Source organism: Hoeflea sp. EC-HK425 (assembly GCF_902498795.1).
GTDB lineage: Bacteria > Pseudomonadota > Alphaproteobacteria > Rhizobiales > Rhizobiaceae > Hoeflea > Hoeflea alexandrii.
This window is the reverse complement of sequence record NZ_LR701572.1, coordinates 2,418,066-2,475,100: the sequence shown is the minus strand read 5'-3', so window position 1 is coordinate 2,475,100 and position 57,035 is coordinate 2,418,066. Positions and strand designations below refer to the sequence as shown.

Sequence of the window (57,035 nt, the reverse complement as noted above, 5' to 3'; positions counted from 1 at the left end):
GGATGAGCAGCGCCTTGCCGCGCGAATTGTCGCCGGACGCAAGGCTGTCGGTTCAGTCGCGCTGTCCGACCGGCTCATGACCATGATGGCGCATCTGTGCATGCAGTTGGGGGTCGATGGCCTGCGTGGCGAACTGACACTGATGCGCGCGGCCCGCGCCAAGGCGGCGCTTTCACGGCGGAAGGAAGCCACGCTCGAGGATGTGCTGGCGGTTGCGCCGATGGCCTTGAGGCACCGGCTGCGCCGCGATCCGCTCGACGAAGCCGGCTCGAAGACCCGGGTCGACCGGGCGATCAGCGAAGTTGCGGGAGAGCCGGTTGGGCATGCCTGAAAAGAACGACGGCACACAGATCAACCCGCGCTGGGCGGATGCGCTTCTCTCGGCCCAGATCCTGGTCGCTAGCGCCGGGCTGATCGGCGGCATCAGGCTGCGTGCGGGCACCGGTCCGGTGCGCGACCGCTGGCTTGAAGCTGTCCATGCGCTGTTTGATGCCCGGTACGGCCGCGGCCTGCCATGGATCCGGATCCCGGCCTCTTCGGCCACCGGACGGCTGACCGGTGGAATTGACATCGCCGCCACTCTGGCCGCCGGACGCCCGGTGCATGAAAACGGCATTCTGGCCCGCGCCGACGGTGGTTTCATCATTCTGGGCATGGCCGAACGTCTGGCCGATGCAAGTGCCGCGATCATCGGGCGCGCGCTTGATGATGGCGTGGCGACCGGATCCTCCGGTCGTGTGCAGCCGGCCCGTTTCTCGCTCATTGCGCTCGATGAATCCGTCGATGATGAAGAGGATCTGCCTTCGGCGCTCGCCGACCGGCTGACACTGGATCTGTGCCTTGACGGCCTGTCGATCCATGACGCGCTCACCGATCCCGACCTCGCCCGCAGGCTGGCGCAGCCGCTGCCATCAGCCGGCGATTGTGCTTCGGCCATGCGTGCGGTTACCGTTCCTGATGAGGTTCGCGAGGCCGCCGCCGCCGTCAGCATGGCGTTGCCCGGAAGTCCTGTCCGCCGGGCGCTTGATCTCATCCGCGTCGCCCGCATTCTGGCTGTGCTTGAACAGGACACGGATGTGAAGCCGGACCATCTGGCGATCGCGGTCAGGCTCTGCCTGGGCATGAACATGGCCCCGCAGTCCGAACAGCCGCAACCCGCCGAGACGCCCGAAAGTGCCGAGGGGGACGATCTGTCACCACCACCCTCGGAACCGCCGGCAGGCGAGGATCAGCCGGATACCGAGGTCTCGCAGCCCGACCCGTCGGAAGAAGACATGCTGGTCGCTGCCGCCCAGGCCTCGCGCGCTGTCCTTGCCGAACTTGACCGGCCCGACCGGTCGATGGCCGCCAAGCTGGCTCGTACAGGAAAGTCCGGCGGCATCAAGACCGGTAGCCGCAGGGGTCGGCCCGCCGGCATCGTCTCGCGTCCTCCCTACGCGGAGGCCCGGCCCGATGTCGTCTCCACCTTGCGCGCGGCCATCCCCTGGCAGCGGCTGCGCAATCCGGATTTCGCGCTTCGCGCAGATGGCTCGGCGCCGCCGCTGCGTATCCTCCCAAGCGACTTCCGCTATATCCGCTTCCGTCACCGCACCGAATCCACCGCCATCTTCGCCGTTGATGCGTCCGGCTCCACCGCCATGGAACGGCTGGCTGAAGCCAAGGGGGCGATCGAACTGCTGCTTGGCGATTGCTATGTCCGGCGCGATCAGGTCGCGCTGATCAGCTTTCGTGGCATGTCGGCGGAGACCCTGCTCGAGCCGACCCGGTCGCTGGTACGTGCCAAGCGCTCGCTGACCGGTCTTCCTGGCGGCGGCCCGACACCGCTGGCGGGCGCGATCCGGCGGTCGCTCGAAATCGCCGGAATGGTTCAGCGCCGCGGCCAGTCGCCACTGATCGTCTACCTGACGGATGGCAGCGGCAACATCGCGCTCGATGGCAAGGCCGATCGGGTCCGCGCCGGCGAGGACGCGCAGATGCTGGCGCGGCACGGGGCGGCAATGGGCTACCGCTCGATCCTGATCGACATTTCGCGCCGGCCGCGCGAATCAACACGCGAACTGGCCCGCTCCATGCAGGCTCAATACTGTCCGCTTCCCATCGTCTCGGCCAGCGCCGTCAATGCCATTGTCAGCGCCGAGCTGTCGAAAGGCGCCGGGCAATGACGCTCTCCGGCTCCTGTCCAACCCTGGCGGATGCGGGCCGGAACTGGCCGTTTCGTGATGCAAGCCGCATGCTGCGTGTTGGCCGGCTGGACTGGCACGTCCAGAGCCTCGGCGATCCCGAGGCGCCAGTGGCGCTGCTGGTGCATGGAACAGGTGCTGCCACCCATTCCTTTCGCGGCCTGATCCCGCTTCTTTCCAGGCGTTACCGGGTGATTGCCATGGATCTGCCGGGCCATGGCTTCACCTGCGGTGCCCGCGCCGACGATCTCACCCTGCCGGGCATGGCGCACGCTCTTGCCGGCCTGCTCCGGGCGCTTCAGGTCGAACCCGCACTCGCCATCGGCCACTCCGCGGGCGTTGCCGTTCTCATCCAGATGGCGCTCGATGGCGCTATCCGCCCCTGCCGCATCATCGGCTTCAACGCCGCGCTCGAGCCGATCCGCGGCAACGCGCTGCTTTCGCCCCTGGCCAAGCTGCTGTTCGCCAATCCGCTGACCTCGCGGCTTGTCTCGTTCCAGGCCCGGATCGGCAACATGGCCGACAATCTCATCAAGGCGACCGGCTCTCCGGTCGATAAGACCGGCCGCGATTGCTACCACATGCTGCTGCGCCAGCCCTCCCATGTCAGCGGCGCGCTCGGAATGATGGCGAACTGGCGGCTGGAGCCGATGCTGGCGCGGTTGGGAGGGTTGAAGACCCCGGTCACGCTCATTGCCGCGGCCGATGATCCGATGGTTCCCTCAAGTGTCTCCGACCGCGCCGCACGTCTGATACCGGAGGGGAATTTCATCGCGGTCCCCCGTGGCGGACATCTGTTGCACGAGGCTGATCCGCAACGCGTCTGCGAGCTGATCGAGGCATCATGCGCCCCGGCCTCCGCCCGGTCGGTGGCTTGAGATGCAGGATCGACCGACGCGACATCGAAGCAAGAGCCCCCGGGGAGCGACGCCATGATGACCGTCCACGATCCATCGCTTGCCGGTGGCCAAAGCCACGACGCCAGACCCCACGCCATTGTCATCGGGGCAGGGTTCGGCGGCTTGGCTGCAGCCGTCAGGCTGGGCGCGCGCGGGTATCGGGTCACCGTCGTCGAGAAGCTCGACGAGCCGGGAGGGCGGGCATCGCAGTTCCGCCAGGATGGCTTCACCTTCGATGCCGGTCCGACGATCATCACCGCTCCGTTCGTGTTCGAGGAACTCTGGGCCCTGTGCGGCCGCAGGCTCTCCGACGATGTCGACCTCAGGCCGCTCGATCCGTTCTACACGGTCCGCTTCCACGACGGTCAGGAGTTCCACGTCAATGGTGACGACAAGGCGATGGAAACCGAGATCGCGAAATTTTCACCCGGCGATGTCGCAGGCTACCGGCGCTATCTCGCCGAGAGCGAGCGCTGCTTCCAGGCTGGCTTCACCGGCATGATCGACAAGACCTATGCGACCCTCGGCGCCATGGCCGGCGCCTTGCCCGACCTGATTTTGCGCCGGGCCGAGCGCTCGGTCTACAAGCTCGTTTCCAAGTACATCAAGAACGAGAAACTGCGGCAGGGGCTCAGCTTCCATCCGCTGTTCATCGGCGGCAACCCGATGCGGTCTTCGGGCGTATTGAGCCTGATTTCCTATCTCGAACGGGAATACGGCGTGCACTACGCGATCGGCGGCACACATGCGTTGGTCAAGGGACTGGCAGGGTTGATCAAGGGGCAGGGCGGCGTGATCCGCACCGGGGTGGAAGTCGCCGAAATCACGGTCGAATACGGCCGCGCCACGGGCGTCCGGCTCGCTGACGGAGAGCATCTCCCTGCATCGATTGTTGTCTCGAACGCCGATGCGGGCTGGACCTACACCAAACTGTTGGCAAACCACCCGCGCAAGCGCTGGACCGACGCCAAGGTCGATCGTGCCAAATACTCCATGAGCCTGCTTGTCTGGTATTTCGGCACCGACCGCCGTTACGAAGATGTCGGCCATCACACGGTGATGATGGGGCCGCGCTACGGCGGGCTGCTGCATGATATCTTCGATGCCAAGGTGCTCGCCGATGATTTCAGCCTCTATCTGTACCGTCCGACCGCCACCGATCCATCCGTCGCGCCCGAGGGCTGTGATAGCTTCTACGTGCTGTCGCCGGTTCCGAACCTGGATGCGGGAATTGACTGGACCGCCGCCGCCGAACCCTATCGCCGCAAGATCGAGGCCCATCTCGAGGCGACGCTGCTGCCCGGCCTTGGCCGGCATGTCGTGACGCAGCGCCTGATGACGCCGGTGGATTTTCGCGACCGCCTGCTCTCGGTCAAGGGCGCGGCCTTCGGCATGGAACCGGTGATCACCCAGCTCGCCTGGTTCCGTCCCCACAACAAGAGCGAGGAAGTCGAAAACCTGTTTCTCGTCGGGGCCGGAACCCATCCCGGTGCCGGGCTTCCCGGCGTCGTCTCCTCGGCCAAGATACTCGACAAGGTAGTGCCCCATGCCAGCACCGTCGTCTGAGACTTTCATGCTCGATCCCGGTCTTCGCCGCGAGTGCGAGGAAGCAATCCGCGCCGGCTCGAAATCGTTTCTGGCGGCCTCCATGCTGCTGCCCGGCTCGACCCGGTCGGCTGCCCGCGCACTCTATGCCTTTTGCCGCGCCGCCGATGATCTGATCGATGAGAGCGCCGATCCGGCGGAAGGGCTTTTCGAAATCCGCGCCCGGCTCGACGCCATCTATCACGGCACGCCGGGCAGCCATCCCGCCGACCGCGCCTTCGTCGCCGTTGTCGAGCACTACGCCATGCCCCGCGCGCTGCCCGCGGCCCTGATCGAGGGCTTTGAATGGGATGTCGAAAACCGCACCTACCGCAGTTGCGACGAGCTTTGCAGCTATGCCGCCCGCGTCGCCTCAAGCGTCGGTGTGATGATGACGCTGATCATGGGCGTCTGCGATCGCGCGGTGCTGGCCCGCGCCGCCGATCTCGGACTTGCGATGCAACTGACCAACATCGCCCGCGATGTCGGCGAAGACGCCCGCCGGGGCCGCATCTACCTGCCGCTCAACTGGCTTGACGAGGCTGGTGTCGATCCCCAGGCCTTCGTGTCGGACCCGAAAGCCTGTCCGGCGATGCGCGCCACCGTTGAGCGCCTGCTCGATGCGGCCCACATCCTCTATGCCCGAGCCATGACCGGAATTGCCGGCCTGCCGCTGAGTTGCCGCACGGCAATCCGCAGCGCGGCGCTGATCTACCGCGAGATCGGCCGGGAGATCGAGATCGCCGGTCACGACAGCATCACCGCAAGGGCACACACCTCCACCCGGCGCAAGCTCGAGCTCATAGCCCGCGCCGCGGCGACGCCGTTTCTGTTCCAGCCGGTTTCCACCGAACCTGCCCATCAGGAGGTCCGTTTCCTGGTTGAGGCCGCCGCTGCCGGTCGCATCAACGCGCCATCCGGGCTCGATGCGAAGGCCGGACGCATGATCGAACTGATGACCCTGTCGGAAACCCGTCGGCGCGCCGTGGAAGCGGAGGCGTGATATGAGCCACTACGCCGGCCTGATCGAGATCGCGCTGACCTTCGGCGGCTTCATCCTGTTCATCATCTGGCAGATGCGCACGCTCAAGCGCGACATCCGGGCGCGCGAAGAACGTGAGGCCCGCGAGCGTGCGGCGGCTTCTGAGCAGGCGGTAGACGAGGCGCCGAAGACGAGCTGATCAGAATGATTTGATCAACCGGCCCGGCGCGGCATCCGGAACGGCAGCATCGCCTTGACGATGGGCGAAGCGAAGCGGTCGCCCGACAGGCTTTCATGCATCAGCTCTATGTCTGCGCCCAAGAGCCGGGTGGCCATCACCGAACGGGTGTAGAACGGCCCGTCCTCCAGCGTTCGCACAATCTGAGCCTTCGCCTGTGCGCCCGGATCGTGATGACCCGAACGCGGCACGCCCCAGAAGCCTTTTGAAAGCTGCGTTTTGTCCGGCATCTCGAACGGGCTTATGGTCCCGTCGCGGCCGATCCGGAGCGCGATCAGGCCACGGCCGCCATCCTTGCGGATCGAATCGTAGAGGATCACCGCATCGCCACCGGGCAGCAGCCCGCGCGCCCAGTCCCATATCCTGAAACCCTCTTCGAGCGGTTCGGTGCCCCAGTTGCTGTCCATGTAGCCATGGCCGGACCACCGCTCAGTGCCCCCGTCCATATCAAGTGTGATCCGCCCGGTGGGCGAAACCGGCCACCATTTGTGCGATCCGCCCTGGTCGATGTTGAAAACCTGCGACGTCACGGCATCGGGCGAGAACCGGATAGTGCCCTTGATGCGTCTGGGCAGGAACTGGGCCGGCGGACGCGGTCCGGAAACCTCGTCGAAATCGATGACGATGTCCGCTCCATCCCGGCGGATAGCGCTCGGCCCGACCTGAAAGGAACTGGCGTCGCGCTCTGTCTGGCGGCGGCCGCGCTCGGTCATGCTCCAGCGGTTGCCGTCTGGCCGGTAGAGCGCGACGTTGATGCAGACGTGATCATCCGGATCTCGCCGCCCGGCCCAGTGGTAATAGGGCGAGAACACCGAGCCGACAAAGGCGATCACCGACAGCCCGTACCGCCCGCAATCGCTCAGGCCGTCGACATACCACCAGAGATAACCGCCCGGCGGGACGGCAGCATCGAAGCGCGGTCCTCGGCCAGGCTCTCCGCCGCCAGCATGCCGGAAAGCGTCGCCATCGGCACGCCCGGACCCGGATGGGCGCTGCCTCCTGCCAGATACAGACCCTGAATCCGCGTCCGCGCTCCCGGCCTCTGGAACGAGGCCATCCAGCCGTGCGAGGCTCTCCCGTACAGGGCTCCCCCGGTCGCGGGAAACAGCCGGTGAAACTGGTCCGGTGTGGTTGGAACGACCTCCATTGAGGTCCGATCCACGCTCAGTCCGCAGGCCGACAGATGGTCCAGTGCTTGGTCGAGGCATTCGCCGGTCTCCTTGGTGGTGAAGGTTTTCGTGTCGCCATCCGCCGGCGCGTTGAGAATGAACAGCATCCGCTCGCCATCGTGACCGTCGGAGAGCCCGCCCTCATGGCTGCGATCCTGCGCGCAGATATAAGTGGTCGGGATCAAGGGCATGGTGCGCTTGCCGATCAGCGCCTCGAACTCCGCGGCGTAATCATCGGAAAAGAACACATTGTGGTGGGCGAGGGGGAAGCCGGATGTCCTGGCGGTTATTGCAAAGGTGACGGCGGAAAGCGACCGTGCCTCGGGCGGGGTTCGCGCGACACCGGTACCTCCGGCTTCTCCGGTCAAGGCGGAGAGTGCCGAAATGTCGCCATTGAAGATGATGCTGTCAGTCGGAAGCGTTTCACCATCCTTGAGCGTGACACCCTTCACGCAGCCGTCCCGGGTATCGATGGCTTGCACTTCGGTGTTGTAACGAAAGCGCACGCCCATATCACCGGCCAGGCGCTCCATCGCGCGTGCCACCGCGTGCATGCCGCCATCGGCCAGCCAGATGCCATCCTGTTCGACATGGGCGACCAGCATCAGCGTGGCCGGAGCCATGAAGGGCGACGATCCGCAATAGGTGGCATAGCGCCCGAAAAGCTGCTGCAATCGCGGATCCGGAAAATAGGAGCCGAGCGCCGACCACATCGAGGACAGCGGCTTGAGCGCAAGCTGGTCGCGCAGGTTGAAGAGGCCGATCCGCTGCATCAACGCCAAGGGTCCGGGTCTCTGCGCGTCGATATAGCTCGGCTTCAAGGTGGAAAACATCGCGGCGCTGTCGGCCGAAAACCGGCGATAACCTTCGGCATTTTCCCGATCCGAGAAATTCGCGATGGCGCGGGCGCTGTCCTCGATGCTGGCAAAGAGGTCGAGCCGGGCGCCGTCGCGCCAGCCATGCCGGGCGAGAAGCTCGGCCCGTTTGAGCCCGATCCGGGCACCCAGATCCGCACCGGCCAGTGCGAAGAGCTGTTCGAAGACCCAGCGCATGGTCAGCACGGTCGGCCCGGCATCAACCGGCCGTCCGCCGGCACTCAGTTGCCGCATCTTGCCGCCCGGCGCGCTGGTTCTCTCAATCATGGTGACGTCGAAGCCCGCCGCCGCCGCCGAGATTGCGCTTGCAAGCCCGCCGGCGCCTGCGCCCACCACAATCACAGTGTGCGTTTGCCGCATCGTTTGTTGTCCCTATCCAAATCGGCAACCGGTGCGTTGACAATTCAATCAACTATGTCAGGATAAATTGACACACATGAGCGTCATTTTAAAGTGACAATTGTGGTGGTGATGGAGGGAGACACCAGATGGATCTGCAAGGCCGCATAGAACGCAACCTCGAGCGGGCCGTCACCTACGCCACCGCGGGAGGCAATCCCTCGCTGATGTGCGATGCGCTGAGATATGCCGTCTTTCCCGGCGGCGCGCGGATCCGCCCGAGACTGTGTCTCGCCGTGGCGCTGGCCGCGGGCGACAGCGCCCCCCAGGCATCAAGCGCGGCGGCCACCGCGATCGAACTTCTGCACTGTGCATCTCTGGTGCATGACGACCTGCCGTGTTTCGACGATGCCGATATCCGTCGCGGCAAGCCAAGCCTGCATTCGGCTTTCGGTGAAACCACCGCGGTGCTCGCAGGCGATGCGCTGATCGTGCTTGCGTTCGAGACGTTGGCCCGCGAATGCCTGGCCACACCCGACCGGATCGCGCCACTGATCAGCGTCATCTCCCGTGCTGTCGGCATGCCGCACGGCATCATTGCCGGACAGGCCTGGGAGAGCGAGGACCGCATCGACCTCAAGGTCTACCACCGTGCCAAGACATCTTCCCTGTTCATCGGCTCGACGACAGCCGGCGCCATCGCCGCCGGTGTCGATCCGCAGAACTGGTACCGGCTGGGCGAAGCGCTCGGCGATGCCTTCCAGGTCGCCGACGACCTGCGCGATTGCGCCGCCAACGCCGATGAGATCGGAAAACCCTGTGGCCAGGATGCCGCCCACGATCGCCCCAATGCGGTCCGGGAGCTCGGGCTCGAAGGGGCGATACATCGTCTGCAGGATCTGGTCGGCGAGGCCGCGGCCTCCATTCCCGACTGCCCCGGATCGGGCATGCTCAAGCAATTGATCCTTGATGAATCAAAACGCCTGGTGCCCAAGAGCCTGGCAACCGCGGCGGCCTGAGGCCGTGCCGGTCGAGGTGTCAGTCTCCGGTTCGTGCGACGATTTCGGCACGCGGCCGGACTGGCGTTCGCGGCTGCAGGCGTGGCGCGCGCGCCAGGTGGCACGGCCCGCGTTCCGCAGGTTTGTTCAGCGCATGCCGCTGTCGAGCGGCTTTTCCCGGGGCCGTGAAGAAGAGCTGTTCTCGATCGTCACCGGCTTCGTGCGAAGCCAGATCCTGTTTGCCGCGTTGCAGAGCGGCCTCATCGACGCCGTCGCCGGCGGGCCGGCCACCCTCAAGCATCTCGCCAAGACAACCGGCCTTTGCGAGGACCGGCTCCAGCGCCTGTTGCAGGCCGCGCAGTCGATCCGGCTGGTCCGGCTTGGCGCCGATGGTTACGTTACGCTCGCCGATCACGGTGCCGTCGTCCAGAGCGATGCGGGCATTCGCGCCATGATCCGTCACCATGCGCTTCTCTACCGCGACCTGGCCGATCCGGTCGGCCTGTTTGACGGCACACGCACCGATACGGAGCTGCGACGTTTGTGGTCTTACGCCGGTGCGGGCCGCGAATCATCGGTCAAGCCTGGTGATGCAGCTGCCTATTCGGAGCTGATGGCGGCCAGCCAGTCGATGCTCGCGGGCGAGATTCTCCAGGCCTATGATTTCGGCCGCCACAAGCGCCTGATTGACGTGGGCGGAGGCGAGGGCGTCTTCGTCGCAGCGCTGGCCGAGCGGCATCCCGGGCTCAAGCTTTCACTGTTCGAATTGCCCCCGGTGGCCGACCGGGCACGCATCAGGTTTGCTTCCCAGCCGCTGAGCCAGTGTCCGCACTGCCATGGCGGCAGTTTTCTCGATGATCCGCTGCCGCGTGGTCATGACTGCGTCACCCTGGTGCGGGTGCTGTTTGATCACGAGGATACGATTGTTCTCAGGCTGTTGCGCAACATCCGCGCATCCATGGAGCCCGGACAAACCCTGGTTATTGCCGAGCCGATGGCGGGCGAGGGATCGCAAGCGCAACGGCTCTCGACCTCCTATTTTGGCGTCTACGTCCTGGCCATGGGGTCGGGCAGGTGCCGCACGCCCGAAGAGATCATCGGGCTCGCCCGCGCGGCAGGCTTCTCCGGTTTCGATATCCGGCCGTGCCGGTCCGCCCTGATGGCGACCCTTGTGATCGCGCGTCCATGAGAATTGTCACATTGAGTGTAAATAAAAGTTGACATACTGAAGAGTAAAATAAATATTACATGCAGGAGGAGTGTCCTGCCTGAGTCAGGCTCGACCAATCAAGATGCAAACAACAGCAGTCGTCTTCGAACAACCGGAACACATCGGACTTCAGTCGCTGAACGTGGCTGACCCTGGTGCCGGCGACGTGACTGTCGAGGCAATCTGGAGCGGCATCAGCGCCGGCACCGAGAAGCTTCTGTTCGAAGGCCGCATGCCTCAGTTTCCCGGCATGGGCTATCCGCTTGTCCCCGGCTACGAAACCGTGGGACGGGTGATTTCCGCCGGTCGCGACTGTTCTTCCGAACTCGAGGGGCAGCTGGTTTTTGTGCCTGGTGCTCGCGGATATCAGGATGCCGCGGCCCTGTTCGGCGCATCCGCCTCCCGGCTCGTAGCCGCCGCTGACCGCGTGATCCCGATCGATGATGGCCTGGACCGCGATGGGACGCTTTTGTCACTCGCAGCTACTGCCTACCACGCCCTTACCTTGCCGGGGATGGTCCCGCCGGACCTGGTCATCGGTCACGGCATTGTTGGCCGTTTGACCGCCCGCCTGATTGTCGCCATGGGCAATCCGGCACCGGTTGTCTGGGAAACCAACCCCGCGCGTCGCCAGGGCGCAAGAGGATACGAAGTTACCACGGCGGAAGCCTGCGAAGGCCGCAAATGGTCCTCCGTGCTCGATGCCAGCGGCGATCCAGATATTCTCGACAAGGCCATCGCCGTGCTTGAGCGCGGTGGCGAAATCACCTTGGCCGGCTTCTACGCCGAGACCATGAGTTTCCGCTTCACTCCGGCCTTCATGCGCGAAGCGCGGTTCCGCATCGCTGCGGAATTCAGGCCCGCCGATGTGCATGGCGTGCTCTCTCTGCTGGCAAGCGGCCGGCTCTCGCTCGACGGCCTGATCACCCACACCGCCAGCCCCGGCAAAGCCGAGGCTGCCTACCGGACCGCTTTTGGCGATCCGGACTGTTTGAAAATGATACTCGACTGGAGGGAACTGCAATGACCGAAGGCTTCGGCGGAAACGCCACAGACCGGATTCATGACCTCCTGCGCGAAGAGGCGGAGATCGAGCCTGATCAGCCGCACACCGGCCCGGTCAAGAAAGACACGCAGATCATCGCCATCTATGGCAAGGGCGGCATCGGCAAATCCTTCACGCTTGCCAACCTGTCCTGCATGCTGGCCCAGCTCGGCAAGAAGGTGCTGCTGATCGGCTGCGACCCGAAGAGTGACACCACGTCTCTCCTGTTTGGCGGCCGCGCCTGCCCGACCATCATCGAGACATCCTCGAAGATGAAGGCCGCTGGTGCCGAGATCACCATTTCCGATGTCTGCTTCAAGCGCGATGGCGTCTTCGCCATGGAACTGGGCGGTCCGGAAGTCGGTCGCGGCTGCGGTGGGCGCGGCATCATTCATGGCTTTGAAACACTCGAAAAACTCGGCTTCCACGACTGGGATTTCGACTATGTGTTGCTCGACTTTCTGGGCGACGTGGTCTGCGGCGGCTTCGGTCTGCCGATTGCCCGCGACATGTGCCAGAAGGTTGTCGTCGTCGGCTCCAACGACCTGCAGTCGCTCTATGTCGCCAACAATGTCTGCTCCGCGGTTCAGTACTTCCGCAAGCTCGGCGGCAATGTCGGCGTCGCCGGCATGGTCATCAACAAGGATGACGGCTCGGGCGAGGCGGCAGCTTTCGCCGAAGCGGTCGGCATCCCGGTTCTGGCCGCGATCCCGCAGGATGACGACATCCGCAAGAAGAGCGCCAACTACCAGATCATCGGCCATCCGGACAATCGCTGGGGCCCGCTGTTCCAGACGCTGGCCACCAATCTTGGCCTGGCTCCCCCGGTGCTGCCCGAGCCGCTTGACCAGGATGGCCTGATCAACCTGTTCGATGCCTCCGACACCGGCGGGGACTACGTGCTTGTCCCGGCGCTGCCGGAAGACATGTGCCCGGCCTCCGCCCTGGCGCGTCCCTCCCTCGAAGTCGTCTACGACACGGTGTGATGATGGAAGATCTCTCCCCAGCTCGCGACGATATCGCTCCCGCAACGGCCGAGGAAATGCCGGTGGAAGGCATGTCGTGTGCATCGGGCGCTCAAAAGATGAAGGCCCAGGCCGTGGCCTCGGGCAAGTCCGAACTGATGGACCGGCTTGAGGCGGACTATCCCAAGGGCCCGCATGACCAGCCGCAATCCATGTGCCCGGCCTTCGGCTCGCTCCGTGTCGGGCTGCGCATGCGCCGCGTCGGTACCATTCTGTCGGGCTCGGCCTGCTGCGTTTACGGGCTGACCTTCACCTCGCATTTCTATGGCGCCAAGCGCTCGGTCGGCTATGTACCGTTCAACTCGGAATCGCTGGTCACCGGCAAGCTCTACGAGGACATCCGCGATGCCGTCCACGAGATGGCCGATCCGGACGCCTATGATGCCATCGTGGTGACAAGTCTGTGTGTGCCCACCGCCTCGGGTGTCCCGCTGCAGATGCTGCCCAAACAGATCAACGGCGTGCGCATTGTCGGCATCGATGTCCCGGGCTTCGGTGTGCCGACCCATGCGGAAGCCAAGGATGTCTTGTCCTCGGCGATGCTGACCTACGCTCACGAGGAAGCAGAGACCGGTCCGGTTCAGGCGCCGCGCGCCGGTGTCGAGGAACGTCCCTCGATCACGCTTCTGGGCGAGATGTTCCCCGCCGATCCGATGATGATTGCCGCCATGCTTGAGCCGATGGGCCTTGCCGCCGGCCCGGTCGTTCCGGTGCGTGAGTGGCGCGAGCTCTATGCAGCACTTGATTGCGCTGCCGTCGCCGCCATCCATCCCTTCTACACCGCCTCCGTGCGCGCCTTCCGTGCCGCGGGCCGCAAGGTGATCGGCTCCGCGCCGGTCGGCTTTGAAGGTACCGACGCCTGGCTGCAGGCGATCGGTGACAGCTGCAATGTCTCCCAGGCCCGGATCGACGCCGCCCGCAACGCCTTTGGCGGCGCGATCCGCGGCGCTCTCTCGGAAAACCGGATCAAGGGCCGCATCACGCTGTCGGGCTATGAAGGCTCGGAGCTGATCGTAGCCCGGCTTCTGGTCGAAAGCGGAGCTGATCTCAAATATGTCGGCACCGCATGCCCGAAAACCGAATTCTCGCGCCTGGATGCCGATTGGCTCGAAGCTCATGGCGTGCATGTCGAGTACCGTGCCTCGCTCGAGCAGGATCTCGCCGCCATGGCAGAGTTCAAGCCGGATCTCGCCATCGGCACGACGCCTGTCGTGCAGAAGGCCAAGGAACAGGCCACGCCCGCACTCTACTTCACCAACCTGATCTCGGCCCGGCCGCTGATGGGCCCCGCCGGAGCCGGCTCGCTGGCTGCCGTGGTCAATGCGGCGATCGATAACAAGCCGCGCTTCGACCGTATGAAGGCCTTCTTCGAAGGCGTCGGCCAGGGCGACAATGCCGGTGTCTGGGAAGACACGCCGGTCGACCGTCCCGCCTTCCGCAAGAAATTCGCCGCCAAGGCCGCCGCATCGAAAAATGCGGTCGATTCCGGGGAGGCAGTGGGCACATGACGCTGATCATCGATCATGACAGGGCAGGGGGCTATTGGGGCTCGGTCTATGTCTTCACCGCGATCAAGGGCATGCAGGTGATCATCGACGGCCCGGTGGGCTGCGAAAATCTGCCGGTCACCTCGGTGCTGCATTACACCGACGCGCTGCCGCCGCACGAACTGCCCATCGTGGTCACCGGTCTTGGCGAGGAAGAACTCGGCCAGCATGGCACAGAAGCGGCGATGAAACGCGCCCGCGCAGTGCTCGATCCGGATCTTCCAGCCGTTGTCGTCACCGGTTCGATTGCCGAGATGATCGGCGGCGGCGTGACGCCCGAGGGCATGAACATCCAGCGGTTCCTTCCGCGCACCATCGACGAGGACCAGTGGCAGTCCGCCGACCGCGCGCTCAAGTGGCTGTGGACCGAATACGGCCCGAAAAAGGGCAAGGTGCGTGATGTGAAGCCGCGCAAGGAAGGCGAGAAGCCCAAGGTCAACATCATCGGCGCGATCTACGGCACCTTCAACCAGCCCTCCGATCTGGCCGAAATCCGCCGCCTGATCGAAGGCATCGGCGCCGAGGTCAACATGACCTTCCCGCTCGGCAGCCATCTTGCCGATGTCGGCAAGCTCGCCGACGCTGAAGCCAATGTCTGCCTGCACCGCGAATTCGGCCGCCTGCTCTGCGAAGCGCTCGACCGGCCCTATCTGCAGGCCCCCATCGGCATCCATTCGACCACCGCCTTCCTCCGCTCGCTTGGCGAGATGCTCGGCCTTGATCCCGAGCCTTTCATCGAGCGCGAAAAGCACACGACGCTCAAGCCGATGTGGGATCTGTGGCGCTCGGTCACCCAGGATTTCTTCGCCACTGCGAGCTACGCCATTGTCGCCGGCGAGACTTACGAGCGCGGCATCCGCAATTATCTCACCGAGGAAATGGGCATGCCCTGCACCTTCTCGGTGCAGCGTGTCGCCGGCAAGAAGACTGACAATCAGGCCATCCGCCAGATGATCAAGGACAAGCCGCCGCTGGTCATGTTCGGCTCCTACAACGAGCGCATGTATCTGGCCGAAGCGGGGGGGCGTGCGATCTACGTTCCGGTCTCGTTCCCCGGCGCGATCATCCGACGCCACACCGGAACACCGGTGATGGGCTATTCGGGCGCGTCCTGGCTGATCCAGGAAGTCTGCAACGCGCTGTTCGACGCGCTGTTTTCAATCTTGCCGCTGGCAACCGACATGGACCAGGTCGAGGCGACACCGGCAAAACTGCGCGGTGAAATTCCCTGGGCGCCGGAAGCAAAAGCAAAACTCGATCACGCCATCGGTCTTGAACCGGTGCTGGTCCGGATTTCCGCGGCCAAGCGGCTGCGCGATGCCTCGGAAGCGGAAGCCCGCTCCCGCGGCAGCGAAGTCGTCAACCAGGAAGACGTGGATTTGGCAAGCCAGGCGCTCAGGCGCGGGCGGGCCGCATAGAACGCCGGGAAGGTTCCGGCAGACAAGGAGAGTGCGATGAGCATGACAATGCACCACAGGGAACGGCAGGCCGCCCGCGGTCAGTCACGGGCCGACCGGATCGAATACCGGCTTCTGGTCGCCATAGCCTTTGTCATCTGTTTCGTCATGGCGGGTGCGTCTCGCCTCGTCGCGGCGATGCGCGGCAAGCCGCTCGACAGCCATGGCCGCTCTGTTTTTGCGGAAGCGAGGGCCTCGGCCCACGCCACCGCGGGTTACGCGTTTCTCGCCTGACCCGAACGTCTTTGCCGGTGTCCAAATCCGGCAATACCCCGCCGAAGACGCCTTTTGGGGCGGCCTGAGGCAGACCCGGCTGCGGGGAACCGCAGCGCTTGTGACTAGGAGGTACTTCAATGTCCAGTCCAAACACCGTTTCGCTTTCGGGAATGACCGAAGGCGAAGCACAGGAGTTCCACTCGTACTACCTCCAGGGGATGATTGCATTCGTGGCAATAGCCGTCGTTGCACATCTTCTCGTCTGGTTTTGGCGCCCGTGGATCCCCGGTCCGGAAGGCTACGCCTCGCTTGAAGGCGTCGGTCAGTCGGTAACCGCACTCCTGCCAATGCTCGCGTAAAGGAGAAGCGAAATGTGGAGAATTTGGATGCTTTTCGACCCGCGCAAAACGCTGGTCGTCCAAGGTGTTTTCCTTTTCGCGCTGGCGGTGATGATTCATCTCGTCCTGCTCAGCACGACTCGCTTCAACTGGCTCGAAGGCGCTCCGGTGGTAACCGGCGCACTCGACCCGTCGACGGGCATCCTGGGGCTTCTCCCCACGATGATCGGCTGAACGCTGACAAACATGACTGCGGGCGGGGCAATGAGCCAGCTCACCCGCCCGCGGTCGAAATCCGGAATGGGTAAAACCTGGAACGGGACTGCGCGAATACCCCGCACTCTCTAAGGTTGGAGACAAGCCATGGCGCTGCTGAGTTTTGAAAGAAAATACCGCGTTCGCGGTGGCACCCTGATAGGCGGTGACCTGTTCGATTTTTGGGTCGGACCATTTTATGTGGGCTTCTTTGGCCTTACGACTGCGTTTTTTGCCGTCGTTGGAACCGCGTTGATCCTCTACGGGGCTGCGCTCGGACCAACCTGGAACATCTGGCGGATCTCGATTGCACCACCGGATCTGAGCTACGGGCTCGGGCTCGCACCTCTGGCCGAGGGCGGCTTGTGGCAAGTCATCACCATCTGCGCGATCGGGGCGTTCGTATCCTGGGCTTTGCGCGAAGTGGAAATCTGCCGCAAGCTCGGTATCGGCTACCACGTGCCTTTCGCTTTCGGTGTGGCGATCTTCGCCTATGTCACGCTGGTCGTGATCCGTCCGATGCTACTCGGCGCCTGGGGGCACGGTTTCCCCTACGGCATCTTCAGCCATCTCGACTGGGTGTCCAACGTCGGATACCAGTATCTGCACTTCCACTACAATCCGGCGCACATGCTGGCGGTGTCGCTGTTCTTCACCACCACGCTGGCCTTGTCGCTGCATGGGGGTCTCATCCTCTCTGCCGCCAATCCGGGCGGTGACGGCACGCTGCGCAACAAGCAGGATGTGGTCAAGACACCGGAATACGAAGACACCTTCTTCCGCGACATCATCGGCTACTCCGTCGGCACCCTGGGCATCCACCGCCTGGGTCTGGTGCTGGCGCTTAACGCCGGCTTCTGGAGCGCGGTCTGCATCGTCATCAGCGGGCCGCTCTGGAACAAGGGCTGGCCGCAATGGTGGAACTGGTGGCTCGATCTGCCGATCTGGAGCTGAAAGGGATCTGATCATGCAATATCAAAACATCTTTACCCAAGTCCAGGTCCGCGGTCCCGTCGAAGCCGGTATTCCGCTGCCCCGGGGTGACGACGAACGCGTCGGAACACCATTTTACAATTGGCTTGCCGGCTGGTTCGGCAATGCCCAGATCGGACCGATCTATCTCGGGTTTCTCGGCACTGCGTCGCTGATTGCGGGAACCATCTGGTTCGTCATCGTCGGGTTCAACATGCTGGCATCCGTCGGCTGGGATCCGATCCAGTTCATCCGTCAGCTGTTCTGGCTGGCGCTCGAGCCGCCGCCGGCGAAATATGGCCTGTCGATCGTGCCGCCGCTCAACGAGGGGGGCTGGTACATCATTTCCAGCGTCTTCCTGCTGGCCGCGGTGTTGCTGTGGTGGGCGAGGATCTATGTCCGGGCACGGGCACTCGGTCTTGGCACCCACGTCTTCTGGGCCTTCGGCGCGGCGATCTGGCTGTTCCTGGTGCTCGGGCTGTTCCGGCCGTTGCTGATGGGCAACTGGGCCGAGGCCGTGCCTTACGGCATCTTCCCCCATCTTGACTGGACCGCGGCGTTCTCGATCCGCTACGGCAATCTCTACTACAACCCGTTCCATTGCCTTTCGATCGTCTTTCTCTACGGCTCCGTGCTGTTGTTTGCCATGCATGGTGCGACCATCCTGGCAGTCACCCGCTACGGCGGTGAGCGCGAACTCGAGCAGATCACCGATCGCGGCACCGCATCCGAACGCGCGGCGCTGTTCTGGAGATGGACCATGGGCTTCAACGCCACCATGGAATCGGTTCACCGCTGGGCCTGGTGGTTTGCCGTACTCACGCCGATCACTGGCGGAATAGGAATTCTGCTGACAGGCACCGTTGTCGACAATTGGTATCTATGGGGCATGAAGCACGGCATCGTCGCGCCATTGCCCGACATGTGGCCGACCGTCGTCGATCCGGCCATAGGGGGTTAAGATCATGAAACTCTGGATACCGTTTGCCGCCGCTGCCGGCGTGTTTGTCGGGGCCGCCATTATCTTCGGCGCCGACTGGGACCTGCCGCCCGTCGATACCGATCAGATCGGTTACCGCGGAACCGGCATGTACCACACGCTCGACCGCGAGGATCAGGCAGCCCTCAGGCTCGCCAATGTCGCGCCCGAACCGCTCTACGAGGCGGACCCGGAAGGCGACCGTGCCGGCGAGTTCTATGAAAACGTTCAGGTGCTCGGGGATCTGTCCACCGACGAGTTCAACCTGTTCATGGCCTCGATCACCGAGTGGGTGTCGCCCGTCCAGGGCTGTGCCTATTGTCACAATGAGGAGAACCTTGCCTCCGACGAGGTTTACACCAAGGTCGTCGCCCGCCGCATGATCCAGATGACCCAGACCGTCAACGTGGACTGGCAGGCTCATGTCGCCGAGACCGGCGTCACCTGTTACACCTGTCACCAGGGTCAGCCGGTGCCGGCAAATGTCTGGTCACGCAATCTCGTGCCGGGTGAAAAGGGAACGGCCCTCGGCTGGAGCGGCGGTCAGAACATTGTCAACGAGACGGCCGGCAACACGTCCTTGCCGATCAATGCCCTCGAAAGCTATCTGCTCGAAGACAAGCCGATCCGCGTTCACTCGCTCACCGCTCTGCCCAATGGCGAGAATACCGCCACCACCAAGGAGACCGAGGAAACCTGGGGCCTGATGATGCACATGTCCGAGAGTCTCGGCGCCAACTGCATGACCTGCCACAATTCCCGCGCCTTCAACGACTGGGACCAGAGCCCGCCGCAGCGCGTGACGGCCTGGCACGGCATCCGCATGGCGCGTGAGATCAACCAGACCTACATGACCGGACTGGCCCCTGTCTTCCCGGACAATCGCAAGGGACCCGAGGGTGACGTTCTCAAGGTGTCATGCGCCACCTGCCACAACGGAGTTCAAAAGCCCCTCTACGGTGTCTCGATGCTCAGGGAGTTCGTCGATTCACTGGGCACGAAGACCAACACCGATGTGCCGGACTACACCACCTACAAGCCGGGGGAGACGACCACCATGTCGCCGGCGAACACCACGTCGATCGAACCGCTCAACGGTGCGAACGGGGAGGATACGGCTCTGGCATCCGCCGATTGAGCCTTGCAGCAGCAGGCAGCGCTTTCCCTCAGCGTGCGCTTGCGCAAAGGAGAACCGGAGATCGCGAGATCTCCGGTTCTTCTGTTTTCAGCCGAGAGAAAGAACCAGAAGAAAGCGGGATCCGGCTTCGCATCCTCAAACAGGCGAAAACGCTACGACAGGCCATACCTTGCGGTTCTGATGTGGTCGGAGTTGCTCTGGAATCGGGAAATGAAGAGTGCTTGGCTCTCGAGACAGAGCGCGCCTGGCCGAGAAAAGAAACAGGCGTTGGCAGCGCCCTTTGCTCCGGTTCAGCGAGGCGAGTGACGACTTGCCGTCATGGCGTTGGCCGTCAAGGCTGCCGGCAGCTCAGAAGACAAGATCGGGATAGCGCTCGGCATAGATCCGGAACCAGGGGGTGAAGCTCTCGGGCTGCCGGGCTATCTCCGCATGCAGCTCGTCCTTGCTGATCCAGCGCGTCTCTTCGACCTCGAGCGGATCGGGCAGGAGCTCGACCGATGTGCGGTCCGCGCTGCCGATATACATGGTGACCTTCTCGTGCTCGTGCAGGCCATTGCCGACATCGGCCGAATACTCGACCACCCGCCTGCGCGACAGCGGCACATTGAAGCCCAGCTCTTCGCGCAACCGCCGGCGCGCGCAGCGGTCGATCGGCTCGTCCCAGTAAGGGTGAGAACAGCAGGTGTTCGCCCACAGGCCGCCGCAATGATATTTCGAGGAAGCCCGTTTCTGGATCAGCAGGTGCTCGCCGTCAAACACGAAGATCGAGATCGCCAGGTGAAACAGCCCGTCGACATGGGCCTTGAGCTTTTCCACCGGATAGAGCGAACCGTCTCCGGCGATGGCGGGAATGATGATGGGATGCGTGTTCATTCTGTTTTCCTGTCTCATCCTGCTGCGGCCGATCGTGCTGCCATGGCACCGGCCCCGGACCGTGTGCGGTCTTCTGCCTTTCCCGAAAGATCACGATCCAGTCCTGACATGTCCGTCAGGCCCTGCCAATCGCCTTGCGTGGCCAGCAGGTTGAATCGCGTAAAGCAATACTCCGAAAACCAGTTTTCCTGGTAGGCGAGGCGGACAGCCTCGCCATGGGTGGCGCTTTCCCTTGAGAACCGTTCCATCGCCTCGGCCGATTGCCAAAGCGACACGGTTACCTGGTGCAGCCAGGGAATTTCGCCAGTGCCGATCATGAAGCGCCGCATGTCTTCCCGTTCCACGGTCTCGGAGATTGCCGGCACGCGGGACCAGAAGCGAAACAGCTTGGATGGCCGGATCGAGGCCCGTGTCAGCGCAACCAGGGGAAGCTTCTGCTCGCGCGCATCTGCTGCCACTTCAAACCTGTGACCATCCCACCGGCCGCGGCTGGCGACAGGCTCGAGATAGAGTGTCGCCATACGGTCAGCCACCTGGCGGTGACCCTCGAGCCCACCCGCCGACGCGATGCGTTCGCGCGCGACCTCCATCGACGGCCATTCGGCCAGCAGCGTGTAGACGCCGAAATTCGGACGCGTTGAAAAACCGGCGCCGGAACCGGTTCCCATAAGCTTGAAAAACCGCAGGTCAGGGATCTTGCGCAGCGCAGGCTTCGCCAGCCCCATCTGCGAAAATGCCCAAAGGCGCTTTCTCAGCGTGGCAAAGCCGAACAGCGAAAATGTCACAACCGTCACCGGCCACTCTCCGTTCCCTATCGCCGCCGGCGCATGGTCCGGAGCGTTGCTGCCCCGGTTGACTTGAACGGGGTCAGGCCACCGCCCGCGACAGCGCGCATTGCGACCACAGATCGCACAGCGAATCCACAAGATGTCTCAGATCCCCGTCGCTGTGCATCGGGGTCGGGGTAAAGCGCAGCCGCTCGGTGCCCACCGGTACGGTCGGGTAGTTGATCGGCTGGACGTAAACCCCGTATGTGTCGAGCAGGATGTCGGAAATCCATTTGCATTTCTTGGCGTCGCCGACCATCACCGGCACGATGTGGCTCGGATTCTGCATGTGCGGAATTCCCTTGGCATCGAGCATTGCGCGGAATTTGGCGACATTGTTGCGGTGCCCGGCACGCTCGAACTCGCTGACCTTGAGATGCTGGATCGACGCGGTGGCGCCGGCTGCCAGCGCGGGCGGAATGGCGGTGGTGAAGATAAAGCCGGACGAGAAGCTGCGGATGAAGTCACAGACGGCCGTAGAGCCGGTGATGTAGCCGCCCATCACTCCGAAGGCCTTGCCCAGCGTGCCCTCGATGATCGTGACCCGGTCCATCAGCCCGTCGCGTTCCGCAACACCGCCGCCGCGCGGGCCATACATGCCGACCGCATGCACCTCGTCGAGATAGGTCATGGCGCCGAACTGCTCTGCAACGTCAAGAATCTCTTCGATCGGGGCCATGTCGCCGTCCATCGAATAGACGCTTTCGAACGCCACCAGCTTCGGCGCCGCGGGATCGTCCGCCGCCATCAGTTCGGCCAGGTGCTTGGGATCATTGTGCCGCCAGAGGCGCTTCTCGGCGCGGCTGTGGCGGATCCCCTCGATCATCGAGGCATGGTTGAGTGCGTCCGAATAGATGATCAGCCCCGGGATCTTGGCCCCAAGCGTGCCCAGCGCTGCCCAGTTGGAAACGTAGCCCGAGGAAAAGATCAGCGCCGATTCCTTGCCGTGCAGGTCGGCGAGCTCCCGTTCAAGCAGAACGTGGGCATGGTTGGTGCCCGAAATGTTGCGGGTGCCGCCCGCGCCGGCGCCGCACTGGTCGACAGCCGCGTGCATCGCCGCGATCACCTTGGGGTTCTGGCCCATGCCCAGATAGTCATTGGAACACCAGACGGTGACATCGTGGGTGCTGCCGTCCTGGCGGTGGCGCGTGGCACGGGGGAAACCGCCTGCATGCCGCTCGAGTTCCGCAAAGACGCGGTAATTGCCTGCCTTGTGCAGGGTCTCTAGCTGTGAAGTGAAGTAGCGGTTGAAGTCCATTTGGGTGATCCCCCTAATCTCTCAGGCCCGTGCGGTCGCTCGGGAAGTTTTGGTTTCCGGTGTGGTGTGAATGACGGCCGGGTGGTCCCGGTTCTTCTCCGAGGAGACCTTGTTTGCCTTCTCCATCGCCCAGCCCCACAGGGCTGAGTCACGGACCGGCAGCACAAGAAACAGATGTTCGATCAGCGCCAGGGCGGCAAACGAGGCGAGCAGCGTCCATTTGACGGCCGCATGGTCGGTCGCCGCGGTCGCCGCTGCCGCCACCAGCCAGGCCAGCAGCACGGCGCTGCCGCAAAGCGACAGGTAGAACCAGCCGCTGGTCCGGTCGGTGCGGAAATAGCTTTTCAGATAGGACAGGCGGTCGGGCAGCATGTCGCTGATGGCGTGACGCGCGCCGAGATAGATGTTGAGCTTGGTCGAGATGCGCATCACCCAGAGCAGGCAGAATGTCAGAAGCCCAGTGGTGTTGACCGCATCGCTCATCAGCCACAGCAGGCCGAGCACGGTTGCGAAAAGGGCGATCTCGTGGTCACGCACGGTCAGGAATGCTGCCCGGAAGCGGGTCTTTTCGCGCGGCGCTTCTCCGGCGGCAACGCGCCGGGGACCGGTGACCAGCCCGATCAGGAAGGTTGTTTCATGCCAGGCCCACAGCGCCAGCGCCGAGAAGAAGGCGAGATAGGCCGAGGCCGCGGTAGAGATATCTGCGGTGGCGATCATTCCAGAGAGACCCAGGAGGGCAACTCCGGATGCCAGCGCCATCACTGTCTTGAAACGGCGGCTTCCTGCCCGCGCCAGCCCAAGCACCAGCCCGGTGGCGATCCACCAGGCGAGGCTTGCGATCAGGACTGCGGACAGGAAGGTCATCCGTTCGGCTCCTTACCAGACCGGCTGCAGCCGGCTCTTGACCGGGATTGCGTTGCTCTTGGTCGGGATCATGTAGAGCCGGGCGAAGGTCAGACCGGCACGGCCCATGTGAAAGGCCTTGGCGATCTTGCCAGAGATCCCGCCGCGCTCTTCGGCGGCATTGACCTGATCATTGATCCGGTTGAGCTTGCGCACGCAGGCAATGAAGCCCGGATGATCAAGGTCGAGCGTGATCGGGAACACCTGCTTCGTGATTTCGCTGGTCAGGCGGAAGACCTTCATGTCGTAGTCCTCGATGCCGATATCCAGCGCCTTGTGGAATGCCGGACGGGCATGATCGCGCACATACATGGTGGAGAACACGGCCAGCAGGAAGAACTTGATCCAGTAGACGTTGGCTCCCGAGAGCAGCTTCGGATCCGACCGCATGATCAGCGAGAAGGCTTCGCCGTGACGGAACTCGTCATTGCACCACTCCTCGAACCACTTGAAGATCGGATGGAAGCGCTTGTCCGGGTTTTTCTGCAGGTGCCGGTAGATGGTGATGTAGCGTGCATAGCCGATCTTTTCCGACAGGTAGGTCGCGTAGTAGATGAATTTCGGCCGGAAATAGGTGTATTTCTTGGCCTTGGCCAGAAAGCCCATGTTCACGCCGATGTTGAACTCTTTCAACGCGTCGTTGATGAAACCGGCATGGCGGCTTTCATCCCGGCTCATCAGTCCGAACAGTTCGCAGATTTCCTTGTTGGTGCCGCGGCGCTTCATTTCCTTGTAGAGCACGCAACCGGAAAACTCGGCTGTCAGCGAGGAGACCAGGAAGTCGATGAACTCCCGGCGCAGCTCGTCGGGCAGGGCGTCGATGTCGATCTGGTCCCAGTCGGCGTTGCGCTTGAAATGGCCCTTGTTCGGATCCGAACGCATTTCCGCGATCAGTTCGTCCCATTCCTCCCGCACGCCTGACACGTCAAGACGATCCATCTCGTCGAAGTCGGTGGTGTAGAACCGCGGGTTGAGCATGGTCGATTCGACCGCGGTCTTGGTCGTGTCATTGATGGCGGGCTGGGCGCCCGCAGCGGCTTTCGATCTGGCAAGATCGGGTTCAACGTGCTTGTTCATGCCCGTGCCCTCTCTGAAAAGCTGAATTCACACAGTTCCATGAACTCGAAATCGCCGGTGGCGCGTGTCCATGTCCGTTCAAGCGCACTGGCGCGCGTGATCGTCGCCGTCCGGCGGAAGCTCTCGCAATGGCCGTAGGGCACTTCCACCGGCGCGCCGTGCACCATCACCTCGTCACCGGGATGGACCACCACGCCGTTGTCGAAGCGCAGGTGAGCGCCCAGTTCCTCGAATGTATTGTTGATTTCGACAGTGCACGGAACCTCTTCCCTGCGCCGTCCTATCAGCGGTGTCTTGCTCATGGCTTCTCATTCCCTCTCGAAGCTAGCAGTTCAGCATAAGCGGCGGCGTTATCAGGCCCGAAGGCATTGAGATAAATCCGTTCGCCGGTGGCGGTATCGGAGAGCGACACGGAGCCGTTCTCCCATCTGATCAGCCGGTAAGGCAGCCCTTCAGGCGTTTCAGCCATCAGCCGCATCCGTGACAGGGCCCTGAGCGAGCCCCGCACGAAACCACCCTCTTCCGGCGCAAGGGTGATGATTGGTTCGCCCGTCCGGGCATCTGAAATCGTGATTTCCGTGTCATGCGCCCCGGCGATCACGATGTCCCGGATCGCCTGCGGCTGGCCATAGACGTTGAGCACCGTGCCGATACCGGTCTTCATCCCGAAGAGCGTCGCGGCGATTGAGAACCCGAGCAGTCCCAGGCCAAGCACCAGCGGAAACCGCGGAAACCGCCGCGCCTTGCGGCTCGGCGATTGCGGTCCGCGGTCTGCCTCGGGATAGTGGGGGCTCAACGCGTTCATGATCTTACTCCGCGGCTTCGATTGCCGGGGCGGATGACACCGGTCCGGTCTGTTTGGGGGAGGCGGATGCCAGTCTTTCAACGATCCTTGGCGTTCTGCTGACTGCCAGCGCGGAGGACAGCACGTTGGCCGCGATGGCCACGTCCTTCAGGCAGATCATCTGCGGCATCAACGCACCTTTCTTGAACCCGCGCACATGCGGCCAGAACACCAGCCAGGACAGCCGGTCGCCGGGCTTGAGCGTCAGCGCGATGTCGCCATTGCCGTTCGTGTCCTCGCGCATATCCGCCGAGAGGATCCGGGTGAAGGGCAGGTTGAACGTCGCCGAAAGCGCCACACCGATGCGCATGACGATGCGCTTGTTGGTGATCGTATAGAGCGTGGTCTTCTGTACCCCCCAGGCGAAGGCCTCCAAAAGGCCGATCGCGATGGTCGACAGGATGGCGAGCGCGCCCGAAGAGAACAGGATTTCGCTTGGCAGCCGGCCATCATAGATGCCGGCGGTTATGTTCCACAGCACCAGCACCCCGAAATAGCCCGCGATCCAGCGTGTCTTCATGATCTGGCGAGAGACCTGTGCCGATGACGGCGCACCCTGCCAGAGAATATGCTCGCCTTCGGGCAGCCGGCCGGGTAGGCCGGGCACCGGTTCATAATCGTGTTCTGGTCCGCCGGTCTCGCTCATGCCAGCGGCTCCTGGCGGCTCGGGTCGGCATAGAGCAGGCCGGAACCGAAATAGGCGGTGATCTGGTCTTCCTCGAGGAAGCTCACGCTGTCCGACTGCTTGGTGCTGGGCACCGATGCGAACTGCTCGCCGCGCAGGGCGTGCACATAGAAGATGCGTTCGCCGTCCCCGGTCTTGCGGAAGACACCGAAATTGATTGGCACCAGGATCTGTCGCGGCGCATCGCCCACTTCGGTGGTGGCTTCGAGGTAGCGCAACATCTGTTCCGAGCGGTCAACCCAGACATCTGAAACGGTGCCGGCAACAACCAGGTCGTAGCCAACCACCCGCACGCCGACGGGATTGATCTCGCCCTCGGCAACGGCGAAGTCGCTCGCCACCCGCAGCGGCACGATCTTGGCCTTGCCGTCATGGCTGAGGTCCGGTGTGTCGGACCGTTCCGCCCAGGAGCCGGGACCGATCGAATCGAGCATTGGATTGTCGCCGGTGGGCAGGTAGGGCGCGCCAGAGAAATTCGCGATCTTGGCGCCCGGTACGGGCCGGTCGGCATTGTCGCGCTTGTCGTTGGGGACCGACACCTCACCGTGGCCGTGCGGCAGCAGGAAGGTCTTGGCCGGCGGCAGGAACAGCCAGTCGTCGCGGTTGAACGCGCCCGACTGATCGGCTTCCAGCGGGTAGCCTTCGCGGCGGTCTTCCTGCCGGATGTAGAAAAGCAGCAGCGCGAAAAACACCCAGAACGCGTATAGCGTCACCTGGGCGACATCGATGTATCCTGTAATGGCTCCGGTTTCCATGACTTCTCTCCTTGCTGCGCGGCGCTTCAGCCGGGCATTTCTGCCAGTCCGAAGCGTGGGCTCCGGGTTTGATTGGGGATTGAGCGGCGGGCGGCGAGCGGCCCGAGAGCCGCGAGCGCCGCAAACAGCAGCCCGATTTCGAGGTGATAGACAACGCTGTACCCGGCAGCCGGTGCGCTGAGCGCGGCACCGGGCTCAGCCCCGGCCACAAGGCTGTTGACGCCGTCGCGGATCAGCCCGCCGGCGGCAAGCCCGAGCCCGATGGCCGTTGCCTGAACCGCGCCCCAGGCGCCGATGGCGAGGCCATTGTCGGACTTTTCCGCGATATCCATCGCTGCCAGCATTGTGCAGACGGCAAACAGACCTCCGCCAAAGCCGATGATACCCGCGCCAGTGCGGAACAGGTTGGCTGCATGAAGCGGCTCGGAAAAGATGATCGCCGAAAAACCGGTAATGCCCGCCACCAGCCCGAGGGCTGCCAGCCGGTACATGTTGGCACCCTTCTGAAGGGCGCGGCCGGCATGGGCGAAGCCGAGCAGGGTGCCCGCGGCCCAGATCGCCGTCAGCAGCGTCGTCTGGCTCACCGAAAGCTTGAGAACCTCGCCGCCATAGGGCTCGAGCAGCACGTCCTGCATCGAGAACGCGGCTGCGCCGAGCGCCACCGCGACCAGCAGGCGGATGGTTCCCTTTTCCTTGCGGTAGGCGGCAAAGGCCTCGGAAAAACGCGGTGTCTCGCGGTTGTGCCTGGTCGCCACCGGGTTGCGCGGCTCCTGTTTCCACAGGCAGATGACGTTGAGCACAACGGTGACGACGGCGGCGCCCTGAACCACCTTGATCAGGATCAGAGGCGAGTAGTTGCGCAAAAGGATGGCGAAGACGATTGAGGCGATCAGCATGCCGACCAGCAGCATGACATACATCAGCGCCACCACCCGCGGCCGGTTTTCCTCCGCCGACAGATCCGTGGCGAGCGCCAGCCCGGCGGTCTGCGCCATGTGCATGCCCAGCCCCGTGAGCAGGAAGGCCAGCAGCGCACCCGCAGGTCCCGCCCACTCCGGGCCGGTGGTCTGCGATTGCAGCAGCAGAAGAGCGAATGGCATGATCGCCAGCCCGCCGAACTGCAGGATGGTGCCAAGCCAGATATAGGGCACGCGACGTACCCCGAGCGCGGATTTGTAGGTGTCGGACCGGTGGCCGATCAACGCCCGGAACGGGGCGGCCAGCACCGGGATTGCCACCATCAGCGCCACCAGCGAGGTGGGCACGCCGAGCTCGACGATCATCACCCGGTTGAGCGTGCCGGTCAGAAGCACCGCAGCCATGCCGATGGACCACTGGAACATCGACAGCCGCATCAGCCGGCCAAGCGGAAGGTCCTCGGTCGCCGCATCTGCAAACGGCAGATAGCGCGGACCGAGCGACTTCCATGTGTCGAGCATCTTGCGGTTGGCTGTGGCGACGATCTTCATGAGCGGACGAGCTCCTGTGCCTCGGAGATGTAGAATCCGCTCGAAATCCGCGCGGTCTCACCCCGGCTCCAGTCCTGCATGTCGCCGCGTGCAAGCATCCGGTTCATCATCTGGTCGATCACCACCGGATGGATCAAAGGCGAGCGGTCGCTGCGCGGAAACAGGCCTCCCAGCTTGTGCATCGCGGCAAGAAACCCGGTACGCGGGGCAAGCGTGAACACCATCTTCCGGCTGGTGCGTTGCGCCAGTCCGGCGATCGCAGCAGTGGCTTCATCGCCGCTGTAGTGAATGAGCGCATCCATCGACACCACGGCATCGAAGTCGCCATGTTCCGGCGACAGCATGTCGCCGGCGGTCAGGCGCACCGATCCGCCATTGCGGATCGCAGGCAGGGCTTCGTTTGCGTGTTCGATCATCTGCGGCGAGAGGTCGACGCCCAGCACATCCGCACCGCGGTGGGCCAGCTCGATTGCCAACGGCCCGGCGCCGCAGCCGGCATCGAGGATGCGCCAGCCGCTCAGGTCTTCGCCAAACCGGTCGAGGATTGCCTGGCGCATGGCATCCCGTCCCGCACGCACCGTGGCGCGCACACCGGACACCTTTTCGGTCGAGACCAGCCGTTTCCAGGCGTCGAGCGCGGTGCGGTCGAAATAGGTCTGGATCTCATCCCGGCGCTTGATGTAGGCGGCGTCCTGCATGGTCCTGTCTCACTCGAAACCGAGGAAATCGAAGATCTCCCGGTCCTTCATCGGGTTGGCCGAGAGCTCTTCCGTTCCGGCCCACAATTGCTCGGCAAGCTTCATGTATTCCTGCTGGATCGACACGATCTCCGGATCGTCGCCCATTTCGAACAGGGTGCATTTTTTCAGCCGGCTCCTGCGCACGGCGTCGGAGTCGACGATATGGGCCAGCCGCTTGAGGCCGATCGCCTCGTTGTAGCGGTCGATCTGGTCGGTTTCGCGCGAGCGGTTGGCGATGACGCCGCCAAGCCGCACGTCGTAGTTTTTCGACTTGGCCTTGATGGCGGCGACGATGCGGTTCATGGCGAAGATCGAATCGAAATCGTTGGCGGCCACAACGACGGCACGCTCTGCATGCTGCAGCGGAGAGGCGAAGCCGCCGCAGACAACGTCGCCGAGCACGTCGAAAATCACCACATCGGTGTCCTCGAGCAGGTGATGCTCCTTGAGCAGTTTGACCGTCTGACCGACAACGTAGCCGCCGCAGCCGGTGCCCGCGGGCGGGCCGCCGGCCTCGACGCACTGCACGCCGTTGAAGCCCTCGAACACGAAGTCTTCGGTCCTGAGTTCCTCGGGATGAAAATCGACACCTTCGAGCACATCGATCACCGTCGGGATCAGGCTCTTGGTCAGGGTGAAGGTGGAATCGTGCTTGGGGTCGCAGCCGATTTGCAAGACCCGCTTGCCCAGCATCGAAAACGCCACCGACAGGTTTGATGATGTCGTCGACTTGCCGATGCCGCCCTTGCCGTAGATGGCGAAGACCTTGGCCTTGCCCGCGTCCATTTCGGTTTCCAGATGCACCTGGACGCTGCCGTCGCCGTCACCATTGCCATCCAGGCCTGCGGCCTGCTTGAGCTTGGCGGTACGTGCCTCGTCCATGATCGTGCGCGGGTGGGTAAAGAGATTCATTCTGCAGCCTCCACGGACAAGCCTTCGGCACGATCTTCCATTTCCTCGCCCGCAGCGCAGAGCGCGGCCCAGGTATCGTCGTCCGGTGTCCAGTAATTTCTGTCTTTTGCCTCGATCAGGCGGTTGACCATGCGCAGCGATGAAGCGGGGTTCATCTCCGAAAGCCGCCGGCGCATTGCCTCATCGAGAATGAAGGTTTCGCTCAGCTTCTGGTACACCCAGGGCTGAACGTCGCCGGTGGTCGCCGACCATCCGACCGTGTTGGAAATCTGCGCCTCGATCTGGCGCACACCCTCGTAGCCGTGGGCAAGCATGCCCTCGAACCATTTCGGGTTGAGCGAACGCGTGTGGGTTTCCAGCGCCACCTGTTCACCAAGTGTCCGGACCTTGCCTTCGCCCTGGGTCTGATCGGAGATGAACACCGGCAACTGTTTGCCGTTCTGGGCCAGTGAAACCGCTTTCGAAATCCCGCCCAGCGTGTCGAAATAATGATCGATCGTGGTCACGCCTAGTTCGACCGAATCGAGGTTCTGGTAGGCCATGTCGACCTTGGCAAAGACATCGTTTAGCAGCTCGACCTGCGCCGACGACTTGCCCTTGCGGTCGATCGCAAAGCCCTTGCGGCTTGTGTAGGTGTCGGCGATTTCCTGGTCGTCGGTCCAAGCGCTGGAGCCGATCAGGAAATTCACGTTGGCGCCATAGGCACCATCCGCATTGGAAAACACCCGGTAGGCAGCCTGCTCGAGGTCGCAGCCATGCTCGGCGGCATAGGCGAGCGCATGCTTGCGTATGAAATTCATGTTTTCCGGCTCATCGGCCACTGCCGCCAGGTAGGAAGCCTCGGCCAGCATCGAAGCCTGCAGCGGCAACAGATCGCGGAAGATCCCCGAAAGCGTCATCACCGCATCGATCCGCGGTCGCTTGAGCTCGTCGAGCGGGATCAGTTCGGCGCCACAGACCCGGTTGTAGGCGTCTAGCCGCGGCCGTGCGCCCATCAGCGCCATGGCCTGGGCCATCGGGCTGCCCTCGGTCTTCAGATTGTCGGTGCCCCACAGCACGATGGCGATGGTTTCGGGCAGCATGCCGTCGGTTTCGAAATAGCGCTCCAGCACCTTGGCCGCCTGCCGTGCACCGTCCTTGACGGCGTAGGCGCTTGGAATGCCGAACGGATCGAAGCCATGAATGTTGCGCCCGGTGGGCAGCATGTCCGGTGTCCTGAGAAGGTCGCCGCTGGGCGAGGGTGCCACGAAGCGGCCGTCGAGCGCGGTGATCAGCCCGTCGAGTTCACGGTTGTTGGCAAGATTGGCATTGGCCCGAACAAGCCGTACGATCAGCGCGTCGGCCTCGTTGCCGCCGCGTGCGGCATCGATGGCCGCAGTGTCGAAATCGGCGATGGCGTCAATCACTTCCGCTGCGGGCGATTGTGTCTCGTCGGCCTCGGCGATCTGGGCCAGCATCTCGCGCCGCTCATCAATGTTCATGGCGCGGCCGGCCACGTGCAGCCCGTGCGGGATCAGCGTATATTCGAGCTCAAGCATGGCAGCCGTCAGTTGCGCCACATAGCGTTCGGGATCGTCAGCCGGCACCGCACGGTTGAGCTCCAGCTGCCCGGCCTGGATCATGATCAGCTCGAACGCCTCGGTGCGTTCCTCGGTCTGGCTTGCATCCAGATTGCGCAGCCGGTCGAGCGAGGATTTGAGTTCGCTCAGGCCCTTGTAGAGCCCGGCATTGGTCACCGGCGGGGTCAGGTAGGATACAAGCGTTGCCGCCGACCGGCGCTTGGCAATCGTGCCTTCGGACGGGTTGTTGGCGGCATAGAGATAGAAATTCGGCAGATCCCCGATCAGCCTGTCCGGCCAGCACTTGCCCGACATGCCCGACTGCTTGCCAGGCATGAATTCGAGCGCGCCATGGGTGCCGAAATGAAGAACCGCATCGGCGCGGAAATTGCGCTTGAGATAGGTGTAGAACGCGGCGAACGCATGGGTCGGAGCAAAGCCCTTCTCGAACAGGAGCCGCATCGGGTCGCCCTCATAGCCGAAGCCCGGCTGGACTGCGACAAGCACATTGCCGAACTGCCGGCCGAGCACGAAGATCGACTTTCCGTTGGTGAAGATACGGCCTGGTGCAGGCCCCCATTGCGCCTCGATCTCGTCGAGGTGCTTCTCGTTGCGGACATGATCGTCGGCGCTCACCAGCGCATGCACATTGGCCAGCGCGCCATACTGCGCGGCATTGCCGTTGAGCACCATGTCGCGGAGGTCGTCAACGCTTGTGGGAACCTCGATCGTGTAGCCTTCGTCCCGCATCCTGAGCATCGTCGCATGCAGCGATTCAAACACCGAGAGGAAGGCTGCTGTGCCCATGTTGCCGGCGTTTGGCGGGAAGTTGAAAATCGTCAGCGCGATCTTGCGGCTGGCACGTTCGCTCTGGCGCAACGTCACCAGCTTTTCGATCCGTCCGGCCAGCACTTCCACCCTTTCGGGATGCGCGCTCATGCAGGAGCGGCCCTTGGGGCAGGTGCCGAGATTGCGGGCACAGACGCAAGGCTGCGTTCCTGACGCATTCTCGGTGCGGCCGCCGAACACCATGGTGCCGGTGGCGCCGTCGAGTTCCGGGATCGCCACCATGATGGTGGTCTCGATCGGCATCAGGCCGCGGTCGGATTCCTCCCAGCGCTCGATTGACTGGAACTCGGTCACATGCGCCGCCACGTAGGGTACGTCGAGTGTTGCGAGCGTCTCGGCGGCGGCTGCGGCATCGGAATAGGCCGGGCCGCCGACCAGCGAGAATCCGGTCAGCGACAGCATCGCGTCGATCCGGGTTCCGGTCTGTCCGCCCGACAGGAAGGCCTCGATCGGGCCGCGCATGTCGAGGCCCGAGGAAAACACCGGCACGACATTGAAGCCACGGCGTTCAAGCGACCGGATCACGCCGTTGTAGTGGCCGGTGTCGCCCGACAGGATGTAGGAGCGCAGCAAGAGCAGGCCGATTGTGCCCCTGGCGCCGGGCTTGAGTGGCAGCGCCTTGATCCCGGCGCTGACCCGGCCCTTGATGTCGGGGTGATAAACACCCTGTTCGGGATACTCGATCGGCGCCTGGGCTGTGACCTTGCCGCGCAGGGCGCGGCGCTCGCCATCGGCGTACTTGTCGACCAAGAGCCGCACCAGGTTGGCGATATTGGCGTCTGATGCGGCAATCCGGTACTGCATGGCGATGAAATAGTTGCGCACGTCCTGCGCGGTGCCCGGGATGAACCGGAGCAGTTTCGGCAGCCGCTTGAGCATCGCCATCTGGCGCTCGCCTGCGGTCCGGCCGGTGTCCTTCTTGTCCTTGGACCGATCGCCGCGCAGTTTCTTCAAAAGGGCAAGCGGCCCCTTCTGCTCGCCGTCCATCTTGAACCGGCCCATCGAGGTGTTCTTCATGATCTCGCCGGTCGACATGCAACACATCATTGCGTCGCAGTGATCGCGCCGTGCCGCGAGTGACGGCCCGATCGCCTTGACGTGTTCCTCGATGAACAGCATCGAGGCGACGATGATGTTGCCCTTGGCGATGTCGTCCTTGCAGGCCTGCAATTTGTCCGGATTGTCATTCCAGTCGGTCGCCGCGTGCACGCTCAGGTGCAGATTGGGCAGTTCGTCCGCAAGCATCCGCCGCGCATCATCCACCGCTGCCGACATGTGATTGTCGAGCGTGATCAGAACCACATTGACTGGAGCGGTGTTAACGCCCGAAGTGTGCTTTGGCATCGTACAATGTCTCTATGGTGATCGGATTGAGCCCGTTTTGGGCCGCGTAGGATTCGGTGTTGCGCCGCGCCTTTCCGCGGACGAAGAAGGGGATCTTGCGCAGTTCGCGCTCGGCGTCGCTGGTCCAAGCCGGCTGGTCGTCGTTGGCGGCAGTTGAGGCCGCGGTGTCGGGGGCGGGGGTCTCGGCGTGTGTTGCGGGCCGTTCAGCCTGCACGTCGGGCTGGTGGGCGCCTGCCGGCCCGCCATGGCTCAGATGCGAGGACCCGGCATCGTCATGGAACTCGAAATCGCCACGGAACATCTGCAGCAGGTGCTCTTCAAGCCCCATCATCAGTGGGTGTACCCAGCTGTCGAAGATCACGTTGGCGCCTTCAAAGCCCATCTGCGGCGAGTAGCGCGCGGGGAAATCCTGCACATGCACCGGGCTCGAGATCACCGCGCAGGGCAGCCTGAGCCGCTTGGCGGCGTGGCGCTCCATCTGCGTTCCCAGAACCAGTTCCGGTTGCGCGGCAATGATGGCGTCCTCGACATCGAGGTGATTGTCAGAAATCAGCGGCTCGACGCCGTATTTCGCGGCGGCCTCGCGCACATCGCGGGCAAATTCTCGCGAATAGGTGCCAAGCCCGCAGACCTTGAAGCCGAGTTCTTCGGAAGCGATCCGGGCTGCGGCGATGGCATGGGTGGCGTCGCCGAAGACGAACACCCGCTTGCCGGTGAGATAGTTGGAATCGATCGAGGCCGAGTACCAGGACAGCCGTTCGGCACCGGTTTCAAACAGTTCGGACGGCACCGAAACGCCCGCGACCTTGGCTACCTCGGCGACGAAGTCGCGCGTGGCACCGACGCCGATCGGAACCGTTGTCACCATCTCCTGGCCGAACTGGCGCTTGAGCCAGCGGGCCGCCGTATCGGCGATTTCCGGATAGAGCACGATGTTGAAATGGGCCTGCGGGATCCGGGCAAGATCGGCGGGCGACGCGCCGAGCGGCGCAACCGTGTTGATCCGGATGCCCAGCGATTCGACCAGTCGCACCACCTCGACGATGTCGTCGCGGTTGCGGAAGCCGAGCGAGGATGGGCCCAGAATGTTGCAGCTTGCCTGCTCGGGGGCAGTTTCGGGCTTGCCGGCGCCGCCGGCGAATGCCCGGACCAGCCGGTAGAAGGTCTCGGCAGCCCCCCAGTTTTCCTTCTTCTGGTAGGACGGCATTTCCAGGGGCACCACCGGAACGTTCAAACCCAGCGTCTTGGCCAGTCCGCCAGGATCGTCCTGGATCAGCTCTGCTGTGCAGGATGCTCCGACCAGGAGCGCTTGAGGCTTGAACCGGGCCACCGCGTCGCGCGCGGCGGTCTTGAAGATTTCCGCGGTGTCGCCGGAAAGATCGCGCGCCTGGAATGTTGTGTAGGTCACCGGCGGGCGCTTCTTGTTGCGCTCGATCATGGTGAACAAGAGGTCGGCATAGGTGTCGCCCTGCGGCGCATGCAGCACGAAGTGGACGTCGCGCATCGAATTGGCGACGCGGATGGCGCCGACATGGGGAGGGCCTTCATAAGTCCAGACGGTCAGCTCCATGGCTCAGCTCCCCACTTTCAGAAGCTCGCGCCGCATCAGCGGCCGGGCAATCAGCTCGGCCAGGTCGCCGGCCTGCTCGTAGCCCTGCAGCGGCGTGAAGACGAACTCGATCGACCATTTGGTCGACCGGCCCTCGGCCTCGAACGGATTGCCAAGACCCATCCCGCAGATGATCAGGTCCGGATTGTCGCTGTGCACCCGGTCGATCTGCCGCTCGACATCCTGGCCCTCGCTGACACGCACAGTGTCGGGCAGCAGAGCCAGCTCGGCGCCAACCACGTCACGATTGAGATAAGGCGTACCCACCTCGACGATCGATGTGCCCATTTCCCGTGACAGGAAGCGTGCCAGCGATGGCTCGAGCTGCGAATCGGGAAACAGGAACACCGATTTGCCCTCGAGCACCGGGCGGTAGCGCGCAACGGCGCGGCGGGCGCGTTCGCGACCCGGCGCGGTGATTGCGTCGAATTTGGCTTCCGGTACACCGAAGCTGTCGGCAATGGCGCGGTACCAGGCCGTTGCGCCTTCTTCGCCAAGCGGGAAGGGGGCCGCAATCCTTTGTGCGCCGCGGCGTTCAAGCGCCTGGGCGCAGGCGCCGACCCAGGGCTGGGCCAGGATGAACCGTGTGTTGGGGCCGACCGGCGGCAAAGTGGTCGAGGAGCGCGAGGGCAGGAACCGGACCGGGCCGACACCGAGGCCGTCGAACACCCGCATCATCTGGTCTTCCACGACATCGCCGAGCGCGCCGACAACGACGAGAGAGGCCGCAGCATCGGCTGCTTCAGCGGGCATTTCCGGGACCAGGGCTGCGAGGAAATTGTCCTCTCCCTGGGTAAAGGTCGTCTCGATGCCCGATCCCGAATAGGCCATCACCCGGCAGGCGGGCGAATGCTCGCCATTGAGACGGCTGGCCGCGCGCGGCAGGTCGAGCTTGATCACTTCCGACGGGCAGGAGCCGACCAGAACCAGAAGCTTGATCTCGGGACGGCGGGCCAGAAGCCGGGTCACCACCTTGTCGAGTTCGTCATTCATGTCGGCCATGCCGGCAAGGTCGCGCTCGTCGATGATGGCGGTGGCGAATCGCGGTTCGGCGAAGATCATCACGCCGGCTGCCGATTGCATGAGGTGAGCGCAGGTACGCGAGCCGACGATCAGGAAGAAGGCGTCCTGCATCTTGCGGTGCAGCCACATGATCGAGGTTAGGCCGCAGAACACTTCATGCTGACCGCGTTGCTTGAGCACGTCGCGGGCCGGTTTGGCGGCGGTGTCGGAACAGGCGGTGCTGGCGTCAAATATTGTGGTCATGCCGAAGCCTCGATGTTTGAATGGGAGGAGGCGTCCAGGCGTGCCAGACGGAATTTCCAGAGGAACTGTCCGGCATTGACGACGTAGGAAACATAGGCGGCGACGGCCAGAGCCATCAGCTGCCCGTCAGAAAGCAAGCCGCCGAACAGCGCCGCCAGATAGGCGGTGTGCAGGGCGAGCACCAGCATCGAGACCATGTCTTCCCAGAAGAACGGGCGGGCGAAGAGATAGGCGCCGAACACCTCCTTCTCCCAGATCGAGCCGGTGACCATGATGGCGTAGAGCGTCATTGTCTTGATGACGATCGAGGCATGGGCGGCCATCAGCCAGGAACCGGTCAGCCACCAATGCGCGATAAGGCCGACGGAAATCGCAAAGACCAGGAACTGGATTGGCGCGAGAATGCCTTGAACCAGAGTCCAGACCGATTGGTCGCGACGGATGCGCTCTTCAACCGAGTAGAGACCGACTGGATTTTCGCTGAGCGAAACATGCGCATTCATCTGGCTCTATCCCTCTCCACTCGAGACCCCGATGTGAAGAGGTTAGTCACAGAATTTGAAAGTGTCAATTTTAATTGACGTCATATCAGGTTTACAAAGGGAACAATTCGTATCATTCTCTTCATGCCACAGCGGGAGAGACTCCATGACGGAGATCCGGTTGGTCTGGGTTCAAGGGCAGGTGCATTTTCAACGCCCCTGCTGCCAGATCCAACCCTCTTGACGGACTGCGTGGGTGCCGCGGATCGGAGCGGCCGGAAAGGTTTCGGGGTCATGAAAACAGATCCGCAAGTCCCAGGTACCGCCAGTGTCGGCGGAGTTTCCGGTGCGTTGAAGCAAGAGCGGGCCGGTAACGACCTGTACAACATCATCGAACGCGTCGTGGTGAAGACCTGTTTCAAGGGTGGTCTTCCGGGGTCGGGATCAAGAGATGCCGGTGCCGCAGGCCAGTCCGGTCCATCCGTCGCCCCCACCATCAACAGGACCGGTCATCCATGTCCGGACGCGAGTGTCGCCATGACATTATCCCAGTCCGAAGACCAGCTCTCCGGCGCCATGCCGGGTTCCTCCGCAATGGAGGGTGTCAAACGGTTCATATCGGTCCTCGACAAGATCTATGCCAAGGTGCTCTCGGACGGCGAGTTCGATTACATCGGCTTCATGCGGGCGCGCTCCCTCGGACCTTCCGAGATGCTCGACCTCCTGGAAGCCTGCGCGGTTCGTTTGGGCGAGGAGTGGGAGTGCGACAGCCTCGGCTTTGCCGTGGTCACGGTCGCCACTTCGCGGCTGCAGCGCATATTGGCGCGGTTGAGCCAGGATAACCGTTGTTTCGAACGCTCTGCTGGTGATCGTTCGATGCTGTTGCTGGTGCCGCGCGGCGAAACACATCTGTTTGCCGTCAGCCTGATCGAGGAGCGTTTCCGCCTTCGGGGCTGGGAAACCAGCATGATCTTTACCGACCGTATTCTGGATTTGTCAGAGGTGATGAGGTCCGGTGATTTTCAGCTGGTATGCATTGCATGGCTCGACAATAGGCTTAAGAATCGGGTTGAATCCGTTCTGCAAGCAATTCACACGTCCGTAAATCGGGAACGGACCTGTGTAATCGCTGGCGGGCCGGCTGCTGCGGAACACTCCCAGTGGCTGGTAGAACGGGGCGTTGAAAAGGTTTGCAGCAATGCCCAAATCGCGTTAGAGACAGCGGAGAGGCATGGCGCAACTCGCATTTCGGCGCAAATTGCGACGGGAATAAACGGCTCCCTGTTGGAACCGTTGCGAAGTGCCTGATCGGAAAATGGAACAACAAACCTCCAGGACACTCCACCGAACCTTTGAAAAAACCCTTCAAGCGTTCGCGGACCTCCCGCCTTCTGTGTCGCTCACCATGGCGTCGCTCGGTGGTGACGTGACTCTCCTGGTCGACGCTTCCGGATCCATTATCGATGTTGCCTACCTCGACGCGGCAATCCAGCGATTTGGTGTCGAGGACTGGCCCGGACGGGCCTGGACCGATACGGTCACCGGCGAAAGCGTCGACAAGATCCGCAATCTCATCGATGAATGTGCCAAGACCGGCGCCAGCCGTACCCATCAGGTCAATCACCCCGGCGCCCGGGGCTCGGATCTGCCGATTGAATACGTGCTCCGCCGCATCGACGGTTTTCCCTATCTCGTGGCGTCGGGAACCGACCTTCGCAAGTTTGCCGAAGTCCAGCAGCAATTGATTCAGGCCCAGTTCGAGCTGGAGCGGGAATATCGCCGCGTGCGCGAATCCGAGGCCCGCTATCGCGTCATCTATCAACGCATGGATGCCGCACTTCTGGTCGTTGATGGTGAGACCCGGCGGATCATAGACGGCAATGCCGCCGCCGGCAGCATCTGCGGTGTAACCCTGGACAAGATGGTCGGAGACACTCTGGTCTCCCTGGTCCAGCGCGATGGTCGCGAGCGCTTGATGGAGGCCCTGGCCGAATCGCGGTCGCTTGGGCAGAGCCGAACGCTGGCAGTCTCCGCGTCATCCGACGGTTCCGCGATCGAACTCAGGATCAGCCCGTACCGCGAAAACGGCAAGATCAATTATCTGGTCTCCATTTCCAGCCAGGTCGAGGAAGATTATCCCACCCGCAGTCTTACGGCTGACAAGTGGGGTTGGACCGAAGCCGTGCCCGAGGCCCAGATCGTGATCGATGCGAAGGGCGCCATCCACTCGGTCAATGGCCGCTTTCTCGACATGATCCATCTGCTCAGCCGCAGTCTTGCCGTCGGGCGCAATGTCAACAACTGGCTTGGTGCCTCGAGTGTTGACATGCAGGTTCTGTCCAACCGGCTGCGCGACGAAGGCGAAGTGCGCCAGTTCCTGACCGTGGTGCGTGACGATATGGGTGCCAGCAGGCCCGTCAGGCTGTCGGCGACACGCATCGACACCGGCGGTGATCCGCTCTACTCGGTCATCGTTACGGAGCAGGGCACGCGGGAAATGCCTGCCGCCGCGAAAGCCAATGGCGTGCATGGGGCCACGTCGGATTTCTCGGAGCTGATCGGGCGGGTGCCGCTCAAGGAACTGATCCGCGAATCGGCCGACGTCATCGAGAAACTCTGCATTGAGGCGGCGCTGACCCAGACCGAAAACAATCGGGCCGCCGCTGCGGATCTTCTCGGCCTCTCCCGCCAGAGCCTGTACCTCAAGCTCAAGCGCTACGGGCTCGAGGACTACACCGGCCGGGCCTGAGCCTGTCTGCTTGGTCCGTCGCCAACTGTAAAATAACATTTACACTGTCAATTTGAATTGACGTTATCGCTTCCCGGTCATAGACTTTTGTCATGACCATGGCGCAAACAACTCCCGCTTCTCCCAGGGTGCCCACACCGGGTGCGGTGCTGGCCTTGCTCAAGCCCGTCACCTGGTTTCCGCCGATGTGGGCCTTTGCCTGCGGCGCGATTTCCGCCGGGCAGATCACCTCCGACCGATGGATCGCGGTGGGGCTCGGCGTTCTGCTCGCCGGGCCGTTGCTGTGCGGCACCAGCCAGGCGGTCAATGACTGGTTCGACCGCCATGTCGACGCCATCAACGAACCTGACAGGGTCATCCCATCGGGCCGTATGCCTGGGCGCTGGGGTCTCTGGGTGGCGATCTTCAACTCCATCCTGTCGATGATCGTTGCCGCCTTGCTTGGCACGACCGTCTTTGTCGCCGCAGCCATCGGGCTGGCGCTCGCCTGGGCCTATTCGGCACCGCCGTTCCGGCTCAAGCGCAACGGCTGGTGGGGCAATACGGCTTGCGGATTTTCCTACGAGACCTTGCCTTGGATCACCGCCGCCGCAGCGGCGTTGGGAACCGTTCCCAGCGGTGAGATCTTCATCATCGCGTTCTTGTACGGCCTTGGTGCACTGGGCATCATGACGCTCAATGATTTCAAATCGATGGAAGGCGACACCAAAATGGGTATCGCCTCGCTGCCGGTGCAGATGGGCGCCAGGGCCGCGGCCATGTTCGCCGGCCTGTCGATGATCGTGCCGCAGCTGGTGGTGGTTGGTCTGCTGTTGGTCTGGAGCCACGCCTGGTCTGCTGCGGCAGTCGGCGCGCTGGCCCTCGCGCAGGCCGTGGCATTGCCCCGTCTGGTTGCCGATCCGAAGGGCAAGGCGATCTGGTACTCGGCGCTCGGCGTCGGGCTCTACGTCACCGGCATGATGATCACCGCATTTGCGATCCGGCCCTGAGCCGGACCTGGGAGGGAGAGAGGCAATGGCTGGATACGCGGCAACGGGACAGAGCGGAGCCACTGCGGGCCTCGGCTGGCTCTCGATCGTGCGGCTTGGACTGGTACAGGCGTCGCTGGGATCGATCGTGGTACTCACCACCTCGGTTCTCAACCGCGTCATGGTGGTCGAGCTGATGCTTGCCGCCGTCATCCCCGGGCTCCTTGTCGGCCTACACTACGGCGTCCAGATTTCCCGGCCGCTGTGGGGGCATGGCTCCGACCGCGGCGGGAGGCGCACGCCCTGGATCGTTGGCGGTATCCTGTTGTTGGCGTTGTCGGGTACGGGAGCGTCTGCCACCACGCTGTTGTTCGGCGATCATTTCTGGCTGGCCATGGCGCTGGCGATCGGTTGTTTCGCCCTGATCGGGCTTGGTATCGGCGCTGCGGGAACCTCGCTGCTGGCCTTGCTGGCAAGCCGCACCGCGCTGCATCGCAAGCCTGCTGCCGCAACCATCGTCTGGATGATGATGATCGCCGGCATCGTCGTCACCGCGATCATCTCCGGCGCCTGGCTTGATCCGTTTTCCTTTGTCCGGCTGATCACTGTGACGGCGATTGCCGGAGCCATCGCCTTCACGCTGACCTGTGTCGCGATCTTCAATGTCGAACGCAACACCATGCCCGTCGACGGCCCGCCGGCGGCGCAGCGGCTCGATTTCCGCCGCAGTCTGGCTGCCACCTGGGGCGATCGTGATGCACGGCTGTTCACTGTTTTCGTTTTTGTCTCGATGCTCGCCTACGCCACCCAGGATCTCATTCTCGAGCCCTTCGGCGGATTGCTGTTTGGCCTTACGCCGGGCGAAACCACGCAGATTTCAGGTCTGCAGCACAGCGGCATCCTGCTTGGCATGGCAATGGTCGGCGTGCTCGGCTCGCTGTTTGCCCGGAAGAAGCCGCTTATTCTCAAGGCCTTCATCTTCTTTGGCTGTGTCGGCTCGGCGGTGGCGCTGGCCGGTCTTTCTCTGTCTGCATTGGTTGCGCCGGCCTGGCCGCTCAAGGCCAACATCTTCGTGCTCGGCGTCGCCAATGGCGCTTTCGCCGTCGCCGCCATCGGCGCGATGATGATGCTGGCCTCGGGCGGCGACGGTGCCTCCGAGGGCATCCGCATGGGTGTCTGGGGCGCCGCCCAGGCAGTCTCCTTCGGCCTCGGCGGCTTTCTCGGCACCGTCGCAATCGACGTTACAAGAGCCCTGACCGGCGACACGCCCTTGTCCTTTGCCGTTGTCTTCGGACTTGAGGCCGGTCTGTTCGTCGTCGCCGCGGCAATCGCGCTTCTGATCAGGACACCGGCGCACCGGCAGCCCGGCCTTCCAGCCCGGGAGCGGGTGCCTGAACCTGCCCCCTCCTACGCAATTCCAGCGGAGTGAAGATCATGCATTTGAACACCCATGATGCACCACGCGACCATGTCGCCCCGACCCATTATGACGTGATCGTCATCGGTGGCGGCCCCGCCGGCGCGCGTGCGGCCGAACGGCTGGCCGCAGCCGGACGAAGCACCTTGCTGGTCGACAAGGAGGGCCGCACCAAACCCTGTGGCGGGGCCATTCCGTCCAATGCCATGGCGCAATATGCAATCGCGCCCGAGCAGATCAAGGCGCGCGTTCGCGGTGCCCGGATGACCGGCCCGAGCGGAGTTCAGGTCGGCATGGAGATCGGCGATGTCGGCCATGTCGGCATGGTCGACCGTGACCAGTTTGACCCTTATCTTCGCGAACGTGCCCGGCTTGTCGGGGCAGATTATCGCGCCGCGAATTTCGCCTCGCTCGAACACCGGGCCGACGGGCTGGTGGACATCAAGCTTGCCAAGAGCAAGGATCGCGACGCGGAGACGCTGACGGCCTCGGTGGTGATCGGCGCTGATGGCGCCAATTCGGCCGTGCGTCGCGCGATCTTCGGGCCGAAGTTGCGCCCGCCCTATGTGTTCGCCTATCACGAAATCGTCCGCTCGCCGGCGCCGGGTGCCAACAAGGAATTCGATCCTACCCAATGCGAGGTGATCTATGACGGCGAGATCTCGCCCGATTTCTATGGCTGGGTGTTTCCGCACGGGCCCTACACCAGCGTCGGCTGCGGTTCGGCGGTGAAGGGCTTCGATCTCAAGGCCGCCACCCGTGAACTGCGCGAGCGCTTTGGTCTTGCCGACGCCGAAACCGTCCGCGAAGAGGGCGCGCCGCTGCCGCTCAAGCCGATGAAGCGCTGGGATGACGGCAGGAATGTGCTGCTGATCGGTGACGCGGCAGGCGTGGTGGCACCCTCCTCGGGTGAGGGGATCTGGTATGCCATGCACACCGGTGATCTTGGCGCCGAAGCCGCCATTAAGGTTCTCGAGACCGGCAATGCCAAGCATCTCGCCAGCGCCCGCAAGCGTTTTCAGAAGGCCCATGGCAAGGTCTTCCTGGTGCTCGGCTTCATGCAATGGTTCTGGTATTCGAGCGACAAGCGCCGCGAGAAATTCGTCAAGATGTGCGCCGACAAGGACGTCCAGCGGCTGACCTGGGAAAGCTACCTCAACAAGAAGCTGGTCCGAAAAGATCCGATGGCCCATGTCCGCGTGTTCCTCAAGGACATGCGCCAACTGCTCAGACCGGCAGCGCACTGATGTGGCCGGACTGGGTTATCACCTTCGTCGGTGACGGCCGGATCGCGCTTCTGGCTCTCGCCGTCATCGGCTTGGAAGCGGTGCTCATCCTGGTCTTCATGCGCTCTCGCGCGCGTGTCGGCTCGCTGATCCTGACGATGGCCTCGGGTGCGGGCCTGCTCGGCGCTCTCTATGCCGCGCTGTCGGGCGCGTCAGCGGGCATGATTGCCGTCTGGCTGGTGCTGGCGCTCCTCGCCCATGCGTCCGACATGGGGACGCGTCTTTTCCGCAATACCTGACAAGTACGGAATGTCCGCAATTCAAGTGCCGGTGCTGCCTCTGCTTCAGGCTCTGCGAGCTGTTCAGCCGTGCTTGGCGCGTCATCTCTTCAGCCTCCCGATCCAAATGCTGCCGATGTGTTGATCCATGTCAAAAATAAATGACACAAGTTATGTCAATTTAACTGGACATAACTTGATGGGAGGCCAGCATGCGCATTGTACTCGTTCATCCGAACTATCACTCGGGCGGCGCGGAAATCGCCGGCAACTGGCCACCGGCCTGGGTCGCCTATCTGGCGGGCCATCTCAAGGACGCGGGCTTCACCGACATCCACTTCATCGATGCGATGACCAATGATCTCTCTGACGAGGATCTCGCATCCCGGCTCACCGAACTCAAGCCCGATGTGGTCGGTGTAACCGCCATCACGCCGTCGATCTACAAGGCGGAGAGGGTGCTTGAGATCGCCAGGGAGGTGGTGCCCGGTGCACTCAGGGTGCTGGGCGGCATTCACGCCACATTCATGTACAAGCAGGTGCTCTCCGAGGCACCCTGGATCGACGTCATTGTTCGAGGCGAGGGCGAGGAAATCTTCCGTGAACTGATCCGCACCGTCGCCGAGGAGCGCTGGCCCGAGGGAAGGGCGGCCATCAAGGGCCTCGCCTACATCGCCGATGACGGCAAGATCGTGGCTACCCAGGCTGCGCCCACGGTCAAGGATCTTGATGCCATCAACCCGGACTGGACGCTTCTGGAATGGAGCAAGTACATCTATGTGCCGCTCGGTGTGCGCGTTGCCATCCCCAACATGGCCCGCGGTTGCCCGTTTACCTGTTCCTTCTGCAGCCAGTGGAAATTCTGGCGCGACTACCGGGTGCGCGATCCGAAGAAGGTGGTCGACGAGATTGAAAACCTGGTCAACAACCACGACGTCGGCTTCTTCATTCTTGCCGACGAGGAACCGACCATCAACCGCAAGAAGTTCATCCAGTTCTGCGAGGAACTGATCGCCCGCGGTCTGCCTGACAAGGTCAAGTGGGGCATCAACACCCGCGTCACCGACATCATGCGCGACAAGGAACTTCTGAAGTTCTACCGCAAGGCGGGCCTCGTCCACATCTCGCTAGGTACCGAGGCCGCAGCCCAGCTCAAGCTCGACCGCTTCAACAAGGAGACCAAGGTTTCCGAGAACAAGGAGGCCATCCGGCTCCTGCGCGAGGCTGACATCTTCGTCGAGGCGCAGTTCATCGTGGGCCTGGAAAACGAGACCGCCGAGACGCTCGAGGAAACCTACCGCATGGCCTGGGACTGGCAGCCCGATCTTGCCAACTGGGCCATGTACACGCCCTGGCCGTTCACGCCGCTGTTTCAGGAGCTGGGCGACAAGGTCGAGATCTTCGACTTCGAGAAGTACAATTTCGTCACACCGATCATGAAGCCCGAAGCCATGGACCGGGCCGAACTGCTCGACCGGGTGATGAACAATTACCGCCGCTTCTACATGCAGAAGGCCCTGTTCCATTACCCCTGGCGCGGCACCGGCTTCCGGCGCAGATATCTGCTCGGATGCCTCAAGGCCTTCCTCAAGGCTGGTTTCGAGCGCAAGTTCTACGATCTCGGCAAGGCCAATTACTGGGGACCTCAATCCAAGAAGGGCGTCAACTTCAATTTCGACCGCACCCGCAAGATCGCACCGGCGCAGATGGAAGACTGGGCCGCCATCCATGACCGCAAGGTGGCGCTTGAGAAGGCCCGCGCCAGGCTCAGCGACGACGACACCGGCAAGGTGATGGCCTGCGGCGGCGGCACCGAGCAGATGGAGGAAGGCCGGGAGCCCGCGCAATGAGCGATGCGACAAGCCCGGTTCTTTCTGGAGCGGCAGCGGAGCAGCTTGCAGGGCCTGGCTTCTCGGACATGGGTGAAGAGGCGCTCGAACTCAGTATGGACGCCCCGTCACCGCATGCCGTCCACAAGGTCGGCCCGAATGCCGTCATCCAGACCCGGCTTGCCCTGATCGACATCTGCGGCGCCAAACGAGCTCGTGCCCTTTTCGCCCATGCCGGGGTGATCGACTGGTTCGATCTTCCGCCTGACAGCATGGTGCCCGCCGAGCCCGTAAACCGGCTCAACATGACCCTGTTCCAGCAGCTTGACCGCCCGGTTTTTGAAATGCTGATGGCGGATGCCGGCACACGGACCGGGCACTACATCCTGGACAATCGCATCCCTCGACCGGTTCGGAAACTGCTTGAGAACCTGCCGGCGTGGCTTGCGGCAAGGGCGCTGCTCAAGGCGATCCGCGCCCATGCCTGGACCTTTGCGGGAAATGCCCGGGTCACTGTCAAGCCGGGCCACCCCGCAACAATCGAGATCCGCGCAAACCCTATCTCCGTCCCCGGCTGCCCTTGGCATAGGGGCGTGTTTGAAATGCTGTTTTCCGGGGTTCTTGGTAAACCCGTCCGCGTCGATCATTTGACCGCCTTCGATGGCCAGCCATGCGACCGGTTCATGGTTCGCTGGAACCACTGACCCGGCGGTCCCGCGCGCGCTCCCTGACTGTGCAGCCCTGGTGGGCGATCTCGCTCGCATCCTGAAGGGCTTGTCCTGCAAGCCGCTGGAGCCAGCGCATGCAGGACCCTTTCGGACGCTGTTTTCCGCTGCACTGCAAAAAAAGACCCATTTGACGGTCTATTCTCAAAAATTGCAGATGCCGTTCTCGCATCACGCGCTATGTTGTCAATCGACCGACCCGACACCGCCCCCGATTACGGGGACATTGGCCAGGGAAAATTGGGATGTCGCACGCGAAACCAGATCGCGGCCATTAACGGAAGTCACGACTTTGAAGCTTTGGAAACAACTCGTCTTCTCGCTCGTCCTTGTCGCTGCCGCCTTTGTGACATGGTCCTGGGCCTATCCCGGAGCGCATGATGTCCTGGTCCGCAGCGGGCTTGAAAAGATCTCGTTGTTTGCCCCCGACGCGGATGGTCAAGACAAGGCATCTGCCGGTGCGCCGGGCGCCGGCGCTTCAGGCCGCCCACACGGCGGTCGGGAGGCAATCGTTATCGTCGCGCCGGTCAGTGAAGGTCTCGTCAACGACCAGCTCACCGCAATCGGCACCGGTCAGGCGGTTCGCTCGGTTTCGGTGCGCACCCTGGTCTCCGGCCAGATTGCCGACATTCCGGTGCGGCCGGGCGGCAAGGTCGACCGTGGTGACGTGCTGATCCGCCTGGATGCGGCACAGGAGGAACTCGCCGTCGAGCGTGCCAAGCTCACTGTCAATGACGCCCGTGCTAAGGTCGACCGGCTGCAGAGCCTCGTTGCCAGCAGTGCGGCTTCGAGCGTCGAGGCCGATCAGGCGCAGAATGCGCTGGATGCCGCAGAAGTCGCCCTGCGCGAGGCCGAACTCAACCTCGCCCGGCGCACAGTGACCGCACCGATCAGCGGCTCGCTCGGCATCCTCGCCGTCAACGCCGGTGACTACGTCACCAGCCAGAGCGAGATCGCCAGCATCGATGACCGCAGCCAGATCCTGGTCGAATTCTTCGTGCCCGAACGCTTTGCCTCGGGCATGGAAATTGGCAAGGAGGTGATCGCGACTGCCAGTTCCCGCCCGGGCGAGCGCTTCACCGGCGCCATTTCAGCAGTCGACAACCGTGTCGACGAGGCGAGCCGCACCTTGCGTGTGCGTGCCCAGATCGCCAATCCCGACGACACGTTGCGCGCCGGAATGTCATTTGAGGTCAGTATCCGCTTCGAGGGGGACCGATGGCCCGCCGTCGACCCGCTCGCGGTCCAGTGGGATTCGGCCGGTGCCTATGTCTGGAAGGTCACCGACAGCAAGGCCGCGCGCGTCGACGTCGCCATCATCCAGCGCAATTCCGATTCCGTGCTGGTCAAGGCTGACCTGAGCGCGGGCGATGAAGTCGTCACCGAGGGTGTGCAGAGTGTCAGGCCCGGTTCCACCGTGCGGATCGTGGGCGGCAGCCAGCAGCCGGAGAACAGCGGTGCGTCCGAGGGCGCGGGCGAGGAACCGACAGCGCAGCGTTCAACCACAGGCAAGACCGGCAGCGGGAGCGGCGCATGAGCGGCTACAATGATGACCTGACGGACCGGGAACAGACCACAGTCGACGCGGAAACAGGTGGCGGCACAGCTCTGATGATCCGCCGTCCGGTGCTGGCCCTGGTGATCAGCCTGCTCATCGTGGTTGCCGGGCTGGCCGGCCTCTACGGCGCGGAAATCCGCGAACTGCCCGATGTCGACCGGCCGGTGATCACCGTCACCACCAACTTCGCCGGTGCCTCGCCGGAAACCGTTGACCGCGAGCTGACGGCGATCGTAGAGGGCGCGATTGCCCGCGTTTCAGGCGTTGCCTCGATGTCGTCGACCTCGACGCTTGGCCGCAGCCGGGTGACCGTCGAGTTCTCCGACAGCACCGATCTCAATGTCGCCGCGTCCGATGTTCGCGACGCGCTCGGTCGCGTGACCAACAACATGCCTGATGGCGCCGACGATCCGCGCATCGTCAAGGCCGATGCCAACTCCGATCCGGTGATGCGTCTGGCGGTCACATCCGACCGCTACAACGTTCAGGACATGACCATTCTTGTCGAGGACCTCGTTGTCGACCGTCTTGCGGCTGTCCCCGGGGTCGCTGATGTCAATGTCTATGGTGACCGCGAAAAGATCTTCCGTGTCGATGTCGACCAGTCGCGCCTCGCAGCCTTCGGGCTGACGCTGGCCGATCTGCGCAGCGCCCTGAGCAATGTTGCCCTTGACGTGCCCGCCGGCTCCCTGACCGCCCAGACCTCCGACATTGTCGTGCGTGCGACCGCTGACGTCACCACGCCGGAAGGCTTCGAGGATCTCTACATCAATGACCGGATCCGCTTTCGCGACGTCGCCAATGTGACACTGGGCGCCGACCCTGGCGATTCCGTGCTGCGCGCCAATGGCCGCACCGGTCTGGGCATGGGCATCATTCGCCAGTCCGCCTCCAACACGCTCGAGATTTCGCAAGGAGTGCGCGCGGCGACGCAGGCCATTCAGGCAATCCTGCCCGAGGGCGTCGACATCCGTGTGACCAGCGATGATGCCACCTTCATCAGCGGCGCCATCGATGAAGTGCGCACGACACTTGTTCTCGCCGTACTCATCGTCATTGCCATCATTTTCCTGTTCCTGCGCGACTGGCGCGCCACCATCATCCCGGCCGTCACCCTGCCGGTGTCGCTGATCGGTGCCTTCGCGGCGATCTGGCTCGCCGGCTTCTCGGTCAACATCCTGACGCTTCTGGCGCTGGTGCTGGCCACCGGCATGGTCGTCGACGATGCCATCGTGGTGCTCGAGAACATCGTCCGCAAGCGCAACGAGGGCATGGGGGTGCGGGCTGCGGCGGTGATCGGCACCCGCGAGGTTTTCTTTGCCGTCATCACCACCACGGCGACGCTGGCCGCGGTGTTCATTCCGATCTCGTTCCTGCCAGGGCAGGCGGGCGGGCTGTTCACCGAGTTCGGCTTCGTCCTGGCATTCACCGTGATGATCTCCAGTGTGGTCGCTCTGACGCTCTGCCCGATGCTGGCGTCGCGGCTGATCAAGCGGCGCGACATGTCCGCCGCGAACTCCAAACCCAGCCGTTTCGTGGCGTTCGGCGGTTACATGTCGGGGATCTATTCCCGGCTGCTGCGCCGCGCGCTCGATGCGCCTCTCGTTGTCATTGTCATTGCGCTGATGGCGGCGGGCGCCGCCTTTGCCCTGCTTCCCACCATTCCCCAGGAACTGACGCCGCCCGAGGACCGGGCGGTTGCACTGGTCCGCATTTCCGCACCGCAGGGGGTCAGCCTCGATTATACCCGCTCGCGCATGACCGAGATCGAGCGTCTGGTCTCGCCGCTGCGCGACAGCGGGGAAGTGCAGAACATCTTCGCCATCGCCGGCACTGGCGGATCCTCCAACAACGGCTTCATGGTGCTGACCCTTGCGCCGTGGGGCGAACGCGAGCGGTCCCAGGCCGACATCGTGGGCGAACTCAACCGTGCCATCGCCACCGTGCCGGGCTTGCGTGCCTTTGCCATCCAGCCCAACAGTCTGGGCATTCGCGGCGCCGGAAACGGACTGCAGTTTGCCTTCGTCGGCAACAGCTACGATGAGCTGGCCGAGGTCGGTCAGCAGATGGTTGAAAAGCTCGAACAGGATCCGCGCTTCAACCAGATCCGGCTCTCCTATGAAACCACCCAGCCGCAGATCTCCGTCCAGATCGACCGCGCCCGGGCGTCGGATCTTGGCGTCAATATCGACGGGCTGGCCGAAGCTCTGCAGGCGCTGCTCGACGGCAGGGAGGTGGCGCAGGTGTTCATCGAGGACCGCTCGTTCCCGGTCAAGCTGCTGTCGACCAACAACCCGATCAACGATCCGACCGACCTTGAATCGATCTATCTCAAGGCGGGCGATGGACGCATTGTGCCGATGTCCACCATCGCCACGCTGACCGAGAAGGCCGTTGCGCCTGACCTGCGCCGTGAAAGCCAGATGCGCTCTGTATCAATAACCGCGGGCCTGTCCCCGGCATTCGCGTTGGGTGACGCCTGGGCGGAAGCGGTCGTCATGGCCGAGCCGCTGATGCCCGGCGGCGTGCGGATCATTCCGCTCGCAGAAGCGGCAACACTGGATCAATCCTCCAACGACATGCTGATCACATTCGGAATTGCCATCATCGTCGTGCTTCTGGTCCTGTCGGCGCAGTTCGAAAGCTTCGTCAGCGCCTTCATCATCATCTCTACCGTGCCGCTGGGGCTGGCCTGTGCCATCTTCGCCATGGCGATGACCGGCGGCTCGCTCAATGTCTACAGCCAGATCGGGCTGGTGTTGCTTGTGGGGGTGATGGCCAAGAACGGGATTCTGATCGTCGAGTTTGCCAACCAGTTGCGCAATACCGGCATGGATATCCGCTCCGCCATCGAGGAAGCCTCCAACATCCGCCTCAGGCCGGTGATGATGACGATGATCTCGACGGTGCTTGGTTCTGTTCCGTTGCTGCTGGCGTTTGGTGCCGGCGCGGAAGCCCGCGTTGCGCTCGGCTGGGTAATCGTCGGCGGTCTCGGCCTGGCGATGATCGCCACGCTCTTCCTCACCCCTGTCGCCTATCTGCTGCTGGCCCGTTTCGCCACGCCGTCCGCCGAGGAAGAGCGCCGGCTCGATGTCGAGTTGCGGGAAGCAGGCGAGTTGGCAAACCGCCGCAACGCACAGCCGGAGCTGTCACCGGGCGAATGATGCTGCGGACATCTCGAAGTGCGATCTGATGCCCGCAATCGGCGTTGCTCGTGTTCATGTATGGAGTGTTCGGGGGCGGGTGCGTAAACGGTTCAACCGCGCTTGAACACGCGCTGTCCCAGCCCGTAAACGGCCAGCAGAACCAGTCCGACCGCCAGGCCGAAAATGCCGCTGATCAGAGCTTCCATAGCCCAGCCGAGAAGGCCCGGTGCGAAAGTGACGGAATCCCGCACCATCGCTGACTTGTCCTTGACGAAATGTTCGAGCGTGTCGAGACCGAACGTCGCCAGACCATGGATGATGATCGACCCGCCAACCCAGAGCATGGCGGCCGTGCCGACGCTCGCAACCGTTTCCATGAAGGCGGGCATGCCGCGGACGATCGCACGGCCAAGGCTGCGGGTCGCATCGAAATAGGCGCCCTGGGCCATTTTCAGCCCGACATCGTCCGCCTTCACCAGGATCGCCACGCTGCCATAGACCAGGACGGTGATGCCGATGGCCACCACCGCAAGCACAAGGCCTTCCATCCACAGCGAACTGGCCTCGATCGAGGACAGCGCAATGGTCATGATTTCGGCAGACAGGATGAAGTCGGTCTTGATCGCACCCGCAACCCGCTGCTTCTCGAGATGGGCGTGGTCGATCGGATTGCCATCATCGACAGGCAGCGGTTCGGGATGAAACAGGTGCCATATCTTCTCCGCCCCCTCGAAACACAGATAGGCGCCTCCGACCATCAACAGCGGTGGCAGCATCCATGGCGCGAACGCGTTCAGCAGCATCGCGATTGGCAGCAGGATGACCAGCTTGTTGAAAATCGATCCGCGCGCAATTTGCCAGACGATGGGCAGCTCCCGCGCTGCCGGAAGGCCGTGGACATATTTCGGCGTGACCGCCGTGTCGTCGATCAGGATGCCGGCTGTCTTGACCCCGACCTTGGCAGCCTGCGCGGTGACATCGTCAAGTTGCGCTGCAGCCAGCTTGGTCAGGGCTGCGACGTCATCCAGAAGGGCAAGCAATCCGCTCATCGTGTCAATTCCTGTTCATGCCTGCTTGGTGGCCGGTGTTGATCGGCCTATCGGATACGGCCGGTGGCGGCAACCCCGGCCGGCATCGTCATGGCAACTTGCGAAATCCGGAAAGGTTCCGCAAGCTTGGTAAGGCAATTGTCCGGGTGGGACGTCGCTTGGGTACGCCCGAGACACTCGCGCATCAAGTGTCCGTATCGTGCTTGTCGGCGAGAGCAGGCTCACCACCAGACACTGCCCTCTTCGGGGTGCGCGGCCTTTGCGACGCCTGCCGGTACCATGCCCGATTATTCGCTGCAGGTTGCATTCAGGACACGGATCGGGATCATGCACGGCTGGTAGAGACAGGCTTTGAGGGGGAAGACGTGCAGCAACAAGGGTTTGAATTGCGGGCCAGCACCATGGCGGGAATCGTCATGATGTGCGTGGGTGTGGCCAGCCTTTGCGTCAATGATGCGCTCGCCAAGACCCTGACCGAGGGGTATTCACCGCTGCAGATCCAGTTCATGCGCAACCTGATCGCGCTGCCTTTCGCATTGCTGATTGCATTCAAGATGGGCGGAACACCGGCTCTGCGTTCTCATCGTCCGCTGGCGCATCTGCTGCGCGGCACGCTGTGGATCAGCGCCACTTTCATGTTCTTCACCAGTATCATGTATCTGGGCCTGGCCGAGGCGACCGCGCTGATCTTTGTCGCGCCGCTGTTCATCACCGCGATCTCCGCCATGTTCCTTGGCGAGCATGTTGGCTGGCGCCGCTGGCTGGCCGTGCTTGCGGGCTTTGCCGGCGTTCTGATCGTGGTCCGGCCCGGCGGGTCGACATTTCAGCTGATTTCGCTGTTGCCGGTGGCGACCGCCTTTGTCTACGCGTTGCTGATGCTTAGCGCCCGCTGGGTGGATTCGCGCGAGAGCGTCTGGACCCTGCTGCTTTACCTGACAGCGACCGGCGCGTTGCTGAGCGCCTTCATCGTGCCGCTGGTCTGGGTCCCGGTGCGGCTCGAGGATATGTGGCTGTTTGTCGGCATAGCCGTCTTCGGAACCGCGGGCATGACGCTGATGACCCAGGCATTCCGGCTGGCGCCGGCGGTCGTCGTGGCACCGCTCGATTACACCGCCCTGTTGTGGGCCACCATCCTGGGCTGGCTGTTCTGGAACGAGATCCCCGACGCGATGACCTTTGTCGGCGCGGCGGTGATCGTTGTGAGCGGTGTTTTCATCATCCTGCGCGAACACTCAGCCGTCGAGTGATCGCGGTTCGCGCCATGACGGTGAACCAAGTCTGCGGGTCAGCCAGTGAACCGTCCCGGTGATCAGTTCGTTGGCATCCGGTTCCAGGCGTCGAGGGCTGCGATCTTGTAGGCTTCGGCGAGCGTCGGATAGTTGAACGCGTTCTCGACGAAATATTCGAGCGTGCCTTTGAGATTGAGCACCGCCTGGCCGATATGGATGAGCTCGGTCGCTCCCTCGCCGACAATGTGGCAGCCCAGGAGCCGTCGCGTCTTCAGCGAGAAGATCATCTTCAGCATGCCGTTCCCCAGCCCCATGATGTGGCCGCGCGAGGTCTCCCTGAAACGTGCTACCCCGCATTCATAGGCGATACCGCGGGAGATGACTTCCTCCTCGGTCATGCCGACGGTGGAGATTTCCGGCACCGAATAGATCCCGTAGGGGAAAAATTTCGGCGGCTCGTGGGCGTGCCGGCCAAGCGCGTGGCAGGCGGCGATACGGCCCTGTTCCATCGATGTCGAGGCCAGGCTCGGAAACCCGATCACGTCGCCAGCGGCATAGATCGACGGCACTTCCGTAGCGAACGTCACCGGGTCGACCTTGATCCGCCCGCGGCTGTCGCTCTCGAGCCCGCAGGCCGCAAGGTTGAGGCTGGCTGTCGCCCCCATGCGTCCGGCGGCAAACAGCACCATCTCGGCGCGGATGTTGCGCCCGCCCTCCATCTGGATCTCGCACATGCCGTCGTCGAGCTTTCTGATCTTTTCCGCCTTGCGGCCGAAGCGCAGCACCATGCCGCGATCCTTGAGCTGGTGGGTGAAATCGCCGATCAGCTCCCGGTCGATGAAATCGAGCATGGTCTCGCGCGGCTCGATCAGCGTCACATGCACGTCGAGCGAACTGAAGATCGTCGCGTACTCGATGCCGATAACCCCGGCGCCGATCACAGCGATCGAGCGGGGCAGGTGGTCGAGCGACAGGATCCCGTCGCTGTCGAAGATCTGCCTGTCGTCAAACGGTACGTAGTCGGGGCGGAACGGCACCGTACCGACCGCCAGCAGGATGGAATCGGCGGAGAACTCGAAGCTCTCGCCCTGTTCGCCATCGACCGCGATGGTATTCTTGTCCTTGAACCGGGCATCGCCCCTGAGCGTGGTGACCTGGTTGCGGGCGAACTGGTGTTCGAGCACCTCGATCTCGTGGTTGAGCGTGATGTCGAGCCGCGCCCTGAGATCGCCCGCCGTCAGGTCCTGCTTGACCCGGTAGGACCGGCCGTAGAACCCGCGCTCGCGCCATCCGGAAAGGTTCAGCGCGGTTTCCCTGAGTGTCTTCGATGGAATGGTGCCGGTGTGGACCGAAACCCCGCCAACCCGGTGACCGCGTTCCACGACCAGAACCTTCTTGCCGAATTTCGCAGCCTGGATGGCCGCCCGCCGCCCCGCCGGGCCGCTGCCGATAACGATGAAGTCGTAATGTTCCATGAAGAGAAGCCCAGGGTCCGGGATTGATTAAAACTTTAACCAATCAGACCACGAAGCTTCTAAGGAATAGTTGCTGCGCTGCGGGAAAGGTGGGGCAGGCCTGCATTGATCGCAGATGGTTGTCGAAGATTGCGGTGCGGTGAGCGGCTGCCACGGGAGGAAAGGGGATGTTCGCTGCGGTGAGTGAATCGAACCGAATGCCACGGCACGCAGGCTTTCAATCTTTTGCTGCGGCGCGGATTGTCTCCACGATCATGCTGGTTCGAGGGCCACGGTACCTTCCCTGCTCGGAGCCGTACCGAACTTGCGCTGGTAGTCGCGGCTGAAATGGGTGGGGCTTTCGTAGCCCACCTCGAAACTTGCCGACGCCACGCTGTGATGGCCTGCTCTCAACAGGTCGCGCGCGGCAATCATGCGCAAATCCTTCTGGTATTGCAGGGGCGTTGTCCCGGTGACCTGTTTGAAATGACCATGAAACGAGGATTGGCTCATGCCTGCCAACTGGGCGAGTTCCGGTATCGACAGGTTCTGCCGGAAATCCCTCTTGATATGCACGATTGCCTTCGCCACACGGCTTGCATGACTGTCGATCGACAACAGGTTGCGCAACATTCCTCCAATCGGTGAGATGAGCAGGCGAAAGTGGATCTCCCGCAGAATAGACGGGCCCAGAACCTCGGCTTCAACGGAGCTGTTCATCAATGCAAGATACCTGCCGATCGTCTCGATCACCTTTGTGTCGGCGGGACCTGCTGCAAGCGAGCGGTGAGGCATCATCTCCTTGGAAACGGAACTGATCTGGTCATAAAGGCTTCTCAGCATGCCGTGCTCGAGGGATACAATCAGCGCCAGGTAGGGCTTGTCCACGGAAGCGGAAACAATGCGCGATTGGACGGGAAGATCGTGGCTGACAATAAGCGCGCTGCCGGCGTGCAGGGTGACGAACTGATCGCCGACCGTCGTCTCTTTTGCCCCCTGCAGGACCAGGCACACCACCGGCTTGTAGACGACTGCATCGAATTCGCTGACCTCCATGGTTTGCAGGACGGTCAAATTCGGCAATGCGGCGCGATTGTCCTGCCTGTGGCGGTTCGAATAGGCGAGTGCCGGTGCAATCAGGTCTGAATACTGCATGTTTTCATCCTATTTGGATGTTTTGTAGCATTTCTTAAGGCATTCTGCATCCATTTCTCCTTTCAATTGGAGGAATTGGCAGATCTTTCGAAGGATGTGGCAGGCGTGGCCATTTCGTCTCCGATAGTCTGGCCCGATCGCTTAATCGCAATCGGAGACGACCATGGCCATGATGACGCGCACTTTTCCGCTTAACGAAAACGTTGACATCCCCGCTGTGGGATTTGGCACCTATCTTATTTCAAACGAGGATGCGCCCAAGGCCGTCCAGGCCGCGATCGAATGCGGCTACCGCCATGTAGACACGGCATCCGGCTACCGGAACGAGGCGGCGGTTGGCGAGGGGATCAAAATGGGCCTGGCATCGACAAGCCTCACCCGAGAGGACATTTTCGTGACCACCAAGCTCTGGCCCGGCAATCCCGCATGGGGAGACGCGCCGAAGACACATGAGCAAACCCTTGCTGAGTGCGATGCAAGTCTGGAACGGCTTGGCCTGGACTATGTGGATCTTTACCTGATCCATGCACCCTCTGGCGGACCGGAGCGCCACTCCCAGTGGCGCGCGCTCATCGAACTGCAGGCTGCGGGCAAGGCACGTTCCATCGGCGTCAGCAATTTCAACCTAGCCCATCTGGAAGAAATCCGGGCCGCGGGGCTGCAGACACCCGACGCCAACCAGATCGAACTGCATCCCTGGTCCCAAAAGCCGGAACTTCTTGCCTACATGGCCGAGAACGGAATGGCGCCGATCGCCTACAGCAGCCTTGTGCCGCTTTCCACTTGGCGCACCGTGGAGGGGCAGGCCAGTGCCAAGACGGACCAGATGAAAGCCGACAGTGGCGTGTTTACGGACATGGCCACAAAATACGGCGTAACCGAAGCCCAGTTCCTGCTTCGTTGGGGCGTGCAGAACGGATATGCGGTATTGCCAAAGAGCCTGAATCCAGAACGTATGAAGCAGAACATCGATCTCGAAGGTTTTGAAATCGACAAGACCGACATGGCGGCCATAAGAAAAATGGATCGTGGCCAGGGCGTGGCCTGGGCGACGGGCGATCCAAGCACCGCCGTTTAAACAAGAGGCGAAGCAGTCCCTGTTCGGCCTGACAAGGGGTCGGTTCGGGCAGGGAGCAGCATTCGATGACAACCCCGGAGAGACGCTATGACCGCCGAGTTCATGTTCATTACCTTTACGCTGTTTCTGGCCGGCATGATCGCTGTTCCGCTTGCCTCACGCTTCGGGCTAGGGTCGGTTCTGGGGTATTTGATCGCGGGAATTGCAATCGGCCCTGTCTTACACTGGGCCGGTGTTGACGTTGCCGCCCTTCAGCATTTCACCGAGTTCGGCGTG

General features: G+C 63.0%; 52 protein-coding genes (2 of these 52 cut by a window edge). 31 read left to right on the top strand and 21 right to left on the bottom strand.

Features of this window, described 5'->3' with window-relative positions:
• The 6 genes in view from bchI to SPHINGO391_RS14745 are tightly spaced (at most 54 nt apart) and all read left to right on the top strand, a layout consistent with a single transcriptional unit that may run on beyond the window.
• On the top strand, positions 1-331 hold the end of the coding sequence (gene bchI / locus SPHINGO391_RS14770) for a magnesium chelatase ATPase subunit I (RefSeq protein ID WP_152009545.1). The gene continues 701 nt to the left of window position 1, outside the view; only the last 331 of its 1,032 coding nucleotides appear in the window; its start codon lies beyond the left edge, outside the window; its stop codon occupies positions 329-331.
• Positions 324-2,162, top strand: a complete 1,839-nt coding sequence (locus tag SPHINGO391_RS14765; protein WP_152009544.1) for a VWA domain-containing protein — start codon at positions 324-326, stop codon at positions 2,160-2,162. The genes bchI and SPHINGO391_RS14765 overlap by 8 nt, the downstream gene beginning before the upstream one ends.
• Positions 2,159-3,058, top strand: coding sequence for an alpha/beta fold hydrolase BchO (gene bchO, locus SPHINGO391_RS14760; RefSeq protein WP_152009543.1), 900 nt, complete (start codon positions 2,159-2,161; stop codon positions 3,056-3,058). Before SPHINGO391_RS14765 ends, bchO begins: the two co-directional genes overlap by 4 nt.
• A 54-nt stretch (positions 3,059-3,112) precedes the next feature.
• Positions 3,113-4,645 carry a phytoene desaturase gene (locus tag SPHINGO391_RS14755; protein ID WP_152009542.1) on the top strand — a complete coding sequence of 511 codons (1,533 nt, stop codon included), beginning with the start codon at positions 3,113-3,115 and terminating at the stop codon, positions 4,643-4,645.
• Complete coding sequence (locus tag SPHINGO391_RS14750) at positions 4,626-5,666, top strand: phytoene/squalene synthase family protein (protein WP_152009541.1); 1,041 nt, start codon at positions 4,626-4,628, stop codon at positions 5,664-5,666. Before SPHINGO391_RS14755 ends, SPHINGO391_RS14750 begins: the two co-directional genes overlap by 20 nt.
• Before the next feature lies 1 nt (position 5,667).
• Positions 5,668-5,844, top strand: coding sequence for a hypothetical protein (locus SPHINGO391_RS14745; RefSeq protein ID WP_193217299.1), 177 nt, complete (start codon positions 5,668-5,670; stop codon positions 5,842-5,844).
• A 14-nt stretch (positions 5,845-5,858) separates the two neighbouring features.
• On the opposite strand, the gene SPHINGO391_RS14740 is transcribed toward SPHINGO391_RS14745, so the two are convergent.
• Together SPHINGO391_RS14740 and crtD are read right to left on the bottom strand one after the other, a co-directional pair.
• Positions 5,859-6,716 carry a carotenoid 1,2-hydratase gene (locus SPHINGO391_RS14740; RefSeq protein ID WP_152009540.1) on the bottom strand — a complete coding sequence of 286 codons (858 nt, stop codon included), beginning with the start codon at positions 6,714-6,716 and terminating at the stop codon, positions 5,859-5,861.
• Between the two features lie 26 nt (positions 6,717-6,742).
• On the bottom strand, positions 6,743-8,287 hold the full coding sequence (gene crtD, locus SPHINGO391_RS14735) for a 1-hydroxycarotenoid 3,4-desaturase CrtD (protein ID WP_152009539.1): 1,545 nt from the start codon (positions 8,285-8,287) through the stop codon (positions 6,743-6,745).
• Between the two features lie 128 nt (positions 8,288-8,415).
• Between crtD and SPHINGO391_RS14730 the strand changes: the two genes are divergently transcribed.
• The 12 genes from SPHINGO391_RS14730 (at position 8,416) to pufC (ending at position 19,446) form a co-directional block, all read left to right on the top strand.
• A complete protein-coding gene (locus tag SPHINGO391_RS14730; RefSeq protein ID WP_152009538.1) occupies positions 8,416-9,285 on the top strand; it encodes a polyprenyl synthetase family protein in 870 nt (289 codons plus the stop codon).
• 4 nt (positions 9,286-9,289) lie between these two features.
• A complete protein-coding gene (locus SPHINGO391_RS14725) occupies positions 9,290-10,453 on the top strand; it encodes a methyltransferase (RefSeq protein WP_193217298.1) in 1,164 nt (387 codons plus the stop codon).
• Between the two features lie 103 nt (positions 10,454-10,556).
• Positions 10,557-11,501, top strand: a complete 945-nt coding sequence (gene bchC, locus SPHINGO391_RS14720; protein ID WP_152009536.1) for a chlorophyll synthesis pathway protein BchC — start codon at positions 10,557-10,559, stop codon at positions 11,499-11,501.
• Positions 11,498-12,505 (top strand): chlorophyllide a reductase iron protein subunit X, encoded by a 1,008-nt coding sequence (locus SPHINGO391_RS14715; RefSeq protein ID WP_152009535.1) that lies wholly within the window; start codon positions 11,498-11,500, stop codon positions 12,503-12,505. The genes bchC and SPHINGO391_RS14715 overlap by 4 nt, the downstream gene beginning before the upstream one ends.
• A gap of 56 nt (positions 12,506-12,561) precedes the next feature.
• Positions 12,562-14,052 carry a chlorophyllide a reductase subunit Y gene (gene bchY / locus SPHINGO391_RS14710; protein WP_244615431.1) on the top strand — a complete coding sequence of 497 codons (1,491 nt, stop codon included), beginning with the start codon at positions 12,562-12,564 and terminating at the stop codon, positions 14,050-14,052.
• A complete protein-coding gene (gene bchZ, locus SPHINGO391_RS14705; protein ID WP_152009533.1) occupies positions 14,049-15,509 on the top strand; it encodes a chlorophyllide a reductase subunit Z in 1,461 nt (486 codons plus the stop codon). The genes bchY and bchZ overlap by 4 nt, the downstream gene beginning before the upstream one ends.
• A gap of 36 nt (positions 15,510-15,545) precedes the next feature.
• Positions 15,546-15,782 (top strand): hypothetical protein, encoded by a 237-nt coding sequence (locus tag SPHINGO391_RS14700; RefSeq protein WP_152009532.1) that lies wholly within the window; start codon positions 15,546-15,548, stop codon positions 15,780-15,782.
• A 119-nt stretch (positions 15,783-15,901) separates the two neighbouring features.
• Positions 15,902-16,123 (top strand): light-harvesting antenna LH1, beta subunit, encoded by a 222-nt coding sequence (gene pufB / locus SPHINGO391_RS14695; RefSeq protein ID WP_152009531.1) that lies wholly within the window; start codon positions 15,902-15,904, stop codon positions 16,121-16,123.
• Between the two features lie 12 nt (positions 16,124-16,135).
• Positions 16,136-16,336, top strand: coding sequence for a light-harvesting antenna LH1, alpha subunit (gene pufA / locus SPHINGO391_RS14690; protein ID WP_152009530.1), 201 nt, complete (start codon positions 16,136-16,138; stop codon positions 16,334-16,336).
• Between the two features lie 129 nt (positions 16,337-16,465).
• Positions 16,466-17,311, top strand: coding sequence for a photosynthetic reaction center subunit L (gene pufL / locus SPHINGO391_RS14685; RefSeq protein ID WP_152009529.1), 846 nt, complete (start codon positions 16,466-16,468; stop codon positions 17,309-17,311).
• Between the two features lie 10 nt (positions 17,312-17,321).
• Complete coding sequence (pufM, locus tag SPHINGO391_RS14680; protein ID WP_152011574.1) at positions 17,322-18,290, top strand: photosynthetic reaction center subunit M; 969 nt, start codon at positions 17,322-17,324, stop codon at positions 18,288-18,290.
• A 4-nt stretch (positions 18,291-18,294) separates the two neighbouring features.
• Positions 18,295-19,446 carry a photosynthetic reaction center cytochrome PufC gene (pufC, locus tag SPHINGO391_RS14675; RefSeq protein ID WP_152009528.1) on the top strand — a complete coding sequence of 384 codons (1,152 nt, stop codon included), beginning with the start codon at positions 18,295-18,297 and terminating at the stop codon, positions 19,444-19,446.
• Positions 19,447-19,794: 348 nt separating this feature from the next.
• On the opposite strand, the gene idi is transcribed toward pufC, so the two are convergent.
• The 16 genes from idi to bchF all read right to left on the bottom strand — a co-directional run bounded on the left by idi (position 19,795) and on the right by bchF (position 36,919).
• Positions 19,795-20,319 carry an isopentenyl-diphosphate delta-isomerase gene (gene idi, locus SPHINGO391_RS14670; RefSeq protein WP_152009527.1) on the bottom strand — a complete coding sequence of 175 codons (525 nt, stop codon included), beginning with the start codon at positions 20,317-20,319 and terminating at the stop codon, positions 19,795-19,797.
• A gap of 14 nt (positions 20,320-20,333) precedes the next feature.
• Complete coding sequence (locus SPHINGO391_RS14665; protein WP_152009526.1) at positions 20,334-21,113, bottom strand: spheroidene monooxygenase; 780 nt, start codon at positions 21,111-21,113, stop codon at positions 20,334-20,336.
• 73 nt (positions 21,114-21,186) lie between these two features.
• The gene (hemA, locus tag SPHINGO391_RS14660) at positions 21,187-22,404 is read right to left on the bottom strand and encodes a 5-aminolevulinate synthase (protein ID WP_152009525.1); all 1,218 of its coding nucleotides are present in this window, start codon (positions 22,402-22,404) and stop codon (positions 21,187-21,189) included.
• A 21-nt stretch (positions 22,405-22,425) separates the two neighbouring features.
• Positions 22,426-23,268: a putative photosynthetic complex assembly protein PuhE gene (gene puhE, locus SPHINGO391_RS14655; protein ID WP_152009524.1), complete on the bottom strand. Its 843-nt coding sequence runs from the start codon at positions 23,266-23,268 to the stop codon at positions 22,426-22,428.
• 12 nt (positions 23,269-23,280) lie between these two features.
• On the bottom strand, positions 23,281-24,384 hold the full coding sequence (gene acsF / locus SPHINGO391_RS14650) for a magnesium-protoporphyrin IX monomethyl ester (oxidative) cyclase (protein ID WP_152009523.1): 1,104 nt from the start codon (positions 24,382-24,384) through the stop codon (positions 23,281-23,283).
• Complete coding sequence (locus SPHINGO391_RS14645) at positions 24,381-24,686, bottom strand: hypothetical protein (RefSeq protein ID WP_152009522.1); 306 nt, start codon at positions 24,684-24,686, stop codon at positions 24,381-24,383. Before SPHINGO391_RS14645 ends, acsF begins: the two co-directional genes overlap by 4 nt.
• Positions 24,683-25,189, bottom strand: a complete 507-nt coding sequence (puhC, locus tag SPHINGO391_RS14640; RefSeq protein WP_152009521.1) for a photosynthetic complex assembly protein PuhC — start codon at positions 25,187-25,189, stop codon at positions 24,683-24,685. Before puhC ends, SPHINGO391_RS14645 begins: the two co-directional genes overlap by 4 nt.
• 4 nt (positions 25,190-25,193) lie before the next feature.
• Positions 25,194-25,874: a photosynthetic complex putative assembly protein PuhB gene (gene puhB, locus SPHINGO391_RS14635; protein ID WP_152009520.1), complete on the bottom strand. Its 681-nt coding sequence runs from the start codon at positions 25,872-25,874 to the stop codon at positions 25,194-25,196.
• On the bottom strand, positions 25,871-26,668 hold the full coding sequence (gene puhA / locus SPHINGO391_RS14630; protein ID WP_152009519.1) for a photosynthetic reaction center subunit H: 798 nt from the start codon (positions 26,666-26,668) through the stop codon (positions 25,871-25,873). Before puhA ends, puhB begins: the two co-directional genes overlap by 4 nt.
• Before the next feature lie 26 nt (positions 26,669-26,694).
• Complete coding sequence (locus SPHINGO391_RS14625) at positions 26,695-28,137, bottom strand: BCD family MFS transporter (RefSeq protein ID WP_152009518.1); 1,443 nt, start codon at positions 28,135-28,137, stop codon at positions 26,695-26,697.
• Positions 28,134-28,835: a magnesium protoporphyrin IX methyltransferase gene (gene bchM, locus SPHINGO391_RS14620; protein WP_152009517.1), complete on the bottom strand. Its 702-nt coding sequence runs from the start codon at positions 28,833-28,835 to the stop codon at positions 28,134-28,136. Before bchM ends, SPHINGO391_RS14625 begins: the two co-directional genes overlap by 4 nt.
• A gap of 9 nt (positions 28,836-28,844) precedes the next feature.
• The gene (gene bchL / locus SPHINGO391_RS14615) at positions 28,845-29,759 is read right to left on the bottom strand and encodes a ferredoxin:protochlorophyllide reductase (ATP-dependent) iron-sulfur ATP-binding protein (protein WP_152011573.1); all 915 of its coding nucleotides are present in this window, start codon (positions 29,757-29,759) and stop codon (positions 28,845-28,847) included.
• A 26-nt stretch (positions 29,760-29,785) separates the two neighbouring features.
• Positions 29,786-33,541, bottom strand: coding sequence for a magnesium chelatase subunit H (locus SPHINGO391_RS14610; protein ID WP_152009516.1), 3,756 nt, complete (start codon positions 33,539-33,541; stop codon positions 29,786-29,788).
• Positions 33,516-35,111, bottom strand: coding sequence for a ferredoxin:protochlorophyllide reductase (ATP-dependent) subunit B (gene bchB, locus SPHINGO391_RS14605; protein WP_152009515.1), 1,596 nt, complete (start codon positions 35,109-35,111; stop codon positions 33,516-33,518). The genes SPHINGO391_RS14610 and bchB overlap by 26 nt, the downstream gene beginning before the upstream one ends.
• Positions 35,112-35,114: 3 nt before the next feature.
• Entirely contained in the window at positions 35,115-36,416 is a 1,302-nt protein-coding gene (locus tag SPHINGO391_RS14600) for a ferredoxin:protochlorophyllide reductase (ATP-dependent) subunit N (protein WP_152009514.1), read from the bottom strand.
• Entirely contained in the window at positions 36,413-36,919 is a 507-nt protein-coding gene (bchF, locus tag SPHINGO391_RS14595) for a 2-vinyl bacteriochlorophyllide hydratase (protein WP_152009513.1), read from the bottom strand. Before bchF ends, SPHINGO391_RS14600 begins: the two co-directional genes overlap by 4 nt.
• 273 nt (positions 36,920-37,192) lie before the next feature.
• On the opposite strand from bchF, the gene SPHINGO391_RS14590 reads away from it, so the two are divergent.
• The 10 genes from SPHINGO391_RS14590 (at position 37,193) to SPHINGO391_RS14545 (ending at position 50,812) form a co-directional block, all read left to right on the top strand.
• Positions 37,193-38,206, top strand: coding sequence for a hypothetical protein (locus SPHINGO391_RS14590; protein ID WP_152009512.1), 1,014 nt, complete (start codon positions 37,193-37,195; stop codon positions 38,204-38,206).
• An 85-nt stretch (positions 38,207-38,291) separates the two neighbouring features.
• The gene (ppsR, locus tag SPHINGO391_RS14585; RefSeq protein ID WP_193217297.1) at positions 38,292-39,647 is read left to right on the top strand and encodes a transcriptional regulator PpsR; all 1,356 of its coding nucleotides are present in this window, start codon (positions 38,292-38,294) and stop codon (positions 39,645-39,647) included.
• A gap of 98 nt (positions 39,648-39,745) precedes the next feature.
• Positions 39,746-40,636, top strand: a complete 891-nt coding sequence (chlG, locus tag SPHINGO391_RS14580) for a chlorophyll synthase ChlG (RefSeq protein WP_152009510.1) — start codon at positions 39,746-39,748, stop codon at positions 40,634-40,636.
• A 25-nt stretch (positions 40,637-40,661) separates the two neighbouring features.
• The gene (locus SPHINGO391_RS14575; protein ID WP_152009509.1) at positions 40,662-42,044 is read left to right on the top strand and encodes a BCD family MFS transporter; all 1,383 of its coding nucleotides are present in this window, start codon (positions 40,662-40,664) and stop codon (positions 42,042-42,044) included.
• A gap of 5 nt (positions 42,045-42,049) precedes the next feature.
• Entirely contained in the window at positions 42,050-43,279 is a 1,230-nt protein-coding gene (locus SPHINGO391_RS14570; protein ID WP_152009508.1) for a geranylgeranyl diphosphate reductase, read from the top strand.
• Positions 43,279-43,557, top strand: a complete 279-nt coding sequence (locus SPHINGO391_RS14565; RefSeq protein ID WP_152009507.1) for a hypothetical protein — start codon at positions 43,279-43,281, stop codon at positions 43,555-43,557. Before SPHINGO391_RS14570 ends, SPHINGO391_RS14565 begins: the two co-directional genes overlap by 1 nt.
• 191 nt (positions 43,558-43,748) lie before the next feature.
• Positions 43,749-45,386 carry a magnesium-protoporphyrin IX monomethyl ester anaerobic oxidative cyclase gene (gene bchE, locus SPHINGO391_RS14560; protein ID WP_152009506.1) on the top strand — a complete coding sequence of 546 codons (1,638 nt, stop codon included), beginning with the start codon at positions 43,749-43,751 and terminating at the stop codon, positions 45,384-45,386.
• Positions 45,383-46,069, top strand: a complete 687-nt coding sequence (gene bchJ / locus SPHINGO391_RS14555) for a bacteriochlorophyll 4-vinyl reductase (protein WP_152009505.1) — start codon at positions 45,383-45,385, stop codon at positions 46,067-46,069. The genes bchE and bchJ overlap by 4 nt, the downstream gene beginning before the upstream one ends.
• A gap of 313 nt (positions 46,070-46,382) precedes the next feature.
• Positions 46,383-47,627 carry an efflux RND transporter periplasmic adaptor subunit gene (locus tag SPHINGO391_RS14550; protein WP_244615202.1) on the top strand — a complete coding sequence of 415 codons (1,245 nt, stop codon included), beginning with the start codon at positions 46,383-46,385 and terminating at the stop codon, positions 47,625-47,627.
• 74 nt (positions 47,628-47,701) lie between these two features.
• Positions 47,702-50,812, top strand: coding sequence for an efflux RND transporter permease subunit (locus SPHINGO391_RS14545; RefSeq protein ID WP_244615429.1), 3,111 nt, complete (start codon positions 47,702-47,704; stop codon positions 50,810-50,812).
• A gap of 92 nt (positions 50,813-50,904) precedes the next feature.
• Here the strand turns inward: SPHINGO391_RS14545 and SPHINGO391_RS14540 are convergent, their stop codons facing one another.
• Positions 50,905-51,843 carry a DUF808 domain-containing protein gene (locus SPHINGO391_RS14540; protein WP_152009502.1) on the bottom strand — a complete coding sequence of 313 codons (939 nt, stop codon included), beginning with the start codon at positions 51,841-51,843 and terminating at the stop codon, positions 50,905-50,907.
• A 401-nt stretch (positions 51,844-52,244) separates the two neighbouring features.
• On the opposite strand from SPHINGO391_RS14540, the gene SPHINGO391_RS14535 reads away from it, so the two are divergent.
• Entirely contained in the window at positions 52,245-53,090 is an 846-nt protein-coding gene (locus tag SPHINGO391_RS14535) for a DMT family transporter (protein ID WP_152009501.1), read from the top strand.
• A 62-nt stretch (positions 53,091-53,152) separates the two neighbouring features.
• Here SPHINGO391_RS14535 and sthA read toward each other — a convergent pair whose 3' ends face one another.
• Positions 53,153-54,547 (bottom strand): Si-specific NAD(P)(+) transhydrogenase, encoded by a 1,395-nt coding sequence (sthA, locus tag SPHINGO391_RS14530; protein ID WP_152009500.1) that lies wholly within the window; start codon positions 54,545-54,547, stop codon positions 53,153-53,155.
• A 252-nt stretch (positions 54,548-54,799) separates the two neighbouring features.
• Positions 54,800-55,681, bottom strand: coding sequence for an AraC family transcriptional regulator (locus tag SPHINGO391_RS14525; protein WP_152009499.1), 882 nt, complete (start codon positions 55,679-55,681; stop codon positions 54,800-54,802).
• Positions 55,682-55,844: 163 nt separating this feature from the next.
• On the opposite strand from SPHINGO391_RS14525, the gene SPHINGO391_RS14520 reads away from it, so the two are divergent.
• Together SPHINGO391_RS14520 and SPHINGO391_RS14515 are read left to right on the top strand one after the other, a co-directional pair.
• Positions 55,845-56,759, top strand: coding sequence for an aldo/keto reductase (locus tag SPHINGO391_RS14520; protein WP_152009498.1), 915 nt, complete (start codon positions 55,845-55,847; stop codon positions 56,757-56,759).
• A gap of 87 nt (positions 56,760-56,846) precedes the next feature.
• Positions 56,847-57,035: the beginning of a monovalent cation:proton antiporter-2 (CPA2) family protein gene (locus tag SPHINGO391_RS14515; protein ID WP_152009497.1), read on the top strand. Its footprint extends 1,692 nt past the window's final position; the window shows 189 of its 1,881 coding nt (coding positions 1-189); the start codon lies at positions 56,847-56,849; its stop codon lies beyond the right edge, outside the window.

What these genes read in the sequence shown, in the direction of transcription:
- puhB (WP_152009520.1), bottom strand. Translation starts at nt 25,874, where the DNA reads ATGAGCGAGACCGGCGGACCAGAACACGATTATGAACCGGTGCCCGGC.
- SPHINGO391_RS14570 (WP_152009508.1), top strand. Translation starts at nt 42,050, where the DNA reads ATGCATTTGAACACCCATGATGCACCACGCGACCATGTCGCCCCGACC.
- SPHINGO391_RS14600 (WP_152009514.1), bottom strand. Translation starts at nt 36,416, where the DNA reads ATGACCACAATATTTGACGCCAGCACCGCCTGTTCCGACACCGCCGCC.
- bchO (WP_152009543.1), top strand. Translation starts at nt 2,159, where the DNA reads ATGACGCTCTCCGGCTCCTGTCCAACCCTGGCGGATGCGGGCCGGAAC.
- bchZ (WP_152009533.1), top strand. Translation starts at nt 14,049, where the DNA reads ATGACGCTGATCATCGATCATGACAGGGCAGGGGGCTATTGGGGCTCG.
- crtD (WP_152009539.1), bottom strand. Translation starts at nt 8,287, where the DNA reads ATGCGGCAAACGCACACTGTGATTGTGGTGGGCGCAGGCGCCGGCGGG.
- idi (WP_152009527.1), bottom strand. Translation starts at nt 20,319, where the DNA reads ATGAACACGCATCCCATCATCATTCCCGCCATCGCCGGAGACGGTTCG.
- hemA (WP_152009525.1), bottom strand. Translation starts at nt 22,404, where the DNA reads ATGGACTTCAACCGCTACTTCACTTCACAGCTAGAGACCCTGCACAAG.
- SPHINGO391_RS14765 (WP_152009544.1), top strand. Translation starts at nt 324, where the DNA reads ATGCCTGAAAAGAACGACGGCACACAGATCAACCCGCGCTGGGCGGAT.
- bchJ (WP_152009505.1), top strand. Translation starts at nt 45,383, where the DNA reads ATGAGCGATGCGACAAGCCCGGTTCTTTCTGGAGCGGCAGCGGAGCAG.
- SPHINGO391_RS14700 (WP_152009532.1), top strand. Translation starts at nt 15,546, where the DNA reads ATGAGCATGACAATGCACCACAGGGAACGGCAGGCCGCCCGCGGTCAG.
- bchM (WP_152009517.1), bottom strand. Translation starts at nt 28,835, where the DNA reads ATGCAGGACGCCGCCTACATCAAGCGCCGGGATGAGATCCAGACCTAT.
- pufA (WP_152009530.1), top strand. Translation starts at nt 16,136, where the DNA reads ATGTGGAGAATTTGGATGCTTTTCGACCCGCGCAAAACGCTGGTCGTC.
- SPHINGO391_RS14610 (WP_152009516.1), bottom strand. Translation starts at nt 33,541, where the DNA reads ATGCCAAAGCACACTTCGGGCGTTAACACCGCTCCAGTCAATGTGGTT.
- pufC (WP_152009528.1), top strand. Translation starts at nt 18,295, where the DNA reads ATGAAACTCTGGATACCGTTTGCCGCCGCTGCCGGCGTGTTTGTCGGG.
- SPHINGO391_RS14645 (WP_152009522.1), bottom strand. Translation starts at nt 24,686, where the DNA reads ATGAGCAAGACACCGCTGATAGGACGGCGCAGGGAAGAGGTTCCGTGC.
- bchF (WP_152009513.1), bottom strand. Translation starts at nt 36,919, where the DNA reads ATGAATGCGCATGTTTCGCTCAGCGAAAATCCAGTCGGTCTCTACTCG.
- acsF (WP_152009523.1), bottom strand. Translation starts at nt 24,384, where the DNA reads ATGAACAAGCACGTTGAACCCGATCTTGCCAGATCGAAAGCCGCTGCG.
- puhA (WP_152009519.1), bottom strand. Translation starts at nt 26,668, where the DNA reads ATGGAAACCGGAGCCATTACAGGATACATCGATGTCGCCCAGGTGACG.
- puhC (WP_152009521.1), bottom strand. Translation starts at nt 25,189, where the DNA reads ATGAACGCGTTGAGCCCCCACTATCCCGAGGCAGACCGCGGACCGCAA.
- SPHINGO391_RS14575 (WP_152009509.1), top strand. Translation starts at nt 40,662, where the DNA reads ATGGCTGGATACGCGGCAACGGGACAGAGCGGAGCCACTGCGGGCCTC.
- bchY (WP_244615431.1), top strand. Translation starts at nt 12,562, where the DNA reads ATGCCGGTGGAAGGCATGTCGTGTGCATCGGGCGCTCAAAAGATGAAG.
- SPHINGO391_RS14525 (WP_152009499.1), bottom strand. Translation starts at nt 55,681, where the DNA reads ATGCAGTATTCAGACCTGATTGCACCGGCACTCGCCTATTCGAACCGC.
- SPHINGO391_RS14755 (WP_152009542.1), top strand. Translation starts at nt 3,113, where the DNA reads ATGATGACCGTCCACGATCCATCGCTTGCCGGTGGCCAAAGCCACGAC.
- bchC (WP_152009536.1), top strand. Translation starts at nt 10,557, where the DNA reads ATGCAAACAACAGCAGTCGTCTTCGAACAACCGGAACACATCGGACTT.
- sthA (WP_152009500.1), bottom strand. Translation starts at nt 54,547, where the DNA reads ATGGAACATTACGACTTCATCGTTATCGGCAGCGGCCCGGCGGGGCGG.
- SPHINGO391_RS14535 (WP_152009501.1), top strand. Translation starts at nt 52,245, where the DNA reads ATGGCGGGAATCGTCATGATGTGCGTGGGTGTGGCCAGCCTTTGCGTC.
- SPHINGO391_RS14745 (WP_193217299.1), top strand. Translation starts at nt 5,668, where the DNA reads ATGAGCCACTACGCCGGCCTGATCGAGATCGCGCTGACCTTCGGCGGC.
- puhE (WP_152009524.1), bottom strand. Translation starts at nt 23,268, where the DNA reads ATGACCTTCCTGTCCGCAGTCCTGATCGCAAGCCTCGCCTGGTGGATC.
- chlG (WP_152009510.1), top strand. Translation starts at nt 39,746, where the DNA reads ATGGCGCAAACAACTCCCGCTTCTCCCAGGGTGCCCACACCGGGTGCG.
- SPHINGO391_RS14590 (WP_152009512.1), top strand. Translation starts at nt 37,193, where the DNA reads ATGAAAACAGATCCGCAAGTCCCAGGTACCGCCAGTGTCGGCGGAGTT.
- SPHINGO391_RS14715 (WP_152009535.1), top strand. Translation starts at nt 11,498, where the DNA reads ATGACCGAAGGCTTCGGCGGAAACGCCACAGACCGGATTCATGACCTC.
- SPHINGO391_RS14625 (WP_152009518.1), bottom strand. Translation starts at nt 28,137, where the DNA reads ATGAAGATCGTCGCCACAGCCAACCGCAAGATGCTCGACACATGGAAG.
- pufL (WP_152009529.1), top strand. Translation starts at nt 16,466, where the DNA reads ATGGCGCTGCTGAGTTTTGAAAGAAAATACCGCGTTCGCGGTGGCACC.
- SPHINGO391_RS14750 (WP_152009541.1), top strand. Translation starts at nt 4,626, where the DNA reads ATGCCAGCACCGTCGTCTGAGACTTTCATGCTCGATCCCGGTCTTCGC.
- SPHINGO391_RS14730 (WP_152009538.1), top strand. Translation starts at nt 8,416, where the DNA reads ATGGATCTGCAAGGCCGCATAGAACGCAACCTCGAGCGGGCCGTCACC.
- pufB (WP_152009531.1), top strand. Translation starts at nt 15,902, where the DNA reads ATGTCCAGTCCAAACACCGTTTCGCTTTCGGGAATGACCGAAGGCGAA.
- SPHINGO391_RS14565 (WP_152009507.1), top strand. Translation starts at nt 43,279, where the DNA reads ATGTGGCCGGACTGGGTTATCACCTTCGTCGGTGACGGCCGGATCGCG.
- SPHINGO391_RS14540 (WP_152009502.1), bottom strand. Translation starts at nt 51,843, where the DNA reads ATGAGCGGATTGCTTGCCCTTCTGGATGACGTCGCAGCCCTGACCAAG.
- bchL (WP_152011573.1), bottom strand. Translation starts at nt 29,759, where the DNA reads ATGGACGAGGCACGTACCGCCAAGCTCAAGCAGGCCGCAGGCCTGGAT.
- SPHINGO391_RS14545 (WP_244615429.1), top strand. Translation starts at nt 47,702, where the DNA reads ATGATCCGCCGTCCGGTGCTGGCCCTGGTGATCAGCCTGCTCATCGTG.
- bchE (WP_152009506.1), top strand. Translation starts at nt 43,749, where the DNA reads ATGCGCATTGTACTCGTTCATCCGAACTATCACTCGGGCGGCGCGGAA.
- SPHINGO391_RS14520 (WP_152009498.1), top strand. Translation starts at nt 55,845, where the DNA reads ATGGCCATGATGACGCGCACTTTTCCGCTTAACGAAAACGTTGACATC.
- bchB (WP_152009515.1), bottom strand. Translation starts at nt 35,111, where the DNA reads ATGGAGCTGACCGTCTGGACTTATGAAGGCCCTCCCCATGTCGGCGCC.